We start from the raw sequence: 57671 nt of genomic DNA on the forward strand, positions 1-57671 counted from the left end.
GAATACGAGGCCAGTGTGAAAAAAGGTGAGGTGAAGGCATGAAGCGCATTGCCTGGATGATTGGTCTGGTATTGCCGCTGGCTTTGTTGTCGGGATGTGCTGTTACTGCGCCTGAGCTGCCCAAATCTTCGACGAAACCACCTGAAAAATTTGTAGCGCAAAATATTCTTCAGAATCTAAGCAGCGTGAAAGACGCTGGCGTGGCAGGTGTGCGTTGGTGGGAGGGTTTTAACGACTCTGTTTTGAATGAGCTGGTTAGCACGAGCATACAAAACAATTTCCAAATCGCTTCGGCTGCAGCGCGTGTCAGGGAAGCCCGCGCGCTGCTACAACTAAGTGAGGCTGGTGATTCTTTGCTGGTTGAACTGGATGCCGAGGTCAGTGGCCAAAAATCAGATCGAAACAGCAACACCCCCAACAATTCGGGTAGCAACAATGCACGGGATGAACGCAGTGCTTTGTTGGGTTTGGGTTTTGTCTTGCCAATTGATTTGGCTGGTCGGGTTGAGCAGGAAGTTCGAGCAGCGGCAGCCAATTTGATGGCCGAGCAGGCTGGTTTGCGCGCGCAAATTATTGAAACCAGCACAGCCGTAGCCCAAGAGTATTTGAGTTTGCGTGGCAATCAAAAACAATTGGCCATGTTGCGTGAATCTGTTGAGTTGCAGGAAAAAACGCTGGCCATTGTTCAAGCTCGATTTGAAAGTGGTTTGTCACCCGAGCTGGACGTTCGGCGAGCTGAAACTTCAGTCGAAAATCTGCGAGCGAGTATTGCCCCATTGCAACAGGCACTGCAAGACTCCCGTCACCGTTTGGCGACCCTGAGTGGTCAATTTCCGGGGGCTTACGAGCAATTGCTCAGGCCTGAAGGCGATTTGCCAGAGTACGGCTTGGGCATTCCGGCGAGCGTGCCTTTTCAGGTAGTACAAGCACGCCCGGATGTTCAATTGGCGCAGGCCCGGTTTGCACAGGCGGCCGCTGATGTAGGCGTGGCACAAGCTGATTTCTACCCCAGTATCGAATTGATGGCCAACATACAAATTGGCAGTACCGCGATCAATTCAAACCCCGCGACCAGCATATTGATCGGTTCTTTGGCCGCTTTGTTGAATCAAGTGGTATACGACGGTGGCGCACGCGACGCTCGATTGAATGCGGCCGTGGCCCGTGCTGAGGGGGCGTTGGCCGAGTACGAGCAGGTGCTGAGAGTGGTTACCCAAGAGGTTGAAAATTCCTTGACCGCGATTGACTCCTCCGCATCACGCCAAACTGCGCTCGGCAAGGCAGTTGTATCGAGTAAACGGAGCTTTGAGCAGGCAGATGCCCTGTACCAGTTGGGCTTGGTGAGTTTTCTGGATGTGGTGGATGCACAGCGTGTGTATGCCAACGCCGAACAGGCCCTGGCCACGGAACAAACCAATTACGCCACCTTGATTGCTGGCTTGTTCCGTGCACTTGGTGTGCAGTCGTAATTAAAACCGTTCGGTGAAGCCAATCCCGAAGAAGTGGGTGTCCAGTTGCACATTGCCCTGAAAGTCGCCACCGCGTACTTCGGCGGGTGTAATACCGGTGTTGTTACCAACAGGCGCGGGATCTGTGTCCAGTTTTTGGTAGGCAAAGTGAATGCTGGTGTCACGGCTTAAATCGAACTGACCACCAAAAGCAAAATACTGTCGATCACTGTCTGGCAAAATCGTGATTCGGGTGGCATCGTCAATCACGCTGTTTTCAATCGCATAGCCCGCTCGCAACGTCAGCCTTTTGTACAGCTTGTAATTCAAGCCAACTCTGTACGACTCTGCTGCTACAAAATTTTGCGGGATGTTTTCCAGCGTTCGACCATTGCTTTCACGTACAAAATTCAAGGTGGTTACCGAGAAATCCTGGCGCGTGTAGGTGGCCATCAAATCCAGTTTGGGTGTGGCGTGGTGAAACACGGAGAGGCGAAGCTCATCGGGCAGCGATATTTCCTGCTTGATGATTTGTTCTGGTGCCAAATCCCCGGCTGCCTGCGGACCGTTTACACCCAAGGCACCAAACGCCAAGTTGTTGATCAGGCTGTCGCTATTCAGGAACGCGCGAAACGCGGCTTGCTCGGGTGAGTCATCAAGCTTGAACTTGCCACGGTTGCCCGTGAATTCGGTTTTCGGTCGATAAGAAATACCCACGCGTGTGTTTTCTGTGGGCTCCCACAGGCCACCCAGCTGTGCGTTGAATGCCCAGCCAAACATGCGCAAACCCGCGTTGCTTTCACCGGGAATGGGTGGGGCTCCAATAAGCGCACCTGCAGGCCCTTCAAGAAGCGCAGCAGAACCCGGGGCCAAGGCTTCTACAGCCTCGCGGTAATTCAGCTTCAACTTGATGGACTGAAAGTAACGCTCATAAGAACCGTTCAAACCCCAAGACAAAGTCGGGCTTAACTTGTAACCAAAGCCAAGGTTCAGGCGGGTCACTTTGAAGTCAATATCGCGGCCTTGATTGCGTCCCGGGAAATTTTCATCGTAATGAATCACCAGGCCATGAGAGGCAGAAGCGCCAAAGCCCATCACCAGTTTTTCGTTGATTGGAATCGCAATAAACAGGTTGGGTGCAAGCGCGCCAGCGTCATAGCCGTCTTTGCGACTGAACACCTGACCATTTTGGCCCTGTGGCGCACCGGAGTCTGCACCATCGTTGTTTTGTGTGGATGTGTAATCGGTACCAATCGTGACTACGGCAGCGCCTTGGGTCAATTCAGCGCGTTTAAACCGGGTCAGGGCGGCCGGGTTGGCGAACAAAACCGATGCATCACCAGCCTCGGCAGCTTGCCCTGCCGACGCATTTCCCATGGCACTGATGCTTGTGGCGTCAAATGCAGTACCGCCAGCGTGGGCGGAAGTGCAATAGACCACGCTCAACAACAGGGCAGTGGACACACGGTTTAATGGAAAAAAGGAATCCGTTCTTCGGGCAGAAGAATTCATGGGTATTGTCTCCGGTATTGTGGTCAATGCACTTGCGAGGGGTGGTCGCTCGAAGTAGTGACTTTTATGTAGTCATTTCAGTGTATCACCAAAGCGAAAAAATGTTACTTTCAAGTATTGAAGTAGATTGGTCACTCTAAAAGCTGGCTTTGGGCTTGATTCCTGGCCCTAAACGTGTAGCCCACCCGCAATGGGGTTAGTCCAATCTTGCAATTCAGTAAAACTCAAGGTGACCGTTAATTGAAGTAAGTAAAATTCTGCACTGAAGGGGTGTGTCATGGCGCGTATCGGCTCAAAACAGCTTGCTTTGATGGCACTCGCTTTGACGACCGGGTGTTTTTACCTGGGGGGCATAAATGCCGCTGAGCCACTTGCCCTGAAGGTGAGCGGCAAACTGGGAAAACATGGAATTGCACCTTTCCACTTGCCTGATCAAGAAAAGCTTTCACCAAGCCTGTTGGGCAAAGTCAATTTGTTCAGGGGTGTCGTGGTAGACGAGGGCGCAGTTGTTCAAACCAGACTGAGTTCATCGAAAGCTGGCTTGATTGTCTCTGAAACAAAGCCTGAATCTTCAATCAAGGCAATTTACGGTGGCTTGCAAGTTTCGCTGCAAGAAAATTTGAGTCTTGTTTACACCCCTGGTCGCCTGTCCAGCGCAACACTGAACAGCGAAAGCCAAGGGCTGTATTTGCTCGCCAATCGCGGTGGTTTGGCCAATTGGTTTTTTGGTGTTCAGTCCAATTCTTATTCCACTGCCGCTGACTCACGCCGTGTTTCGAATTCTGCACAGTTTGGCGTCATCGTCGGCTTGAATTAATCCGTTTGAATGAAAAGTTTTAACTTCCATCCGCTCTGAATACGCGATTACTGCACAGTCTCGCCATGGCGACCCGAACCTTCCTTAAATGCGGTTGCGCCTTCGACAGTTTCACCCGAGGTGAGCGTATTCAAGCCAAACTCAAATTCTTCCTCAAGCGCTTCACGTTCACCAAATCCCCACTGGGTCAGTACGCTTTGTCTGTCGTTGCGCATGCAGGTTTGTGGGTGTTTGCACAATAGACCTGCCAGCTCGATTGCACCCTCCAGGGCTGTGCGTTCTTTTTCCAGCCGGTTGGCCAAACCCCATGAAAAGGCTTCCACAGCGTCGACAGGGCGACCAGTCAAGATCATATCCATTGCCCGGCTTTGACCAATCAGGCGTGGCAAACGCACTGTTCCGCCATCGATCAATGGCACACCAAAGCGTCGACAAAACACACCAAACACTGCGGTGCTGTCAGCAACTCGCATGTCGCACCAGGCAGCCAACTCCAGGCCGCCCGCCACGCAGTAGCCAGATACCGCGGCAATCACTGGCTTACTCAACTCCATTCGGCTTATGCCCATGGGGCCTGCACCATGTCGTTCCATTCGGTTTACACGGCTGGGGTCACCCGATGCAACAGCTTTCAAGTCTGCGCCTGCACAAAAGTTACCGCCTTCACCCGTCAAAATGGCAACGCGAGCTGTTGCATCCGTTTCAAATGACTGAAATGCTTTTTCAAGCTGGTCGGCGGTGTAACGATCGACACAGTTGCGAGCCTCGGGTCGATTGATGGAAATTTTCCAGATCTCGCCTTGCTGTAAGATCTTGATGTCGACGGGTTCTTCTGCTTTGTTGTCCATCATGCGCCCTTTGTTAGATTTTGAATTGAACACAGCCTCCAGCATACCGCGAGTTAAGTCGCAGCGGCTGCCCGCGCGTTTGGTGAGCACTCGAACCGGACTTTATTTTGAATGGGGCATGAAAGCCCGCGCAAAACTTGCTGAATCCTGCCGTATTGTTTTGTCGGATGAGGCGGCCTGGAATTTGAAAGCGGATTTGATGCGTTCAGTGTGGCGAGCCCCACCAAGCATGCAGCTTCCTGACAGCTTGCTTGGCACACAGCTTGATTTTCCCATTGAAGCAGCCAGCCTGAACGACATTCAGCGGGCCTGGAGCAGTGCGATTCGCCGACGTTATGGTGGCCATGTTCTTAAACTGGCACTGCGAGTGGTGCCCAAATACACCACCTTGCTTGATTTAAGCCAAGTGGCAGCGTTTAAAACAGTGCTTCAGGACAGGCTTGGCGAGAATATTTCTTTGGCGCCTTTACTGGCCCAAGACCGCGGCATGTGGCGCAATTTGCCCAATTGGCAGATGGTCAAAAACCGCATGTTGGCGCAAGGCATGAGCCAACAAACCTGGCGGTGGTTAACACGTCAAAAAACCGCCTACATTGCCCGAATTAACTGGGGGCAATTGAGTCACTTGAGCTGGGTGAACTTTCACGCCGCCTTGGACAGAAAAATTCCGATTTCCTGGGTCGACAAGCAAACGGCGGCTTTGCTGGGTTTCGGGGGACTAAGCACATGGCTCAGGCGCAATCACGAGAATTTGAATACGGTGGCGGCCTTGAATATTTTGCGGGGAACCCGCCTGGCGCTGGAGCGCCGTGAAAGCAACTTGAAGCTTGAGCACAGAAGAGAGCTGGAGTTGGAGGAGTTTCCTTTAATTGCAGACTGGTTGCTTGGCAGTGCGGCCAGTGCGACCAAACGCCCCGTGATTATTTCCAGAAACTGGACCTACGACACTTTAATGGCCCGGCAGGCACATTGGCATTTGGTCGAGCTTGATTTGGACTTGGGGCGTCAGAATGTATTTTGGCCAGAGATTCTTGGCATGGGCAATTTGGGTGACAACATTGAGTTTATTGAATTGAACTCGTTGAATGCTTTGCTGAGCGAAGCCAAAAAAATGCACCATTGTGTGCCGTCTTACATTGATCGTTGCATGGCAGGCGATATTTGTATTTTTCATTTGCAGATTAAAGGACACACCCCACAGCGTGGCACACTGGAATTGCGACGTGTGGGCGCCAAAGCCTGGCAAATCAGTCAGTTGAAAGGGCCATGCAATGCACGGGTTTCAAGCCAGTTGTGGAGCGCGGCTCACTTGTTGTTAAGTCGTGCGAACTAAGCTGGAGTTTAATTGTATTCAAGCTGCCTGATTGTGCCGACCCGCGTGGGCTTCTTCGGCTTCACGTAACGCTTTCCTGGCTTTGGCAGAAAACTCCGCGATCGAAATTTCGTGAATTTGAAAAATGATCATTCGGGCATACAACTCGGCCAGACAAGCGGCTTGGGGGCACAGTGTCATGGTGTCCCGGGATGAAGGATATTTTGAGCGCCAATAATTGATGGCACGTTCAAGTTCAATAATCGAAATTGGCTGTTGCGCTTGCGCTGGCATAATTACACCTGCTTGGTTATTCCTGAATTCAAGTATAAACCAAAAAGCTGTTTTTATATACAGTGGAAATTCAGAGAACGCGCTTTAAGAAATTGGCAATTTCAACCACCTCTTCACCGCAAACTGAATGGGCCATGGGGTAGATGTGCCACTGAACATCAACTCCTTTGTTTTGCAGCAACTTGACTGCCTTTTCACCGCGCTCCATGAGCACGATATTGTCTTGCTCGCCGTGAGCCGCCAGCAATGGAATACCCAGATTGATCGGGTTTAATTCAGCATCCAGCGTGTTTTCGCAAGGCAGGTAAGTAGACAAGGCAATCAAGCCTGCCAGTTTGTGGCGTGTACGCAAACCAAGCTGGTAAGTAATTGCACCACCTTGTGAAAAGCCGGCCAGCACAATTTGTTCGGGCTTGAAACCCAATGCAATCTGGTCTTCAATCAATTGTTCAATGGTGGCCTGGCTTTGTCGTATTCCGCCCTCATCTTCCTGACGTTGCAAATCAACATTTTTAATGTCATACCAAGCGCGCATCACATAACCGCCATTGATACTAACCGGAATTTTAGGCGCATGAGGAAACACAAAGCGGGTGTTGGGCAAACCCATTTGCTCAAGCTCTTTGACAATGGGTACAAAGTCGTAGCCGTCTGCGCCCAAGCCATGCAACCAAACCACACAGCCCGTGGGTTGTGGGCCGGTTTCAACAACAACGCATTCAATCTTTGAGTTCATGCTCACGATACACTTCCTTCAGTGGGCTTTCGCAAGGCGGATTTTGGACGAAACGCCTTGATCACGGCTTCATTGGTTTCCATATACGGGCCGCCAATCAAATCGATGCAATAAGGCACGGCGGCAAAGATACCTTTCACAAGGCTATTGCCTTCCGTGTCTTTCAAACCTTCCAGGGTTTCTGCGATGGCTTTGGGTTGGCCAGGTAAATTCAAAATCAGGCTTTCACCACGAATTACAGCCACCTGGCGAGACAATATCGCGGTTGGTACAAAATGCAGGCTGATTTGCCGCATTTGCTCGCCAAAACCCGGCATCTCCTTGTGAGCCACAGCCAAGGTCGCTTCAGGTGTTACATCACGCTTGGCGGGGCCGGTGCCACCCGTGGTGCAAATCAAATTGCACTTGTGTTCATCGGCCAGTTTCTTCAAGGCGTTTTCAATCTCGGCCTGTTCATCTGGAATCAACACCTCAACAAACTCAATCGGGTTCAGCAACGCGTTTTGAAGCCAGGCTTTAAGGCTCGGAATGCCTTGATCCTGATAAACACCTGCTGAGGCACGATCGCTCACTGACACCAAGCCAATTTTTAAGGCATCAAAACTCATGATTCGCCTCCGTCCGCATCTTGCTCGGCTTTCTCTTCGATCAAACGGTAAATGATCTGAAACAACTGTCGAAAATTTCGGGGAGCTTTTTTGGCGGCACGTTCCTGCACTGCCTGCCTGATGATCGGGTTCAGGTTTTCCCGCGCCGCGGCGGGGTAGCTTTCAATGAACGTAGCCAACAGGCCAGGCTCTTCAATCAGGCGGTCGCGCCACTGTTCTGCCGCATGCAGGTGGAGCACCTTCAGTTTTTGCTCAACGGTCTCGCCATTCACCCAGGCTTGCACTTCCTCGTGCTCTTCGTCACGCATCAGTTTGCCAATAAACTGCATTTGCCGCTTTTTAGCGCCAAATGATTTGCACTTGTGAAATTCTGCGATCTCGATAAGCAGGCGCTCACCAATCGGTGCCCGCTTGACTTTGTCATAGGGCATTTCGCACAAGGTTTTGCCCAAATCTTGCAGGGCCAGCATGTCTCGCTTCACTGAGGACTTGCTGGGGCGATCATATTCTTCAAACTCGCCCTGTTTGTCGTTTTCTGGTTCCATGGGCTGTATATTAGCCATTTTTGGCAGCACTTTTCGCAGGGCAATATGGGCTTTAGCTTTAAATCCGAGACATTTCAGGAATTAACCGAATACGCATTGAAAAAAGCCAAATCACTGGGTGCGACCGATTGCGCGGTCGATATCAGCGAAGCGGTGGGCCAGTCGGTCAGCGTGCGCATGGGTGAAATCGAAACCATTGAACACACACGTGACAAAAGCTTTGGCGTCAGCGTGTTTAAAGGCAAGAAAAGGGGCAATGCCTCTTCGTCTGATTTCTCGCTGGAAGCAATTGATTCTGCGATTCGAGCAGCGCTGGACATTGCGAAGTACACCGCTGCGGATAAATTCGCAGGTCTGCCCGATGAGGAAAACATCTCAAGACGGCACCGTGATCTTGATTTGTATCATCCGTGGAATTTAAGCACTGCCAAAGCAGTCGAGAAAGCCCTGGCTATGGAACAGGCGGCGTTTGATGTCAGCAAGCAGATTCGAAATTCTGACGGTGCCAATGTGTCCACCGAATCTGGGCATTTTTATGCAGCCAACAGCAAGGGCTTCAAAGGTGGCTATCCATATTCGCGTCACTCATTGTCTGTTTCGCCGATTGCGCAAGCCAAGAAGTCGAAAGACAGCCCAATGCAGCGCGATTTCTGGTATTCCTCGGAACGCAAGGCCAAAGACCTGGCCAAGCCCGCAAAAATTGGCGCCTATGCTGCACAACGAGCCTTGGCCCGCTTGGGTTCTAAACCAATTACCACCCGCAATTGCCCTGTAATTTTTGAAGCTCCCATCGCGGCAAGTTTGGTAAGCCATTATGTGGGTGCGGTGTCGGGCTCCTCCCTGTATCGCAAAACCAGTTTCTTGTTGAATTCATTGGGCAAACCCGTTTGGGCCCCGCACATCACCATCAAGGAAGACCCGTTCATTGAAGGTGCGCACGGCAGTTCACCTTTCGATGAAGAAGGAGTAAAGGTAAAGGCCCGTACAGTGGTGAAAAAGGGCGTTTGCAACGGCTACTTTCTTTCAAGTTACTCGGCTCGAAAATTGGGCATGGAAACCACCGGCAACGCGGGTGGCACGCACAACCTTATTCTCAGCTCGACCAAAACAGTCTCGGGCGGCCTTGACGCACTGCTCAAAACCATGGGTACGGGCTTGTTGGTTACCGAGATGATGGGGCAGGGTGTGAATGGTGTGACTGGCGATTATTCACGTGGTGCCTTTGGCTATTGGGTGGAAAACGGCATCATTGTTCACCCGGTTGAGGAAATTACAATCGCAGGTAACTTGAAAGACATGCTGGCCAATATTGTGGCCGTGGGCGACGATGCGTATTGGCGCGGCAGTAAACATGTGGGCAGTATTTTGATCGAATCCATGACCGTTGCAGGGAATTAAAGCAAACAAGGAGACCAAGCAATGGAACGTCGTTCCTTTCTCAAAAAAGCGGGTTTGGGAGCAGCCGCCACCGCAACAGCGGCTTCAGGAACAGCCGCATTCGCCGCCGATGGCCCCAGTGTGCGCTGGCGCCTCACCTCCAGTTTCCCCAAAAGCCTGGACGCGCTGTGGGCCGCTGCACCTCAGTTGGCCAAGCGCGTGTCTGAATTGACCGGTGGCAAGTTCGACATTCGCCCTTTTGCGGCTGGCGAAATTGTGCCTGGCCTGCAAGTGCTGGACGCAGTGCAGCGTGGCACGGTGGAGTGTGGGCACACAGCTGGCTACTACTACGTGGGCAAAGATGCTGCGTTCGCATTTGAAGCTGGCTTGCCCTTTGGTTTGACCGCTCGCCAACAAAACGCATGGCTTTATCACGGTGGTGGTTTGCAAATGACCCGTGAGTTTTTGAAAGACTACAACATCATCAATTTTCCTGGCGGTAACACAGGCACCCAAATGGGCGGCTGGTGGCGCAAGGAAGTCAAAAACCTGAACGATCTGAAAGGTTTGAAAGTTCGAATTCCGGGCTTTGGCGGGAAGATCATGGCGGCCTTGGGCGCAGTGCCACAAACCATAGCCGGTGGCGATATTTACCCGGCATTGGAAAAGGGCACGATTGATGCAGCAGAATGGGTTGGGCCATATGACGATGAAAAACTGGGTTTTCAAAAAGTGGCCAGGTTTTATTATTACCCTGGATTTTGGGAGCCAGGCCCTTCATTGAGTTTTTATGTCAATCTGGACGCCTGGAGCAAACTGCCCAAGAGTTATCAGGCTGCGTTGGAAGTAGCCGCGGCCGAGGTGAATATCACCATGACGGCGGAATATGATGCCAAAAACCCGGCTGCATTGAACCGATTGATTCAATCGGGAGCGCAACTTCGAATATATCCCCGCGATATTCTGGATGCCGCCTACAAGGAAGCCGAAAAGCTTTACGCCGACGAATCCAAAAACAATCCAAAATTCAAGAAAATATTCACATCGTGGAATCGTTTCCGCAACGACCAGAACAACTGGTTCCGGGTTGCTGAAAATTCCATGGCCTCATACATACCCAGATCGAAGTAAGTTTTTGACCTACGCAAGAGGGGTCAGATATAAAGAGCGGCTGACTGGCCGCTCTTTTTCGTTTAATGGAACCAAAAGCCTGGCACAAGTCACCCAACGCAGTGTCGCCCCTATCGGGGTTGTTCGCACTTCTTTTGGCTGTCGTAATGAATGGCAAGGGCACTATTCACTTCTGAACGACGGCTTCTGACACTTGACTTGTATGGGACAAATTTATGTCGACTCCTAATCAACTACGCGTATTTATTATTGATGATCACCCAATCATTGCCATGGCTTTGCGCGACATCATGAATTCGCGCTATACCGACCTTGAGGTCAAGCTGTTCAGCCGCATCGGGCCCGCGCTTGAGCACAGCCGTTTCGAGCAACCAGACCTTGTACTGCTTGACTTGGGCTTGCCTGATATGGCGCCAGAAAAAGTACTGGAAACCGCGCTGGAAACTTTTGATTACAGCCGCACGCTGGTCATTTCTGGCAATGAAGAGATTTTGGGTGACATGGCCGATGAATACCCTGAAACGGAATTTGTATCCAAAGGCATTACCCAAGATCGCGTGCTTAGTGTGTTGGACAGTATGGTTTTGCGTTTGCGCCGCAACAACTGGACCGATCAAATCAGTCAAAAAACGCAAGCCGCAAGCGGATTCACGATTGGTCAGCGAATGGCCCGAATCACTGAGCGGCAAGTGTCTGTGTTGTACCGAATTGCCAAAGGCGAGTCCAATCATGAAATTGCCCAGAATTTGGGCCTGTCTCCTGAAACGGTGAAAACCCACGTTCGAAGCATTCTGGCCCGCCTGAATGCCCGAAATCGCCTGGAGGCCGCCATGCTCTACCGAGCCTGGCAGGAACAAAAAACCGACGAGGTTTATTCCGATTAAGCTGCACTTCATGAGACAAATCAACCGGCTTAGTGCATGGGTACAGCAACACTACGATGCATGCTTGCTGGCATCCCTGTGTTTGTTGCCTTTGTCTTTTCAATTGATGGGCCTGGACACTGGGGCTCAATCCCAGTTGGCTTATATTGCCTTCATCAGCGGGTGCCTGCTCAATGCCAAAGTGTCCTGCAGGCGTGCCTTTCGGGTGCCGCCCACAGAAAAACTCTGGTTTCTGGTTTTTGCTTCAGCTTTCGGTGGCTGGGTGTTGTCGCTGAACTGGCAGCACCTCAGCTTTGCGGTGTTGTGCTGGGTTTCACCGTTTACGCTGCTGGCAGTTTTATTGGAAAGGCAGCACCGGTACAGCATTGCAAAACAACGGATTCAAAACCGGCGAACCCAGCAAGCCCGGTGGCGAAATGCAAAACACAGTGTGCTCAGCGAATGGAAAGACAGGTTGCGCTGGCTGGCTGGTGTTCAGCATGACATGCGTCAGCCCTTGCATGCACTGGGTTTGTTGGTGGGTCACCCCTCGCTGGATACTTTCCATCAACATGCTGCGTCCAATCAGGTTATTCGTCAAATGACCAGTTGCCAAAGGTGGCTTCACGACTTGGCTGAAAACATGCTCGAGGCCACCCGGCTTGAACTGGGTGAGCAACGCGAGAAAAGAATTGAGAGCGTTTCAAGCACCGAGCTTTGCAAGTCGCTCGAGGGCTGGATGGGACAGTTGGCTGAAACCAAAGGGCTGACTTTCCATGTCGATGTGGAGGAGTTCCTGATTCACACGGATGCCCGCCGATTGAAACGGGTTATGGGAAATTTGGTGTTCAACGCGGTAGAACACACGCTTGAGGGTGGTGTGGCATTCTCCTATCGACGCCATGGTGGAATTCACCGGTTTACCGTCAAAGATTCAGGCCCAGGCCTGCAAGAGGACATATTGCAGCACAAGGCGGCAAGGTACTCAACCTTTGGCAGCGACCTTCCTAAAACAGGCATAGGTTTGTATGTGGTCAAGCGCCTTTGCCAGGAAATGGAATGGAATTTGTCGATGTGCAATGTCAAGGAAGGGGGTACGGTGTTTGTGCTTGAACTTGCCGATCGAATTTCAAACAAGGCTGAAGTTGTGACCTTGAACTCGAAAAAAACGGGTTAAGCCGATTGCCAATGACCTGGGCAGCTATTCGCTGAAGCTTGGAACAAAAGGTTGTTGCTCGGCTGGGTCGTTCCCACCCCCGTAATTCTGCGTGGGCAGGTCCAGTTGCAATGGGCTGTCTTGGTACTTCACCTTTTCCTCCTGGATGACCAGCTGTGGAAAGGCAAAAATAAGCACCACCATCAACAATTGCAAGGCGATGAACGGCAGGGAGCCCTTGTAAATTTCAATCGTTTTTACCACCTTGGGTGTGACCGATTTCAGGTAGAACAGCGAGAAGCCAAACGGTGGGGTCAGAAAAGAGGTTTGCATGTTCATGGCGATCATGACGCCGAACCACACCAGGTCAACGCCCAGTTTGTCAGCCACTGGTACAAGCAATGGAATTACGATAAACGCAATTTCAAAGAAATCCAGAAAGAAGCCCAACACAAAAATCAGGATTTGCACTGCGATCAAGAATCCAAGTTCACCACCTGGCAAATCACCCATCAGTTGTTCCACCCACAGGTCGCCTTCAACCGCCCTGAAAGTAAGACCAAACACGGTAGAGCCAATCAAAATGAACAACACAAAGCAGGAAAGTTTGGTCGTGAAATCGATTGATTGTTTCAGCAAATCCAGATTCAACCGCTTCTTGGATGCCGCGATCAGCAAAGCACCCACAGCACCCATGGCACCGCCCTCGGTGGGCGTGGCAATGCCCAGAAAAATAGTGCCCAGCACCAGAAATACCAAGGCCAAAGGAGGCATTAGCACAAACACCACAGCTTTCAGTATTCGCGCACCGGAATTGCTTTGACCGATGTAGCAGGCCTCTGGGGGCAAAGCAGGCAGGGCGTTCTTTTGAACGCGTGTAATTACAAACACATAAGCGATGTAAAGAAGCACCAGCAACAAGGCAGGAATTAGCGCACCTTGGTACATGGCCCCCACTGAAACCCCCAGTTGATCGGCCATGACAATTAAAACCAGCGACGGTGGAATAATTTGGGCCAGTGTTCCCGAAGCGGCAATAACGCCAGTAGACACCGATTGACTGTAGCCATATTTCAACATGATGGGCAAAGAAATAAGCCCCATGGATATGACCGAAGCCGCCACTACGCCAGTGGTGGCGGCCAACAAAGCGCCTACCAATATCACTGCATAGGCCAAGCCGCCGCGCACCCGGCCAAACAATTGGCCGATGGTTTCCAGCAGATCCTCGGCCATGCCACTGCGTTCAAGTACCAAGCCCATGAAAGTGAAAAACGGAATAGCGAGCAGGGTTTCATTGCTCATGATTCCGAATATCCGGTCGGGCAGCGCTTGCAGCAAAGCCACGTTCATTAACCCTTGCTCAATCGCGATGTAGCCAAACAGTAGCCCGTTTGCAGCCAGAGCGAATGCGACAGGAAAGCCGCTGACCATGAACAGCAGCAGGACTGCGAACATGAGGGGCGCCAACCATTCAACCGGAATTATTGGCATGGTGTGGGGTGTCCCTTGATTACGGCGATTTTTTTGATGATTTCGGAACAAACTTGCAAGCCAAGCAATGCGAATCCCAAAACGATTAATGCCTTGGCTGGCCAGCGGATCAAACCACCTGGGTCGGCAGAGTATTCATTGATTCGAAATGACTCATAGGCGAAGTCCCAGCCTGACACAAGAACAAAACCGATTAGAGGCAAGGTGAACAGCACATGCCCCAGAATGTCGATCCAGGCGCGCGTTGACTCGGAAAACCGGTTTGAAAGCACGTCGATGCGTACATGTGCATTTTGTTGCAGGGTGTAAGCGGCACCCAGTAAAAACACAGCGCCAAACAAATACCACTGAATTTCAAGCAAGCCATTGCTGCTGGTGTCAAAAACTTTTCGCACCACAGCGTTGTAGGCCGACACCAGCGTAGTGATTAAAATTAACCAACCCACGGCAAGCCCCAGCCTGGTGTTCAGGCCGTCAATGCCGCGTGAGATGGCCAACAACCCCTTCAACTTTACAAACCCAGCCGCTTGCGGGTTTCGGCCGCAGCTGTTTTGACCTGTACCGGGTTGGTTCCACCCACGTGGTCGCGTGCCTGCAGCGAGCCTTCGAGTGTGAGTACCGCACACAATTCCTGGTTCACCAAATCGTCGCTGTAGCCCAGTTCGGTTAGTTTCAGAGCCTCTTGAAGTTGGGCTACGCTCAGCGCCTCCAGGCCACATTGCTGGGTGTCGCAGTACCGCACGGCACGGGCAACAGCCTCATGTGCATCACGGAAAGGCATGCCGCGCTTGACCAAGGCATCCGCCAGATCAGTAGCTGTGGCATAGCCTTCCAGTGTGGCTGCGCGCATATTGTCGGCTTTCACTTGAATGCCCTCAACCATTTCAGCAAAAATAGTGAGCGTGTCGACTACAGTATCAACGGTGTCGAAAAGGGGCTCTTTGTCTTCCTGGTTGTCTTTGTTGTAGGCCAGTGGCTGGCCTTTCATCAAGGTCAGCAGGCCCATCAGGTGTCCATAAACACGGCCTGTTTTGCCGCGCGCAAGTTCCGGCACATCCGGGTTTTTCTTTTGTGGCATGATGGACGAACCGGTGCAGAAACGATCGGGCAGATCGATGAATGCATAGCGCTGGCTCATCCAGATAATCAATTCTTCAGACAGGCGCGACACATGCATCATCAAGATGCTGCTGGCCGAGCAAAATTCAATTGCAAAATCACGGTCTGAAACGGAATCGAGACTGTTGCGGGTTGGGGCATCAAACCCCAGCAGTTCAGCTGTGCGATTGCGATTGATGGGGAATGTGGTTCCCGCCAATGCAGCCGCACCCAGTGGCAATCGGTTAATTCGCTTGCGGCAATCTTGCATGCGTTCCAGGTCGCGTTCAAACATTTCCGCATAAGCCAGCAAGTGGTGCCCGAAAGTAACAGGCTGTGCCACTTGCAAGTGGGTAAAGCCAGGCATGACGGTGTCGTGGTTGCGTTCAGCCACAGTGACCAGTGCTTGAATAAGCGCCTTGAGCAATCCCTGAATGCGGTCTACCTCGTGGCGCAAAAACAGGCGAATGTCCGTGGCGACCTGATCATTGCGAGAGCGGCCTGTGTGCAGACGTTTGCCAGCGTCACCCACCAATTCGGTAAGCCTGCGCTCGATGTTCAAGTGCACGTCTTCAAGATCCAGCTGCCATGTGAACTGACCCGCCTTGATTTCATCCAGAATTTGCGACATACCGTTTTGTATTGCCTTAAGGTCGGACGCTGCAATAACTCCTGCCTCAGCCAGCATGGTGGCATGTGCCAATGAGCCTTGAATGTCGAACTCGGCCAGCCGTTTGTCAAAAAACACGGATGCAGTGTAGCGCTTGACCAGTTCGGACATGGGTTCGTTGAATCGGGCTGACCATGCTTCCTGTTTTTTGGACCATTGGTTCGACATGGGGAATCCTTTATGCACTTTGGAACAGGGCCTAATTATAAGGGGTTGCCGTGCTAGACTTTCGTCATGAACGCCTTCTCACAGCCTTGCTGTGGGGAATTGATTGAAATTTATCCACTGAATTGCGACTAGCGATGTCGCCACACTGAATGAAAATAAGAATTGCATCAAGGGAAAGCCGCTTGGCCATGTGGCAGGCTGAACATGTTCGAGACCTGCTACTGGCGTTGCCTGGGGTTTCTGGCGTTGACATTGTGGGAATGACCACCAAGGGCGATCAGATTCTGGACCGCTCACTTGCAAAAATTGGCGGAAAAGGACTTTTCATCAAAGAACTGGAGCATGCCTTGCTTGAAGGGCGGGCCGATTTGGCCGTGCATTCTGGCAAAGACATTCCCATGGACCTGGATCCTGAGTTTCAACTGCTGGGTTTCATGACTCGCGAAGACCCACACGATGCATTTGTGTCCAATGACTATGCCAGCTTGGCTGATTTGCCAGCAGGTGCCGTGGTTGGCAGCTCCAGCTTGCGCAGGCAGGCACAGGTGTTGGCGCGTTATCCGCATTTGAAAGTCGAGCCTTTGCGCGGCAATCTGGATACTCGATTGGGCAAATTGGATTCAGGTCAGTATCAAGCCATAGTTTTGGCTGCTGCCGGTTTGAAACGCCTTGGTTTGCATTCAAGAATTCGCAACGTGATTGAATCAACCGACATGTTGCCCGCCGTGGGGCAGGGTGCCTTGGGCCTGGAAATTCGCGCCGGTGATTCACAATTGGCCGAGTTGGTAAAGCCACTGATTGACCCGGTGTGTACCGCCTTGGTGAGCGCAGAGCGTTCAGTGTCCAAAGCGCTCGGCGGCAGTTGCCAAGTGCCTATTGCTGGCTATGCAACCCTGAACGATGCACACACTTTCACTTTGCGAGGCTTGGTGGCCAGCCCGGATGGCAAGACTGTGATCGAGAAAAGTGCGCAGGCAAGCCTGCAACACTGGGAAACTGCCGCCGACCTGGTCATCGAAGGTTTGCTTCAAGAAGGTGCGCAGGCCTTGATTGAATCGGCTGTTCAACAATTTAAAGGATAACTACCGGACATGACTCACACTTTGGTCGTTTGCAAACCCAAGTTGCCCGATCAGTATCTGACTCAGCGCGTTGATTTGAAGCGTCAGCTTGATCAAATGCATGCGGGCCATGTGATGTATTTTCCGGTGTTTGAGTTGGTGCCAGATTTGGCAGCCATGTTAACCATTCGGCCATGGCTTGATGCGGCCACCGAAAAATCCAACCATTTGATCGTTTTTGTAAGTCCTTCGGTTCTTGAAATTGCGGTGACCAACCTGGGGCAGTGGCCAGCCCATGTTTACTGTGGAGTAATGGGGCGCCAAAGCGCCAAGTTGGCCATGGACTTGGGTATTCCCAAAGACAAAATTATCGCCCCGACTGGCGAAAACGACCATGAAACCGAGGATTCCGACGGGCTGGCCCGCTTGCTGGCCACGCATTTTGAAGCGGGTAGCTGCCGGGTAATGGTATGCAAAGGCCCCAGAGGCCGTGTTGAGTTTCCAAAAAAGCTGGAGGAAATGCAACACGATGTGACAGTACTGGAGTGTTATGACCGCAAGGTGATTGAGCAAAGCAATGCTCAGTGCGAAGCACTGTTTGCCCGAGCGGCTGAGGCGGTGCTCTGGATTACCAGCAGCGAAACCATAGAGGCCCTCGATTCGCAGTTGGCACGCAAATCGGAATCACAACTCAAGGTGTTGAAAGAAACCGCCACCGTATTGACCACACATCCCCGCATTACGGCCAAATGCAGGGAATTGGGATATGCCCATGTTGTCCAGATAGCAACAGGGATACAATCGGTAAATTCATGGCTGAAATCCAACAAGAAAAGCATGGAAAACAACAATCAAACCAACTCTGCCACGCCTGCTGTCAACCCGCAACCGGTTGTCACCTCCCAATCCAGACCGGCTTCTGCCAGCGCTTCCCAGCCCAATGGGCAGTGGTTGGGCAAAGCTGCATTTTTCATCTCGGTGCTCAGCTTTGTACTCATTTTGCTGATTGCGTTTGCCGGGAAAAACCAGATTGAAAAAACACGCATGGCCTTTGGCGAGCGGATTCAGAAAGAGTCGACCACACTTGATTTGGTGAAAGAAGAAATCAGCAAATCGAGCGATCTGGCGAAAGACCTGAAAACCCGTTTTGACCTGTTGGAGCTTGCCCAGAAAGAGGAGGCCAGCCAACGCGCCAGTCTTGAGGAGGTCTATAACAGCCTGTTGGCCAGCCGAACGGAAGTGTCGCTTAGCGAAGTAGAGCAGTTGATATCAATTGCCAAACGCCAGTTGTATTTGTTGGGCAATGTAAAGGGAGCGTCTATTGCCCTGTCCCAGGCCATCGACCTGCTGGAGGGCACAGAGAAACCTTCTTTGTTGAATTTGCGCACCGCGTTGGAAAAAGACTTGACCGAAATCAAGGCCCTGCCTAGCGACGATTTGCTGAGGCTGGCGATTTCTCTTGATTCGGTGGTTAACTCTGTTGAAAGTTTGCCCATGCTCTCAAGCGCACAGGCCACCACTGATCAAACATTGGCGCAGTTGACCGAAGAAGAAGCATCTGAGGTAGTAGCCGACACTCAAGCGCCAGCAGCCAACGAACAAGCGCAAGGGTTTGAGAAAGCCTGGGCTTCCATTAAAAAAGTGGCTCAAACAGTTTGGTACGACATCATATCATTGATCGAAGTCACCAAAGTAGACAGCCCTGAAGTGCTCATGTTGTCCAATCGTCAAGAAACTGATTTGCGCAATACACTGCGTTTGTCCTTGTTGAATGCACGAATTTCGCTCTTGTCGCGTCAGGCCACTTTGCTGAAATCTGATCTTGAGCGATCAGGCAATTTGTTGAATACCTACTTTGACAGTAAATCCATCCAAGTGCAGCGTGCTCAAACTGTGCTGGCTGAAATTGGCGAAGTTCAACTTGATTTGGTGTTGCCAGAATTGCAGGCTACCTCTGCCGCGCTGAGGCTGGCCGTTGCCGGGCAGCAGGGGGAGCGCCAATGAAGCAACTGCTTGGTTTGTTGCTGGTTGTCGTAGTGGCCGTGGCGGTCACTTTGATGGCTCAGGGCAATGCTTCCAAGGTATTGATCTTTTTCGGTCAGTACCGAGTCGACATGTCGCTCAACTTTGCGGTAGTGGCTATTTTGCTGCTATTCCTGGTGTTGTACGTCATGATGCGCGCTTGGCGTGCGTCCAGCCAGCTTCCCGGAAAATTCAAAGAGTATTGGATGAACCGCAAGCAAAACGCCTTGTTGCAAGCCAATACACAGGGTTTGATCGCTTTGATTACTGGCGATGAGCAAGGCGCCCAAAAAGCGTTGAACCAAGCCAGTAAAACCGGGATTGAAACGGATTTGAGTTACTTGATCCGCGCCATGTCAGCCATTCAGGCCGACCGCTATGATGTGGCCGAGGAAATCCTGAATCAGGAAAAAGCCAAGGTGGGCGAGCACTCGCACGCCCTGGTTGTGTTGCGTGGAAAAGTGGCTTTGTCCAAACAAGACTTTTCGGGTGCTTTGAGCATGCTTGAGGCCATGGACCCCTTGGCTGCAAAATTACCCCAGGTTCAGCGATTGCGCATGCTGGCCTTGATGGGGCTGGCCCGTTGGCAAGATGCTTTGGTGCAATACCGCGCCTGTGTCGCGGTATCGGCGCTCACCAACGGTGAAAAAAATGAAGCCCTGATGCGCATTTATGCTGGTCTGGGAGAAAGCGCGGGGCAAGACGCTTCAAAAATGAAAGAGGTGTTGTCCAGTGCCAAACCGGCTGAGCTTGAGAACGTGGGTGTATTGCGCACGCTAGCCACTGGTTTGCAGAGGAGTGGATTGGTCACTGCGGCCCGCACGCTGCTGGAAATGGCTTTGAACCAAAATTACAACAAGGATTTATTGCCGATTTATCACCAGGTTGCCGTTCTAGAGCCACGGGAGGCTTTGCCCAATGTAGAGCGTTTGCTGGCCCAACAGCCCGCTGATTTGCGTTTGCTGGAGTTGGCCGCTGATGTGTGCGAGCGCGAACAGCTGTGGGGCAAGGCGATTTCCAGGTTTGAAGCGGTGTATGCCAAACAGCCTTCCGCACATGTGGCGGGCAAGCTGGAACGATTGTATGAGGCAGCCAACCAGGGTGAACGTGCCAAAACCTGGCGAGAGAAATTGAACAATCATCTTCAGAACGACCGTCAGCTTGCTTAAAGCAATATTCGATACAATACGACCAAATTTTATTTTAAGGATTAATCAGCATGGGCTACGAAAGCATTTCCCCCGGTAAAGACATTCCAAACGACGTGAACGTAATCATCGAGATCGCCGCAAACTCAGATCCCGTGAAGTACGAAATCGACAAGGAAAGCGGTGCCTTGTTTGTAGACCGTTTCGTGGGTACATCCATGCAGTACCCTTGCAACTACGGTTACATTCCACAAACTCTGGCAGCCGATGGCGACCCCGTGGACGTATTGGTCATGACCCCATACCCATTGCAGCCTGGTTGCGTGGTGCGTGTACGCCCAATCGGCATGTTGAAAATGACCGATGAATCAGGCGGTGATGCGAAGCTGCTGGGCGTTCCAGTAGAAAAGCTGTTGCCGCAGTACAAACACTATCAAAGCATTTCCGACGTGCCCCAAGAATTTCTGGCGCGCATTCAGCACTTCTTTGAACACTACAAAGACCTTGAAAAAGGCAAGTGGGTAAAAATCGAAGGTTGGGGCGACATGACAGACGTCGAAAAAGAAATTCGTGACGGCGTGGCCAATTACAAAGGCTGAAATCGCAGCTTTAACCGCACTGAAAAGCCAGCCTTAGGGTTGGCTTTTTTTATAGTTGTTCCGAACCGCTTTCCCGAAAAGCAGTGTGTTCATTTAACTCAACTGCATACGCGTCCAGGTGCGCCTTTTCCCGACGCAAAAAGTTTTCAATCGGCAACTTGAAGCCGTTGTCGTGCACGTAGTGTGCACTGACCATGGTTTGCGGGTTCAGGCCACGTGCCATTTTGTGTTCACCTTGCGCGCCGCCTTCAAACCACTCTATGCCTTGCTCAATCGCAAAATCAATCGCCTGGTAATAACACAATTCAAAATGCAGGCAGGGCAGGTTTTCAATAGAGCCCCAATAGCGGCCATACAAACGTTCCTGGCTGTACAGAAAAAACGAGCTGGCCACAGGCTGACCATGCAGGCTGGCCTGAATGATCAATATCTGCTCACCCATGGTTGTACAAATTTGCCTGAAAAATTCAAGATTTAAATAAGGGCTGGAAAAGTGCTCCATGTAAGTGCGGGAATAGCACTGATAGAAAAATTCCAGTTCAGCTTCGCTGATTCGAGACCCATGAATGCGTTGAATTTCCAAACCATCCACATGTGCTTTTCGACGTTCGGCGCGAATGTTTTTTCGCTTTTTCTGGCTCAGGCTTTCCAGAAACGCATCGAAATCATCAAATTGTTTGCGCGTGGCCGGGTTTTGGTTTTTCCAGTGAAATTGCACCACATGCCGACTGCTGTTGTTCAGGCTGGTTGCATCACTTAACAACAGTTGTTGATCTTGCTGGGTTAAAAACAAAGCATGCAGGGTTGAAATTTGTACACCCAGCAGTTCAGTGTTCTCGGCAGCCTGCCAGGTCAGCTGTGCAAGTCCTTGAGCCAATGCTTTGCCAGCCTCGGGTGTTGCATGGAGCACTTTGGGTGCCAACACCGGGGTAAATGGTATGGCACACAGCAGCTTGGGGTAATAACGCTGCCCGCTGCGTTCATAGGCCTGAGCCCAGGCCCAGTCAAAAACATACTCGCCATAGGAATGCGATTTCAGATACAAGGGCATGGCTGCCAGAAGCTCACCAGTGTCCCCATGGATGGCCAAATGCAGCGGCCCCCAACCGGTTTCGGCTGTTGCACTGCCGCTGGCCTCTAAGGCCAGCAGGTATTCATGACGAAGTGCAGGGTGAAGCACACCACCATTGCATTTGCACACAAGTGAATTCCATTCAGCTTGTGCGATCTCGCCAATGGATTGACAAATCTGCATGCGATAATTCATAAAGGCGACAACTACTATGCAGGTACCCAGTGAGTTTATCCCGAGTCCGATTGGCCATTGCGCAGTTGAACCTGACTGTAGGCGATTTAAAAGGCAATTGCGCAAAAATTGTTGATTACGCGCACAAGGCAGCCGCACAAGGCGTGCGAATTCTTCTCACCCCCGAGTTGTCCATCACTGGTTACCCACCTGAAGACCTGCTGTTGCGCCCCTCATTTCAGCGCCAAACCGACACTGCATTCGAGCACCTTCGCCGAAACCTGGCTGCACTCGATTTGTATGTGGTGGTGGGGCACCCCGTAAGCAGGGAAGGTGAACTGTTCAATGCTGCTTCTGTGCTTTATCGCGGGCAAGTGGTGGGCATGTACCACAAGCACGATTTGCCGAACCGCGAGGTGTTCGATGAGCAGCGCTACTTCACGCCCGACAACCGCCCATTGGTGTTTGAGGTGGATGGCATTCGTTTTGGTGTAAACATTTGCGAAGACACCTGGAACCGTTACGCGCCTGAAGCCGCAGCGGCTGCGGGAGCTGAAGTGCTGTTGGTGCCCAATGCATCGCCCTACCACATGGGCAAACAGACCATTCGTCAATCAATGGTGGCCAAGCGTGTTCAGGAAACCGGCATGGCGATTGTGTACGCCAACATGCTGGGTGGGCAAGACGAACTGGTTTTTGATGGTGCATCTTTTGCCATGGATGGTAAACAGCATGTGGCCATGCGCTTGCCCCAATTTCAAGAAGCCTTGGCCATGCTTGATGCAGTGGCGCGCCCCGGCGAGCCCATTGTGCTGGAGGCCCACCAGCCATGCGTACCCGAGCTTGAACTGACTGCGCAGGTGTACGAAGCCCTGAAAATGGGTGTACACGACTACGTCACAAAGAACCGCTTTCCCGGCGCGATTATCGGCTTGTCAGGCGGCGTCGATTCTGCAATTACCCTGGCAATTGCAGTGGATGCTTTGGGCGCTGACAAAGTGCGTGCCGTAATGATGCCTTCGCCATACACTGCCGATATCTCGCTGGATGATTCTCGCGACATGGTCAAGCGCCTGGGGATTCAGTACGACGAAATTTCTATCCAGGATTGCATGAGGGCCTTTGACTCCAGCTTGGCTCCCTTGTTCAAGGGCTTGGCGGCAGACACCACCGAGGAAAACCTGCAAGCGCGTATTCGCGGCACCATGCTCATGGCCATTTCCAACAAAACCGGCCGTATTGTGTTGACCACTGGCAACAAAAGTGAGATGGCCACCGGTTATTGCACTTTGTATGGCGACATGGCGGGTGGCTTCGCGGTGATCAAAGACATATTCAAAACACTGGTGTATCAGCTTTGTGAATACCGCAACAGTCTGTCTGAAGTCATTCCGACCCGAATCATTACGCGCCCGCCGTCAGCTGAATTGCGACCCGATCAAGTGGATCAGGACAGCTTGCCTCCCTATGATGTACTTGACGCCATTCTGGCCCGCTACATGGAAAAGGACGAATCAGTTGAAAACATCATTGCCAGCGGCTTTCAGAAAGAAGATGTGTTTAAGGCTGTTAAACTGCTCCGTATCAACGAATACAAAAGAAGACAGGCGCCCGTGGGTATTCGGGTCACGCACCGAGCATTTGGTCGCGACTGGCGCTATCCAATTACATCCAAGTTCAACGATCTAGAAGGATTCCAAGAATGAAACTGGTCAGCGCAATCATCAAGCCTTTCAAACTTGACGAAGTACGTGAAGCATTGTCGGAAGTGGGTGTCACCGGCCTCACCGTGACCGAAGTGAAAGGCTTTGGTCGTCAGCGTGGTCACACTGAGTTGTACCGTGGTGCCGAGTATGTGGTTGATTTTCTGCCCAAGGTAAAAATTGAACTGGTGATTGAAGACAAGCTGGTTGATCAAGCCATTGATGCTATTCAAAACGCCGCTAGAACCAACAAAATTGGCGATGGCAAAATTTTCGTGACCGACGTTGAGCGCGTTATCCGCATTCGCACGGGCGAACAAGGCGAAGCAGCCATTTAAACAAAAAAGCCCAGGTTCTTCACTTGGGCTTTTTTTACATCGCTTGGTTTAGCGGATTGTTAACCCAAATGGCTGTGAATGATTTCCGCAAAGGTGGGTGCCAAGGGTTCTGGCAAATCATGGCCCAGCCCTTTGATCAAATGGAGTCTTGAATTGGGCACCAGCCTGGCGATTCGTTCAGAGCACGCCTTTTTCAAGAGTGGATCATCCAGCCCATGGATCACGCAAGTGGGCACCCTGATTTCCCGTGTGTAATCTTCGATTGAACCCGTTGCCACCACGCAGTGGGTTTGCCGTAGCACACCCGCCGGTTTGTAGGCTCGGTTGTACGATTTGCGGGCACGCTCCCTTAACTTCAATGGGTCGGGCGGGTAGCCGGGGCTTCCAATGGCAGTAAACACCCGTTCCACATGCGCCACTACATCGTCAATTTTCTGGCTTTTTGGTTTCTTCAAAAACATGTTGTGCAACACGTTCGGTGTGGGCATCGGAAGTTTCGGGTTGTTGGTGCTCGACATCAAGGTGACCAACTTTCCTATTTTCTCGGGCGCCTTTGCCGCCACGATTTGCGAAATCATGCCGCCCATCGAAATACCGAGCAGGTGAGGGCGCTTTAATTCAAGTGCATCAATCAGGCCAATTGCATCGTTGGCCATGGTGTCCAGCTTGTAATTGGTGGGTGTTTGCAGGCCCAGCTTGTTGCGAATGAATGTGGCTGGTACGTTCACTTTCATGCTGGTCGGGTGTTGATCAGTCAAGCCAATGTCACGGTTGTCAAACCGAACCAGTCGGTAGCCTCGCTGCAACAAAGGTGAGCAAAACTCGTCGTTCCACATGGTGAGTTGGCAGCCTAGGCCCGCCACCATGAAAATGGTCTCGCCGTCGGCAGGGCCAGCACTTTCCCAGGCCATATTCAGCCCAGTAATGCTGGATTTGGCAAAACCTTGTTGCCATTCAATGGGGGTGCTCGCAGCTTTCATCTGTGCTGTCTCCGTGGTGTGTCTTGTTATTGTCGGGCTTTGAGTATCACCAGCAGGGCGCCTGCGCCACCGTCTCGGGGTGGGGCTTGGCAAAAAGCAAGCACTTCGTCTTTTTGCACCAGCCAGCGTTTTACTTTCTCTTTCAGCACGGGTTCTTTGCCAATCGAACCCAAGCCCTTGCCGTGAATGATTCTGACACAACGAATGTCATGTTTTACGCTGGATCGCAAAAATTCACCCACGGCAGTACGTGCTTCATCCGAGCGCAGCCCATGCAAATCAATTTGGGCCTGAATAACCCATTGCCCTTTTCGAAGCTTTTTCAAGGCCTCCACACCCACTCCATTGCGGCGATAGGACAGTTTGTCGTCGGTTTCCAGAAACCGCTCAACATCCATTTCATCGGAAATGCTTTCCCACAGCACTGCTTCATCATCAAGCTCGCGCTGCCGGGCGATTGGGGCTGGTTTTTCCAGTTCGTGAATTTTCAGATTGGTGTTGGGCAGCGGGGTGACATCGCTAACCAGCTTTTTGAACAAGTTTGCCTCATCCTGTAACTTCTTGAGTTCAGCCGCTTTAATTTTCTCCTGGCGTTCGGCCTCCAGGCGCTGCTCTTTGAGCGAGCGCCTGACGCCTTCAAGATCTGCCATGGAAGTCAGCTTTTTCAATGCAGTACTTCTTAAAGGGACTCTTGTCAGCCTTCTTGAGCTTCCAGCCAGCGCTGTGCGTCCAGTGCAGCCATGCAACCTGTACCTGCGCTGGTAATTGCTTGACGGTACACATGGTCTTGTACGTCGCCAGCCGCAAAAACGCCCTCGATGCTGGTCATGGTCGCCAAACCATTCAAACCGCTACGGGTTATGATGTAACCGTTCTTCATGTCGATCTGACCTTCGAAGATGTCGGTATTGGGCTTGTGGCCAATCGCGATAAATACGCCCTGAAGCGCCAAGTCCTGAGTTTCACCAGTTTTTGTGGATTTAATACGCGCGCCGTTTACACCCATTTCATTGCCCAGCACTTCGTCCAAGGTGTAATCGGTTTTCAGCTCGATTTTTCCTTCCTTCACCTTGTCCATCATCTTGTCGATCAAAATGGCCTCGGCTTTGAATTTGTCGCGGCGGTGAATCACGGTGACCTTCTTGGCAATGTTGCTCAGGTACAGCGCTTCCTCAACCGCGGTGTTGCCACCACCCACCACGCAAACTTCCTGATTGCGGTAAAAAAAGCCGTCACAAGTGGCACATGCAGATACACCCTTGCCCGCAAATTCTTCCTCAGAAGGCAGGCCCAGGTACATGGCACTTGCACCGGTGGCAAGAATAAGTGCATCACAGGTGTACACGCCCGAGTCACCTTTTAGCGTGAATGGACGTTGTTGCAGTTCAACCGTGTGGATGTGATCAAAAATGATTTCGGTATTAAAACGCTCGGCATGGGCCAAAAAGCGGCTCATCAGGTCGGGGCCCTGCACGCCTTCGGCGTCGGCCGGCCAGTTGTCCACGTCAGTGGTGGTCATTAGTTGGCCACCTTGGGCCATGCCGGTGATCAAAACAGGGTTCAAATTGGCACGCGCGGCGTACACTGCAGCAGTGTATCCGGCGGGGCCAGACCCCAAAATCAGTACTTTGGCGTGGCGTGGCGTGTTAGAACTGGTCATTGCTACCTCTTTTGTGCTTCAAATGGTGTCTGTTCAAGATATTTCTCTCGAACTTTGTCAGAATACAGACTTCAATTATATGCTGCATTGCGGGCTACTCTTATTACAGTGAATTCCAGGACCACACAAAATACAGGCACCCTTCGGATCAGCAAATTGTTGCTGGAAATCCGCTGGCTATGTCTGCTTGTTTTTTCCATCTATCTGTTTTTGATTCTGGTGTCGCACAGCAGCAGTGATGACAGCTTTTCCCATGAATCAGGCAGCGATGTTGTCAGCAACTTTGGCGGCGCAGTCGGTGCCCATTTGTCGGATCTGCTCTTTTTCATCGCAGGCTACTCGGCCTACGCTCTGCTGGGCTTGTCATTCTTCATGTTGTGGCGTGCCCGTAAAATGGTCGATGCCATCGAATTACCCGGTTTCAACGAACCTTTGCCAAAGTGGATTGCCTGGGTAAGGCCCATTGGCTTTGTGGTGTTGTGGGTCGGTTTAATGGGCCTTGAATCGCTGTCAATTTTCAAAGGCGAAGGTCTGCCAGCCGGCGCTGGTGGTGTTGTTGGGCAAACCATTTCGAGCATTTTTCAGCAGTTGCTGGGGCTTTCTGGCGCTGTCATGTTGCTGTTGCTGTGCACTGCAGCTGGCCTAAGCGGATTACTGGGGCTAAGCTGGGCCGTGATGGCCGAACGCGTGGGTGGCTTTCTGGAAGGCTTGGTGTTTAAAACCAAAGAATTGGTCACTGCTTACTTTGACCGCAAAGAAGGCAAAAAAGTCGCTTTGGCCCGTGTTGAAAAAGTGGAACAGAAACGAGAAAAGTTTGAAGAACACAAACCTATTCGCATAGAACCGGTTGCAGTGGCAGCCGAGCCCTCGGTGCAAGCCATCAAGGAAAAACAGCAGCCGCTGTTTGCTGAACTGACCGAAACCGAGTTGCCACCTTTGGGCCTGTTGGACGATGCGCCCGCAGCCATTGAAACTGTCTCCGCCGATACGCTGGAATACACGTCGCGCTTGATTGAGAAGAAGTTGAGTGACTTTGGTGTGCAGGTACAGGTGATGGCAGCCCAGCCAGGTCCGGTGATTACGCGCTTTGAAGTGGAACCCGCAGCCGGTGTGAAGGGTTCGCAAGTGGTGAATTTGGCCAAAGACCTGGCCCGAGCGTTGAGCTTGGTGTCCATTCGCGTGGTTGAAACCATTTACGGCAAGAACCTGATGGGGCTTGAACTGCCCAACCCGCGCAGACAAGTGGTGAAGCTGACCGAGATTTTGGGTTCGCAGGTGTACAGCACCAACAAATCGCCCGTGACCATGGCTTTGGGTAAAGACATCGCAGGCAAGCCGGTGGTGGCCGATTTGGCCAAGATGCCACACCTGCTGGTGGCGGGTACCACCGGCTCGGGTAAATCGGTGGGTATTAACGCCATGATCTTGTCGCTTCTCTATAAAAGTGGCGCCGAAGATGTGCGCTTGATTCTGATTGACCCGAAAATGCTTGAAATGAGCGTTTACGAGGGAATTCCTCACCTGCTGTGCCCAGTGGTAACCGACATGCGCCAAGCTGCCAATGCCTTGAATTGGGCTGTGGGCGAAATGGAAAAGCGCTACCGCCTGATGAGTAAAATGGGTGTACGTAACCTGGCGGGCTACAACGCGAAAATTGCAGAAGCCCGAAAAAGCGGTAACAGCATTCCAAACCCGTTCAGCCTGACACCTGACGCGCCCGAGCCTTTGGACACCTTACCCATGTTGGTGATCGTGATCGACGAGCTGGCCGACCTGATGATGGTGGTGGGCAAGAAAATTGAAGAACTGATTGCACGTTTGGCCCAGAAAGCCCGTGCGGCGGGCATTCACCTTATTTTGGCAACGCAAAGGCCTTCGGTCGACGTCATTACTGGTTTGATCAAGGCCAACATTCCAACCCGAATTGCATTCCAGGTTTCATCGAAAATCGATTCCCGCACCATTCTCGACCAAATGGGTGCTGAAGCACTTCTTGGGCAGGGTGACATGTTGTACTTGCCGCCCGGTTCCGGCGTGCCCCAGCGTGTGCATGGTGCTTTTGTATCGGATGAAGAAGTACACCGTGTGGTTGAATACCTGAAAGAGAAGGGTGGTGAGCCCAACTACATTGAGGGCATTCTAGAGGGCGGCACCGCGGAGGAAGGTGGCAACGCCAGCATGGACGCGACAGCCGGCAGTTTTGATGGCGAAAAAGATGCACTCTACGACCAAGCCGTGGGCATTGTACTGAAGCACCGCAGGGCATCCATTTCATTTGTTCAACGCCATTTGCGCATTGGATACAACCGTGCAGCACGCCTGCTGGAAAGCATGGAACAGGCGGGCTTGGTATCGGCCATGCAGTCCAACGGCAACCGCGAAATTCTGGCGCGAGCCGAGGCGGGCCAGGATGATGAATAATCATGACGATTAATTCAGCATTCATCCATTAAGTTCGGTAAAGCCTGTTTACCCCGGGCAACAACATGCGTTATTCAGGGTGAGGCACCTTAAAGGAAGTAGAAATTAATGCGAATTCAACAATTCTTGTTTCGATCAATCCTGGCTGCGGCTTTGAGTGCTGGCGCACTTGGGTCGGCTTGGGCGTCTGCCCAAGAGGCGTTGAACAACTTTGTAAAAAACCGGGGCTTCGCCGAAGGTCAGTTTTCACAAGTGGTTATTTCTCCCAGCGGCGCGGTGAAACAACGCGGTACAGGTGAATTTTCTTTTTCACGGCCTGGCAAATTCCGTTGGGAAATCAAGAAACCCTATCCCTTGCTGTTGCTCTCCAATGGCAGCAGCGTGGTTTCTTACGATGAAGACATGGGTCACGCCACACAAAAGCCCATTGGCAATGCCATGGATTCAACACCTGTCGCCCTGTTGTTCGGCAGTAAAGACGTTGACAAGTTGTTTAATCTTAAAGATGAAGGCATGAAAGACGGCAAGGAATGGCTAGTCATTCGTCCGAAAGACAAGGACAACCTGTTCGACTACGCCCGTATTGGCTGGAAAGACGGCTTGCCAGTGAACCTGGAAATTCATGACGCTTTGGGCCAGGTTACCCAGCTGGAATTGAGCAATTGGGATTTCTCCAGGCAAAGACCTGCCAGTTATTTTGATTTCAAAGCCCCAGCGGGTGTAGACCTTATCAAAACGCAATGACCCCCGACTTGTTTGGCGTTAGCACCGAGAATCCCTCTTTGCCCCCAAATCAAAGCGCTGTGACGGGCTCGGTACCGCTTGCCGAGCGCATCCGTCCAAACCAGCTTGCCGATGTAGTCGGCCAAACGCACTTGTTAGGGCCAGGCAAACCACTTACCTTGCTGTTCGAGCAACAACATGTTCATTCCCTGATTTTGTGGGGTCCACCTGGTGTGGGTAAAACCACTTTGGCACGGCTGCTGGCTGGTGCAGCCAAGGCGCAATTTATTGCTTTGTCGGCAGTGCTTTCCGGGGTCAAGGAAATTCGCGCTGCAATTGAACAGGCAGGCGAGTATGCCAAGGTGGGTAAATCCACCATTTTGTTCATCGATGAAATTCACCGCTTCAATAAATCACAGCAAGATGCCCTGTTGCCGTTTGTTGAATCGGGTTTGGTCACCTTTATTGGCGCGACCACGGAAAACCCTTCTTTTGAAGTGAATTCAGCGTTGTTGTCGCGTTCGCAGGTTTATGTGCTGAATGGCTTGAATGCAGACGATTTTGCGCATTTGTTAAAACGTGCACAGGCGGAATTGGGGACTGGCATTGTGGTGGAAGGCGATGCTTTTGATGCACTGTGTAGTTACGCCGATGGAGACGCACGCCGTTTTCTGAATTTGGTGGAAATTACGCTGCTTCAAACCAAGGCACAAGGCTTGAACAGCCTTGATTTACCAGCCTTGAAGCAAATTGCACCCTCGCAGATTCGCCGTTTCGACAAAGGGGGTGATGCCTTTTACGATCAAATCTCGGCGCTGCACAAGTCGGTTCGTGGCTCTGACCCCGATGCAGCCCTTTACTGGTTTTGCCGTATGCTCGACGGTGGAGCCGACCCGCGCTACATGGCCCGCCGAATTGTGCGCATGGCTTGGGAAGACATAGGCTTGGCCGATCCCCGAGCTTTTACTATCGCCAATGAAGCGGCGCAGACCTATGAACGGCTGGGTAGCCCAGAGGGTGAATTGGCTTTGGCCCAATGCGTGCTTTACCTGGCGATTGCAGCAAAAAGCAATGCGGGTTACAACGCTTACAAACAAGCGATGGCACACGTGAAGCAAAGCAGCTCCATGCCCGTGCCCATGCACTTGCGCAATGCACCCACCCAGCTGATGAAAGAACTGGGACATGGCAGTGGCTATCGTTATGCCCACGACGAGGAAGCTGGGCATGCTGCAGGAGAAAGCTATTGGCCCGAGGGTATGCAACCGCCGCAGTTTTATCGGCCCACAGACCGCGGGCTGGAGGGTAAAATTGCAGAAAAACTGAACTGGCTTGCCCAACGCAACGCCGAAGCCCGCCAAAAAAAGTAAGAAGCACTCACATCGGCCCACACCGGGCTTGAAGTTTTAGTACCATCACCGCTATTCATACAACCGCATTCTGAGAAATTTTCATGTTAGACATTCAATTGCTTCGCAAAGACCTGACCAATGTGGCAGAACGACTGGCCCAACGGGGTTACAGCCTGGACATTGAGCAATTCAATGCGCTGGAAGGCAAACGCAAACAATTGCAGACCAGCACTGAAGAATTGCAGGCGAAGCGAAACAGCATGTCCAAGCAAATTGGCCAGTTGAAGGCCAAAGGCGACGACGTATCCGCGGTAATGGCCGAGGTGGCGGGTTTGGGCGATGAATTGAAGCGCAATGAAACCGACTTGACCGCCCTGCAAGAAGAGATGAATTCCTTTTTGTTGAACATTCCAAACCTGCCGCATGAATCAGTGCCGATAGGCAAATCCGAAGACGATAATTTGGAATTGCGCCGCTGGGGCACCCCTGCCCAGTTTGATTTCCAGGTGAAAGACCATGTGGACTTGGGCGAGAAACTTGGCCTTGATTTTGAAACGGCTGCCAATTTGTCAGGTTCACGTTTTGCCGTACTGAAGGGGCAAATCGCCAAACTGCACCGGGCATTGGCGCAGTTCATGCTCGATACCCACACCGAGCAACATGGCTACACAGAGCATTACACCCCTTACATTGTGCGTGGTGAAACCCTGAAAGGCACCGGACAGCTTCCGAAGTTTGCTGAAGACCTGTTTTCAGTCAAGAAAGGCGGAGAAGAGGGAACTTCTGAACCTTTGTATCTAATTCCGACCGCCGAAGTTACCTTGACCAACTTGGTGGCTGACCAAATGTTGAAAGCAGGTGATTTGCCCATCAAAATGACCGCACATTCACCCTGTTTCCGCTCCGAGGCAGGTAGCTATGGCCGTGACACCCGCGGTCTGATTCGCCAGCACCAATTCGACAAAGTAGAAATGGTACGCATTGAAAACCCGGAAAACTCCTATGCAGCACTGGATGAAATGACCCAGCATGCTGAAAATATTCTACAAAAGCTGGGGCTGCCTTACCGGGTTATCGTTCTGTGCACTGGTGATATGGGCTTTGGCTCTACCCGCACGCACGACATTGAAGTGTGGTTGCCTGCCCAAAATACTTACCGTGAAATTTCGTCTTGTTCAAACTGCGAAAGCTTCCAGGCGCGTCGCATGAAAGCCCGCTTTAAAAACGAGGCAGGTAAAACCGAGTTTGTGCATACTTTAAATGGTTCGGGCTTGGCGGTTGGGCGTACCTTGGTGGCGGTGCTTGAGAATTATCAACAAGCCGACGGCTCGGTAACGGTGCCTGAAGTTCTTCAGCCCTACATGGGCGGAAAAGCTGTACTTAACCCATAAAATTGCCCAACTTTTGCTTTCAGGCCCGTTGTGCCGGCAGAAGCAGGGGGCAAAGCACGCAGGCCAGTGCAGACAGAACGCTAAAGGTCCACAACATGGCGTGTGTGTTTTGCCCAGCCAGCAAGCTGACCACCGCCCCCACAATCAGGATTAGAAACCCGATCGCCGTGTTGCTGACAGCAACATAAGCAGAGCGGGTTTCTGCAGTGGCCATGTCCACAAGCAGGGTTTTTCTGCCCAAACGCACACCTGCCAGGCACACCGAAGTCAGGAAATAAGCACCGGTAAACAGCACCAATGCGCTGAATTCAATTTCAAATTGCAAAACCAGCAGTACAGCAATGCCTACCGCGGCGTTGATTGCACTGGCGATTGCCATCAAGGTGCGGCTTGAATAATCGGCCAAACGTCCCCACAAATAGCCCGACGCGGTGTTGGCCAAGCCAGAAACGATCAAAAACAGGCCGATCAAAGCGGCGTTGCCCAGGGCGTCCTGAGCGAGAATGATCAGCATGGGTGCACCCAGCGACACGCTCAATAACAGGGTGCGAACAATCACGAAGTTGCGAAAAGGTTTGTCATCTTTCAACAAACGAAGCGATTTCAAAGCCTCAATGCCCGCATTGCCGCCTCCTGCGGTTGCGCCCGGCTCTTCCCGGATCGCCCAAATCGCGAAAGAAGCGACAATCCAGCACAGCCCCGCAATGCCAAAAAGACTGGCCAGGATCAATTCATTGTTTTTGATTTGATTGTAGAAACCCAGATTGAGCCCCAAGAGCAAGGTAAACAGCCCCGAAACACTCGTGGCCAGGCCCATGAGTGTGCCGCGCCGCGATTTCGACACGGTTTTTCCCAGTACGTCTTTGGCTGCAACTGAACATATACCTCTTGCAAAACTGAACACCAACAGGGCAGCAAATACCAGCCAACTCGCATTTTCTGCCGTCAAATCAAGGAACAATGCAAACCCGCATGCCCAAAGGGCAAAGCCGCTGAGCAAGCCTCCGAACAACCAGACATACTTTCTCAGTGCTATGGCCCTTATTTTGGCGGCTATAAACAGCTGAGGAAGCAGCACACCAGACTCGCGAATGGGCACGGCCAAAGACACCAGCAGCATGGGCGCTCCCAACAGGCCAAGAACCCATGGAAACACTAGGCGTGCACTGGCTATTTCGTCAGCCAATTTGGTGAAAAAGTTGCCAAGCAAGTGCAGAAAAAAATTAACGGGTTGGTGTTTGCAGGATTCATCAGGAATGTCCTTGCAAACGCGTGCGTCTTCGTCGCCTGTGATCAGATCGTACAGGGCTGTGGTGGCAGGTTTGGCTTTTTGCATCGGGATACTTTATCAACTAAAAAGGCACCCAAAGGTGCCTTTCCGATCAAACACTGGCTGTTGATTGCCAAGCGAGCAGTTTACTGCGCGCCAACTGTGGCCTTGATGGCTGCGATGAACTTCTCGCTTTGCGCTATGTTGCTGACTGTCGCTTCAAGACCGTGGCGGGCAGAAGCCAGGCGGATAAAGCGCTCCATGCGGCGGGTTTCGTGTTTGTTCCAGCGAACGGTGAATGACACAACACGGTTGTCGTCAATCCAGACATTGCTGGGTTTCAGGAACATGAAATCGCCCAAAGCTACTTTGGGCAATCCAACTTGACCGCTCGCGTCCACGCCGGTGAACTGAACCAGCAATGGGGTGCCATTTTGAAGCCAACTGTTGTTTTCAATAGCATCACAGAAGATGGAACAGGTTGACCAGGTAAGTCCGCTGTAGCGAACCATAAATGCCAGTCTGGATTCTTCAAAATTATCTGTTACATCTGAACCCACTGCAGCCAAATCTTCAGGTTTTACTTTAAGTGCCAGGAGTTCTTGCTCAAGTGTGCTGTAAGCAATGCTAGAACGAATTTGATCCGGAATAGGCTTCACCTGTAACCAGTGGAACAGGCAATAAGACCGAGTCAAACGCTCTGCAATCGAACTCATGATGAACTCCTGAAAAACATGCTGCAACGTTATTGGTACTGGGCTCGGGGTTTTTCAGATTCATACCGAGGCTCTAACCAATTTCCCTTGACTTCACAAACAATCAACAATCGAAAACCATGCTGATTTGTGTGTCAGTTACAAGAGAAGGTTCAATTATTGTTAACGCTGAACCCGGAAATTGGAATACCAATTTCCCAAATAATTTGCTCACGCTGCTTTTTCCTGATCTTTCGCAGGTGCTCCTATTCTTTTAACTGAATATTCATTTAAAAATTGGGGTAGCAGATTGTCCCAATCGGGGTTTAAGGACTCAATCAACAGCAAGCGCATGTCGCGTGGCCAGTTCCGCACTCGGCGAAGTCGGGCCACAAATTTGTCATGGTCAGTCCAGACTTCGAAGTAAACAAGGCGATCAAGTCGATGGTAGTGTGCATAATCACGGCGAAGCCCTTGCAGGTGTTCATCCATGCGCGTCGCAAGACAGTTGGTATCCCCCAGGTAAAGGGGGCCATTGGGTTTGTTGTTCGACAAAATATAAAGCCAGTATTTGTCTTGCTTTCTGGCGGTGTCGTTCAAGCTACTGTCCGTGTTCTTGCTCAATTCATCCTCCGCACCATTGGGGCTTTAGGGCAATAAGTGGTTGTAAGTACAATACTTATTGATTGTATGTGTATTGCTTATTTTGCTGTGCAAGTTTCTCCCTCTTAATGGGTGCTGCCATCGCTATTTTTGACGGATATTCGGTGGTACTATATTTGTGGACAATTATTTCCTGATGCCAAAATAATTTTGGCGGTCTGATTATTTATATATTTATCAAAGGCTTATATGCTTACAGCTATCCTGGTGGATGGTCCGTTCTTCATTCGCAGAATTCGCCAAATTTTTCCAAGTTCAGTCCACCATGACGCAAAAGTCATGGCCGATCTGGTGTGGCGTTTATCAGCCGCTCATTTGTTTGAACGCAATCAGCCCAAGCGCCACTTGTTCCGCATTTTTTTCTATGACACGCCCGTGTTCACGCAACGTGTAACCTTGCCGGTTTCCAGACAACAAATTGATTTGTCAAAATCCAAAGAAGGGCAATTCCGGGTGGCGTTTCAGCGTCAATTGCAAAGAAAACGGAAATTGGCTGTGAAGCTGGGCGAAGCGCGCGAAGCGGATACCTGGAAACTGAATGAGGATGCCCTCGCTGATTTGCTTGGCAAACGCATTACCGTAGACGACCTGGCCGATGAGGACTTCACCCCCGATTCCCACCCCAAGGGCATTGAATTAAGAATGGGCGTAGATCTAGCTACCCTGGCCTACAAACGACAGGTTCAACAGGTGGTCTTGCTGACCGGAGATGGTGCTTTTTCAAGTGCGGCGGAATTGTTGCGTCACGAGGGCGTTGATGTGGTGCTCGACCCGATGTGGCAAAACATTTCTGAAGATCTGTTTTCCTACATTGATGGGCTGCGCTCGACCTGCCCCCCACCAGACAGGGCAGCAGATTTCCTGGCCCGAATTGGATCCGATACTTACGATCACGACGATTTGCCTGCAGAATAAAAAAAGCCCACGTCAAAGTGGGCTTTTTTCTGCACCAAGGGAGGTGGAGTACTTCAATCAATCCCCCATGCCTTCTGCGTAAAGGTCGTTGATTCGATCCTTGAACGCTTCAATCACCTTCACGCGTTTTACCTTGAGGGTCGGCGTTAAAAGGCCGTTGTCGACCGTCCAGGGTTCTTTGGTGGTGATAATGCGGCGCACACGGATGTAGCGCGGCAAATGCTGCAAACGCTCATTGGCTCGTTTGATCAGTTCTTTTTCATTGGAGTTGGCAGTGACCGCAATCATGCCGATGAACGGTCGTCCCTCGCCGATCAATACAATTTGCTCAAACACATCGTCACCAATAATGGCCATTTCCGCATCCTGCGGGGAAAACTTCTCGCCATTGGACAACACCATGATGTCTTTGATTCGACCCCGAATATAAATTCGTTTGTCCTTGATTTCAGCCACGTCGCCCGTGTGCAGCCAACCGTCTGAATCGATCGCTGTTTTTGTGGCCTCTTCGTTTTGCCAATACCCCAACATGATGTTGGGGCCGCGTGCCAGCAGTTCGTCATTTTCGCCCAGCATGACCTCTACATTGGGCAGAGCAGGGCCCACAGATTCAGGCACATTGCCTTCGGGACGGTTGACTGAGATGACCGGGCAGGCCTCAGTCATGCCATAGCCGTGAAGAATGGGAAGCCCCATTGCGATAAACGCCTTGGCAATTGTGCTGTCTAGTGCCGCACCACCCACCACGGCCAAACGCAAGCGGCCGCCCAGTCTTTCCAGAATAGGTTGAGCCACTTTGGCGCGCAGAAGAGGGAGTTGAAAGTGATCGACAATGCCACCTTTGCCCTGTTCCATCCGCCAGCCCACATCCACCAGCTTTTCGAATGCCTTTCGCTTGAAGCGAGAGTCTTTGACAGAGGCTTGAATGCGGCCGTAAAACTTTTCAAAAATGCGCGGTACAGCAAACAGAACCGTGGGTGCCTGTGTTGCCAGGTCTTCTGGCAATTGATTGATACCACGTGCGTAAATCACTTTTGCACCCACACGCAGGGGCAAGTAGTAACCGCCAGTGCGCTCGAACATGTGAGACATGGGCAAAAATGACAAAAATACGTCTTCCGGCTTTGCAATGTCCAACTGGAAACAGCTGTCTACGTTGGCGATCACGTTTTTGTGCGACAACATTACTCCCTTAGGGCGACCCGATGTGCCCGAGGTGTAGCAAATTGTGGCCAGCGTGTTTTGCTCTAGATCGAGCAGCTCGAAGGGCTCCAGCTTTTTATCCAGACTTTTCAGCACATGGACCGCATTTTCCACGCCATCGGCTTCTTTTTCGATGTCTGATTTGATCGACAACACGCGAACGTCTTTCAGATTCTCTTTCAACAGGTTGCGGGCAATGCGGTCATTTTCAACAACCACTGCGCGCGATCCGGAATCCTGAATGCAATAAGCAATGTTGCTGGCGTTGTCGTCCACATACAGCGGCACTGAAACAAGGCCCATGGCCACTGCACCCTGGTCAAACGCCACCCAGTGAACACTGTTCTTCAGGCAAATGGCGACCCTGTCGCCGGGCTGTAAGCCCATGGATCGGAAAAAAGCCTGCCAGGAACGTGCAAGGTCGATCATTTCCCGTGCTTTGAAATCAACCCACTCGTTGTCTATGAACTGACGGTACAACACGCGATTGGGGGTGTCATCGTGTTGAAACAAGAATGTGGCGATGTTCGCCATAAGGAGGTCTCCCAAATTTCTGTTTTTATAAAATTGACCGTAGTGTACTGAACAGTTTAAGGATTGATAAGAACACTCATTCTAGATTTGTATTCAAGGCCTTGATGACGGCTGGACGGGCACTTAACGCCTCATACCATTTGTGCACTGCAGGATAATCACTTAGCTCAATCCCCTGGCGTTGCCAACGATAAACCCAAGGATACAAAGCCATATCGGCGATGGAATAGTTTTCCCCTGCGATGTAAGGAAATTCGTTGAGCTGTTTGTTGATAACCTCATAGAGCCTTTTGGCCTCATTGGTGTATCGATTGATAGCATATTCAATCGGTTCAGGCGCGTAAATCCGAAAATGATGCGCCTGCCCCAGCATCGGACCCACACCACCCATTTGAAACATCAGCCATTGAATGATCGAGAGGCGTTCACGGTGACCATTACCGAAAAACTTGCCGGTTTTCTCGGCCAAGTAAATCAGAATGGCACCGCTTTCAAACAATTCGAGTGGTTTTCCGTCAGGGCCATGCGGGTCAATAATCGCCGGTATTTTGTTGTTGGGGCTGAATTTCAAAAACTCGGGCTTGAATTGATCGCCCTTGCCAATATCAACCGCAACGGGTTTCCATTGAAGTCCCATTTCCTCGCAGGCAATGTGAATTTTGTAGCCGTTGGGAGTTGTCCAGGTGTAGACCTGAATCGGTTCATTTTGCGCAGTATTCAATCAACGCTCTCCAGTGATGCAAGTGGGCTAACACGTTCGTGCTAGGTCATTTCAAGGATACCTCACTGAGTGTTGTCATGCGTATGCTAACGCTAACAGGAACAATTGAACCGAGAGTAGACATGCCGATTTTCTGGACACAAGCCGCTCGAATAATTCACCTTTCGGTGTTTTCGATTCTCTGTGCTTTATTGACGCTGTTTCCCCTGCCAGGTCTCAGCCTTGAAATTTCCACACCAGTGGGTATTCAGCAAATTGGTCAAATCCTGAATCTGAAAAGTACGCTCAGCAACATGCCAGAAGGAGCTGAGTCGCAATTGCGATCCACATGCCTGAAGGCTCGAATATATGCTTTGGGAAATACCCCTGGCAGTTATGAAAGTACCCTCTCGCGAGAGGTACTGGTGAATTTTGACCCAACGATTCGCCGCGGAGGATTGCTCGAATTCAAGTCTGTAGCACCTGTTGAGGATGCGGTGGTTGAAATGGAGTTGGTGTCGGAGTGCCCCTTGATCGTGTTCAGCACAAAATGGACATTGCTGTTGAAACAGGGTGGGGTCGAACAGGGCAGTGCAATTAATGTAAGCACTGCTGGCAAAGAATCTGCTTTTGACCCTGAAGGTTCTTCTTTGTTGGCCAATTCCAGAAAAGCACCAGCGCCACAGCTTGACAGCAAACCAGTGTGGATGACTCAAGACGAGCGACATGAAATAAAGCCTCAACAAGCATTGAACCAGACTCCCGCAGTTGTTTTAAAGACACCAGAAAATGATGAGGCGGCTGGTACCAATGAAGTTGTGAAGGTGGCATCGCTTAATACGGATTTGTTTGGCGCCGGGCTCATTGAAAGCCGACGGGAAACCAGCGATGTAACTGGCGGGCTGGGTTTGAATGAATACACTGGGGAAACAGCTGCAAACCGTAACCTGCAAGAGTGGCTGCTGCCGGTATCGTTGGGTGCAGCGGTTCTGTTGATAATTACTTTGTTACTTTATCGACGGCATTCAGCTAAAAAAGCAAATATTCAGTTTGGGGTTAATGAGTACGGTCACGATGATCGCCGTGCCAATAATTCACAGCCGCTGGATGTAGCGACCATCAGCCGAGAACACGTCATGGCGTTTTCTGGAGAGCCTGCATCAGTGTCAGTGGGCAGCCATCGGGTGTTGGAGTCTTTGATTGGAAATGATGAACAGGACTTTGACGCCGACTTGAATTCGTCTGTCCATAACATGAACACTGGTTTGATCGACCCTGTGTATCGATCGTCTCTAAAAATCAGTCTTGAGTTAATCAATCGGGCCGACATTCCCAGCTGGAAATTGCCTGCATCTTATCTGGGTTTGGTCGAGTCGCGGAACAAATCACTGGAGCTGCACAGAACGATCGATGCTTTGTTGTTGCGAAGTCAGATTGGCTTGATTGAATTGGCTTTTCAGGATGCCAAACAGGGCCAGTTGACCCCGGCGCAGTCTTCACTGGAACTGCTGGAGCAGGTACTTGGCAATGAGTTACATGACATGGAGTTCAGACCAACGCTTTGCGTGCCCGATGTGGTCAAAAGTCATGTGCGCGCAAAAATGTGCGAGATCGCGGGTGCCGATAAGCGCCAGCTACTTCGTGAAAACCTGGTGAACTTGAACAGCCAGGTGCTTAGCCCCGCACTTTGCTTTAATTCAAATGCATGGCGCGAATTCTTGAGTGAGGAAGGTATTCTGGATTAGCCATCACATTGCTGTTCACGACACGCTTAGGGACTCTTCCAGTTGCTCAATCTCAAGCATCAGTTCCAGCAACTCAGTTTCCGCATTCTCTAGGCGAGCGGCGATCAAGTTGCGCTCATGGTGCAGTTCCGCGGCTTTTTTCGAATCGTCGGGTTTGCTGTAGTCGCATTTGGCCAAAGCTTCATCAAGTTTGGCCATTTTGGGTTGGTCAGTCTCAATTAGTTTTTCAAGTTTTTTAACCTGATTGCCCAATTGTTTGATTCGTTGGTTCACAGCTTGCCTGTCTATCGGTGCTGCCACAACTGCAACAGGTTTGTTGTTCGAATTGCCTTGTTTTGCATTGCGATTTTCCGCACTGGTTTCTTTGCGCAGCAGCTCGGCATAGTCATCCAGGTCCCCGTCAAATTCGGTCACTGCGCCTTGGTGAACGCGCCAAAAGCGATCAGTAATAGATTCCAGCAAATGCCGGTCATGAGAAACCATCACCAGGGCTCCTTCAAATTCCAGAAGGCTGCTGGCCAAGGCTTGGCGAGTTGCAATGTCCAGGTGGTTTGTGGGTTCATCCAGCAATAGCAGGTTGGGGCGTTTGTAAGCCAAAAGGGCCAAAGCCAAACGCGACTTTTCACCGCCCGAAAAACTGCCAACCAATTGACGAACTTTGTCGTCTCTAAAGTGATAGCGTGCCAGGAATTCACGCGCTTTTTGCTCGGAAATTTGCCGCTCCAGACGTGACATGTGCTGCAAGGGTGTGGCGTTCATGTCAAGCGATTCAATTTGGTCTTGTGCGAAATACCCGTAAACCAGTCCTTTGCCCTCAACCCGCTCACCACCCAACATGTTGAGCTCGCCCACCAATGTCTTAACCAGGGTGGTTTTGCCATTGCCGTTGGCACCCAACAGACCGATACGGTCGCCAGGGCGAAGTTCAAGACTGATACTTTTTAGTATGGGCGTTGCACCTTCATAGCCACAATCGCTCCGGTTCAGAACCACCAACGGGTCTGGACTTTTGTGGGGTTCCATAAACGGAATTGCCACATGGGGTTCTACTTGCAAAGTTTCAATCAACTTGATCTTTTCAAGTCGCTTTACCCGGCTTTGTGCTTGTTTGGCCTTGCTGGCTTTGGCCTTGAAACGATCCACAAATTTTTGCAGCTTTTCCATTTCACCAGCAGCCTTTTTGTTGGCCTGGCTAACCTGGTCTGCACGCTCGGCAAAAGCACGCTCAAACGCAGAGTAACCACCCGTGTACTTGGTCAGTTTTTCGCTGTTCAGGTGCACGGTGTGGGTACACACCTCGTCTAGAAAATCACGGTCATGTGAAACCAGAATTACCGTGCTGTTGACTTGCTTGATCCACTGCTCCAGCCACACCACCGCTTCGATGTCCAGGTGGTTGGTGGGTTCGTCCAGCAAAATAAGGTCGGCCCTTGAGCCCAGCACTTTGGCAAGGTTCAAGCGCATTTTCCAGCCGCCAGAAAACTCGCCAACTTTGCGTTGAAGGTCTTCTGTTTTAAACCCCAAGCCGTGAAGAATGGTGGCCACACGCGCTTCAGCAGTGTAGCCATCCAGGTTCTCCAGTTCTTCATACAAGTGGCCAAGTTGCTCCATGTCGCCGCTTTCTTCAACAGCATGAATTTTTTGGCGCACTTCGTGCAAGGCCCGGTCACCTTCCAGGGCGAAATCAATCACGCTGAGATGGTTGGCCGTTACTTCCTGATCAATCCAGGAAAGTCGCCACACCTTGGGCAGGTCGATACTGCCTTGATCAATGTGAAGCTCGCCAAGAAGGGCACTTAGAAAACTGGATTTACCAGCGCCATTGTGACCAATCAGACCTACTTTTTCACCGGGAAACAGAGTGAGTTCAGCATTGGTTAAAATAGGCTTGCTGCCCCGCGCAATGCTGAGGTTGTTGATTTGAATCATTGAATGGGTTTAGACCAAGTCTTCTTTGTTGAGCAAAAACACCTGTTCGTCACCTGCCGAGGTTTCAAGCCAAATGGGATTTAAATGTGGAAAGGCCGCTTCGAAATGCAGTTTTTCATTGCCGAGTTCAACCACCAGAAAACCGCCGTCTTTCAGGTGTTTAGGGGCCTGTTCAAGAATATCCTGAATCAGATCCATACCGCTGTCGCCACCGGCCAAAGCCATGCGTGGCTCGTGCAGGTATTCGGGAGGCAGCTTTTTCATGGAGGCCTCATTGACATAAGGCGGGTTGGTCAAGATGAAGTCGTATTGCTTGCCATTCAGGTTTGAAAACAAATCCGATTCAATGGCATGAACACGCCGCTTCATCTCATGCAGCTGTATGTTCTCGCGCGCGACACTCAAGGCCTCAGTTGACAAATCGACAGCATCAACCTGCGCATTTTCAAACACATAGGCAGCTAGAATCGCCAGACAGCCGGAACCTGTGCACATGTCAAGAATCTCGAATGGCATTTCAGGGGCATTTACCCAGGGCGTTAATTGGTCGGCCAGCAGTTCAGCGATGAAGGAACGCGGGATGATGACCCGTTCGTCGACCTTGAAGGCATGTCCTTGCAACCAGGCCTCGCCAGTGATGTAACTGGCCGGCTTGCGATCGACTACACGTTGGGTAATAAAACGTGTCAGTCGATTGGCTTCTTGAATGGTGACACGTGCGTCCCAAAACGGCCCGACATCGCCAATCGGCAGACTGAGCGCCGACTGCACCATATAAATCGCTTCATCAAATGCGTTGCTTGAGCCATGGCCAAAAAACACCTGACCACGGCGCATTTCGCTGACATAAAACCGCACCCAGTCGCGAACGGTGTGCAGTTCTTTGGGGTCGACTGCAATGTGTGCGGTGTAATCCTGATTCATGAATTGCCTTGGCTGAAATCGGTTTGCCCAATGGTGAGTACGCCGTTCAATTCGACGACCGGGCGTTTAATGATGCTGGGGTATTCCAACAGAAGGGCTTTGGCACCCTCAGGTGACTGGGCTTTGCCTTGCAGGCTTTCGTCCAGACCACGCCAAGTGGTGCCTTTCCGATTGATGACTTTATCCAACCCAAAGGTACTGATCCATTCGTCAAGCAGCAACGCGGGTACACCATGTTTTTTGAAGTCATGGAAAACAATTTCCACGTCATTCGATTTCAGGGATGCAATCGCTTTTTTTACGCTGTCGCAGTTAGGAATTCCGTATACCTTGGCTGTCATTCTGTCGGATGCTCCTTTACTCTGCGTTGCGCAGCAATTCGTTGATGCCGGTTTTCGCACGTGTTTTTGCATCAACACGCTTGACGATCACCGCGCAGTACAGGCTGTACTTGCCACAAGCGCTGGGCAGTGAGCCACTGACGACCACTGAGCCAGCAGGAATTCGGCCGTAACTTACTTCGCCTGTTTCGCGGTTGTAAATTTTTGTACTTTGACCGATGTAAACACCCATGGAAATCACGGAGTTTTCTTCAACGATTACGCCTTCCACTACCTCAGAACGTGCGCCAATAAAGCAGTTGTCTTCGATGATTGTGGGGTTCGCCTGTAGAGGTTCCAACACGCCACCAATGCCTACGCCACCGCTCAAGTGAACGTTTTTACCGATTTGTGCGCATGAACCCACAGTGGCCCAAGTGTCCACCATGGTGCCTTCGTCTACATACGCACCAATGTTCACGTAGCTGGGCATCAGCACTACATTTTTGGCAATGAAACTGCCACGGCGGGCCACGGCAGGCGGTACTACACGGAATCCACCTTTCTTGAAGTCTTCTTCGGTGTAATCGACAAACTTGGTGGGCACCTTGTCGTAAAACTGGGTGAAACCACCGGCAGCCATTGGTTTGTTGTCTTCAAGGCGGAAAGAAAGCAACACGGCTTTCTTGATCCATTGGTGGGTTACCCACTCGCCGCTTTCCTTCGAACAAACACGCAATTCACCCCTGTTCAATTTTTCCAGTACGTCGCCAACAGCGGCGCGAACGTCTGCAGGTGCAGAAGAAGGGGAAATTTCTGCACGGTTTTCCCATGCGGCTTCAATGATGGATTGATGATTATTTGTCATGGTGATTTCCTGTGTCAGAGACTGTTTTTAATTTGTTGTGCAATTCGACAAGCGGCCTCATTGCATTCGGCCAGGCTGGCTACCAGCGCAATTCTCACATGGTTGCTGCCGGGGTTAAATCCATTCACCTCGCGACCCAAAAAGCTTCCGGGCAATAGGGTAACATGCGCTTGCTCAAATAGCCTTTTGGCGAAGGCTGTGTCGCTTTGCCCCACATCAGCCCAAAAGTAAAAGCCGGCGGGTGGAATATGCAGTTCAAGTTTGCTTTCAAGAATAGCGCTGAAGGCTTTGAACTTCTCGGTGTATAAGCGGCGGTTCTCGGCAACGTGTTCTTCATCGTTCCAGGCAGCTACGCTGGCCATTTGTATGGTGGTCGACATGGCAGAACCATGGTAGGTGCGGTAGCGAAGAAATGCCTTGATCAGCTCTGCATCGCCTGCCACATAACCAGAACGAAGCCCGGGCGCGTTAGAGCGCTTGGAGAGGCTGGAAAACACAATCAGGTTGTTGTAATCCGACCTTCCCAAACGGCTTGCTGCTTCAAGCCCACCGATGGGGGCTGCGGTGCCATCTAGATAAATTTCTGAATAACATTCATCCGATGCGATCACGATATTGTATTCATCGGCCAGATCAAACAGCTTTTGCCAGTCTTCAAGTGAATACACCGCGCCGGTCGGGTTGTTGGGCGAACACACATACATCAGCTTTGTTTTGGCCAATACATCGGGGCTGAGTGCGTGAAAATTTGACAAACCGCTGGCCGGATCAATGTTCACGAACACAGGGCTTGCGCCACCTAAAAAGGTGGCGCCTTCGTAAATTTGATAAAACGGGTTTGGAAAAACAACGTGGCTGTCGTTCTCACAACCATCCAGTACCACCTGTGCGAAAGAAAACAAAGCCTCACGCGAGCCCAGAATCGGCAAAACCTGAGTTTCCGGATCGACCAAGGCATCAAAACGGCGCAGTATCCACTCAGAGATTGCTTTTCTCAACACCGGCAATCCCTGCGTACCGGGGTATACCGACAAGCCATCAAGGTTGTCGATCAAAGCCTGCTTGATCAGCGCTGGCGTGGGATGCTTGGGTTCGCCAATCGACAAATTCACATGGGTCAAACCACCCGTGTGCTGGGTGCCCGCGAACAATGCTTTGAGGCGTTCAAATGGATAAGGCTGAAGTTTGTCGAGGTTTTTCAATGAGTTCACCGGAATTGCTGTTTAGCCATCGTTTTAAGCCAAGCGCGTATAGCCACGCGCTTTTAACCCCTCGCATTTAGCCACGAGTAGGGTTCATGGTTGAAATGGAATCCAGTTCAACTTTCGGCAAGGGCTGAAAGCCTGAGTGGCGGTGTTCAGCCACCACCGTGGTGTATACACCACCCCGAACATACCATTTCGCAGTTAGTTTCATGTAGCGGGGGTCAGTTGCGGCCACCAGGTCGTCCAGAATCTTGTTGGTTACAGCCTCGTGGAAAGCACCTTCCTCCCTGTAACTCCACATGTACATTTTCAGGCTTTTCAGCTCTACATTCTTCTGGTTGGGCAGGTAGTCGATCACCAAAGTGGCGAAGTCTGGCTGCCCGGTCAAGGGACAAAGACATGTAAATTCAGGCACTTCGATGTGAACGTGGTAGGGCCGATCCGGGTTCGGATTCGGAAAAGTCTGTAAATCACGGCTGGGTTTGTTACTCATAATTCTCTCGTGGGCCTTTTTAGCCTGTTGTGGCCTTTGGCCTTTGTGGCGTTAAACAACTCAATCATCCTGCCAACTACGGGCGGGGGCCCGGCGTAAAGCGCGAAGGCTTTGCTATTATAAGGTCAGCGGGTTTTCAAGTTCCCGTGGGTTGAAGTTTTTATTCGTTCTATTGGTCTCATTTCCACTTCATCGTGCGATTAACTCACATTCGTTTAGCTGGCTTTAAGTCATTTGTTGAACCAACGTCCTTTGCCGTGCCCAGTAATCTGGTGGGTGTGGTGGGTCCGAACGGCTGTGGCAAATCCAACATCATCGACGCGGTACGCTGGGTACTGGGTGAATCCAAGGCGTCGGAGCTGCGTGGCGAATCCATGCAAGACGTGATCTTTAATGGCTCCACCAACCGCAAAGCGGCCTCGCGTGCCAGCGTAGAGCTGGTGTTTGACAATGCAGAAGGCAGGGCAGGCGGCAGCTGGAACCAATATTCCGAAATTTCCGTTAAACGCGTGCTCACACGCGATGGCGCTTCAACCTATTACATCAACCAGCAGGCGGTTCGCCGCCGCGACGTCCAGGATATTTTCCTGGGTACAGGTCTTGGGCCACGCGCCTATGCCATTATCGGGCAGGGCATGATTGCCCGTATTATTGAAGCCCGCCCGGAAGAATTGCGCATTTTTCTGGAAGAGGCCGCAGGTGTATCGAAATACAAGGAACGCCGCCGGGAAACTGGCAATCGTTTGGCCGACACGCGCGACAACCTCATCCGTATCGAAGATATTCTTCGCGAATTGACCAGCCAGATTGAGCGACTGGAGCAGCAAGCCACCGTGGCGCGGCAGTTCAAGGAACTTGAAGAGGCTAAAAATACCAAGCAGCGCTTGCTTTGGTATATCCGCTATTCCGAGGCGTTAGAGCAGAAAAATACTGGCCAGGCCAAGCTTGAACGTGCCAAAGCTGATCTTGAGGCCATTCAAAGCAAATCGATTAGCACCCAAACAGAACTGTTTGCTGTGCGTGAAAAGCAGGTGGACGCCCAGCAACAGCTGGAGAACGACCAAACCCAATGGATTGAATCCAACAGGCAAGTAAGCCGTCTTGAAGCTGATTTGCGCGTGATGGCTGAATCACGCGCACGCCTGGGTACTCGAGTGGCCGAGCTTGAACTTGAAATTCAAAACTGGACTGTGCGGGAAGAAGACGCGAAGGCACGATTGGAAGAAATCAGTGGTTCTACTGAAGAACAGCAAGCCGAGCTGGAAGAACGAATTATTGCCCTTGAAGAGGCCGAGCTGGCCGTCGAGCCAGTTGAGCTGGCCTTGCAGGCTGCGCGATCCGCTGTAGACCAAAAACGCGCCGGTGTCATGCAAATACAGCAGGCACTTGGCCAGGTTTCTTCGCAGCAGGAATCAGCCAGCCGTGCCGAAAACACGATTCAAGTGAAATTGGATCGGCTTGAAAGCGAAAAGCAGCAAATTGCAGCACCTTCGGTACACGAAATGGACGAAGTCCAATCTCGGGTCCATTCCCTTGAACGGGAGCTTGACAATGCCACCGGCAACCTTGCTGAATTTGAAAGCAAGTTGGCTGCTGGTGGTGCCGAACTTGATCATGTTCAAGCCTCATTCAATGCTGAGCGGGACAAGCATGCCAACGCGCAGGCGCAATTGCAGGCACTTGAGAAATTAAACGAGCAACTTGCCGAAAGCGCTGAGTTAAAGCCCTGGGTTGAAAGTAGCGGCCTTGGCGATACACCGCGCTTGTTGGGCAAGTTACAAGTGGAGCGTGGCTGGGAAAGGGCACTTGAATCGGCGCTGCGGGAGTCGCTTGACAGCTTTCAGGTACGAACGCTTGACATGGTTGAGGGCTTTGCCAAACAGCCACCCCCTGCACGCGTGGCTTTCATGGAATCAGCGAGTCAGGGCGGTGGTTCAAACCTTTCTGTTGGTCCGGAAGACCTGGCCAGCCTGGTGCGCTGCACCGACTCTGCCATTCAGCAATCTTTGATTCAATCACTGGCTGGGTACCTCCTGGCCCCCGATTTGCAAGCCGCACTGGCGAAACGAAAAACCCTGAAGCCAGGCCAGCGGATCTTCACGCCACAAGGGCATTGTGTCAGCGCCACAGGCGTGTCTTTTTATGCGGCAGACAATGCGCAAAGCGGTCGGCTTGAGCGCCAGCAGCAAATAGAAGCCCTGCGTACAGAAGTGCGCGCGCTAGACATGTTGAAAAATGAATCCATGGCCAAGCGCGACCAACTGCAATTGCGCACGGGTGAAATGAAAGCCCATGTGGTGCAAGCGCGTCAACTGGTTGAAAGTTTGACCAAGCGACTGCATGAAGCCCAGGTACAACTGATTCGCTTGCAAGAGCAGCAAAGCAGGGCAGACAGCCGCCGGGAACAAATTGGTTTAGACCTGGCTTTGTTGCAAAGCGAACTGGAAGAACAGCGGGCAATTTTACTTGAATCGGAAGACAGGTACGCCGAACTGGATGAGCAGCTTGCCGTCGCCAGCGATGCGCTCGAAAGCCAGAAAGACAAAGTGACTGAAGCAGAACAGGCGCTGCGCGACAAACAGGCGCAGGTGCAGAATGCGCTGCGTAAAAAGCAGGATGCAGAATTCAATATTCGTAATCAGGAATCTCGCCAACGCGAATGTGAACGAGACATTGCTTTTGCAAGCAGTCAAATTCAGCAAATTCAGCAACGCAAACAATTGGCGTTGGCTGAACTTGAGGGGCTTTCTGAAACCGAAGGTCAAGAAGCATTGCAGCTTGCCTTGGAAGAGCGCGTAATTGCAGAAGAAAAAGTGGCAGTTTCTCGTGATGCGCTAGAACAAATCATGGCGAAGGTATCTGAGCTTGAACGTGCGGAAAAAGAAAGTGACAAGCAGGCTGATCCACTGCGGGATGCGGTACAAGACCTCGCATTAAAAATTCAGGCCGCTGAACTCACCATCGAACAATACAAGAATTTGATGGACGAAGTGCAGGCCGATGTAAACGAATTGGGTCAGCAATTCGTTGCCATGGATGTACCTCCGAAAGCATCAGTGCTTCAGGCCGAAGTAACCCGCCTTACCAACGGCATGCAAGAGTTGGGAGCAGTGAACCTGGCTGCGCTGGATGAACTGGCTGCTGCAACAGAGAGAAAATCATTCCTTGACCAACAGGCCGGCGACCTGATTGAAGCCATGGAAACCCTTGAGGATGCGATCCGCAAAATTGACAAAGAAACACGCGACCTTCTCTCCGAAACTTTTGGTGTGGTTAACGGGCATTTCTCGCGCCTCTTTCCCAAGTTGTTTGGTGGTGGAGAAGCCCGCTTGGTCATGACTGGCGATGAAATTCTGGATGCAGGCGTGCAGGTATTTGCCCAACCTCCCGGCAAGAAAAACGGCACCATTCATCTCTTGTCGGGTGGCGAAAAAGCACTAACGGCCACAGCACTGGTTTTCGCAATTTTCGAGTTGAATCCTGCACCGTTCTGCTTGCTCGACGAAGTTGATGCACCGCTGGACGATGCGAACACCGAGCGTTTCACCCGCTTGGTCAAACAAATGTCTGAACAAACCCAGTTTTTGTTCATTTCCCACAATAAAATCGCCATGGAAATGGCGCAGCAGCTGATCGGCGTCACGATGCAGGAGAAAGGTGTTTCCCGCATTGTTGCCGTTGACCTGGCGGCTGCAGAAAAAATGGCAACGGAAACCGTATGAACGACCTACAACTTACCCTGCTGATTGTTGGAGGTGGTGGCATTGCTGCCATGATCGCTTACAACTGGTGGCAAGATTATCGACTGCGCAAACAAGCCAGCGAACGTTTTGGTGAAACCGATCAAGACCCGCTGTTGAATACGGGTTCTGTCAAATCGAGTTATGAGCGTACAGAGCCCGGGTTCTCGGGATCACAAGAGTTTGACTCTTCCCCTGAATTGGATGAAACAGGCGGAGAAGCAGACTTTAATGCACACCGAGCTGACAGCCATTTGCAAAATGAACCGCAAATGACAATCGACAAACGCCTGTTTGCAGATTTCATCATCCGTTTCGACGAAGACAAAGATGCCAACACCTGGAAGGCCCTGATCGACGGGTTGGAACAAATCAATCGCAAGCGAATTATTTATTCTGCCAGCCCAGACGCCGCTGAAAACGCTGATACGCTGTGGTTCAAGGCAAGCCCCTATGAGGGCACCGCAAAATCCTTGAAAGCAAGCGTTCAAATTGCCAACCGCAAAGGTCCGCTCAGCTCAATCGAGTTTTCTGAAGTGCTTGGAAAATTCAGGCGATTTGCTGAAGACCAGAATGCGGACATTGAATTTCCCGAGATGAAGGAAGTGGTGGCCAAAGCTGAAACGCTGGACCAAGCCGCGGCTGCTTTGGATACCTTGCTCGGTCTGCATTGCCTGTTACCTGAAACCGTACAGGAAAGCACCGCAGTCGACATGCTTGCTGTGGCAGGTTGGGTGCAAAAAGGCCACCAGTGGTTTCTCAATGATGAATCCGGCACCCTGGCCAGCATGGTAATTCACAATGCGCCCGGCAAACGCCTGTTGAGCTTTAGTATTGACGTACCCAATTCAGCTGAACCCATTAAAGCCTTGGGCGATATTGTCACCGTATGCCATGGCATGAATGAAAAATTCGGTGCACCGCTAATGGACGATTCTGGCCGAACCTTGAGCACTCAAGCCATTGAGGGCATCTACAACCAGTTGATTGAACGGGTTCGTAATTTGACCGATTCTGGCTTCAAGCCGGGTGCACCTGTAGCTCGCATTTTGTTTTCATGACCAATCTGGATTTGTTTGACAGCAACGGCAGTGGCGACAAATCCGATGAGCAGGACGAGTCTCCAAGCGCGGCAATTCGCCGCCTGATTGAACTGCTGAACCGCTGGGAACATGCCTACTATGTGCTGGATGCACCTGAAGTGCCGGACTCCGAATATGACCGGGTCTATCAGGCACTTCAACAACTCGAAAACAGCCACCCCGACCTGATTCAGAGTGACTCCCCCACACAACGCGTTGGTGGCAAACCCGCGGATGGCTTCGAGCAGGTTAAGCACCGCGTACCCATGCTGTCGCTTGGCAATGCCTTTGATGACAGCGACGTGCTTGCCTTCGATCGACGGGTCAAGGAACTGGCCGACCTGCCGATAGACACCACAATTGCTTACGCGGTTGATCCAAAATTTGACGGATTGGCCATCTCAATTCATTACAAAAACGGCATTTTCCAACAAGCGATTACTCGCGGCGACGGCACGGTTGGTGAAGACGTATCTACCAATGTAAAAACCATTCGAAGCTTGCCCTTGAAATTAAAGGGAAGCAAGGTGCCTGAGCATTTGGAAGTGCGTGGCGAAATTTTCATGTTCAAGAAAGATTTCGCACAGATGAATGAGAGGCAAGCGGAACTTGGCCTGAAAGTTTTTGCAAATCCACGCAATGCTGCAGCTGGCACCATTCGCCAACTCGACCCCAAAATAGCTGCAAGTCGACCGCTGCGGTTTTACTGCTATGGTGCGGCCCTTGAACGGGATCAGTTGCGTGAACTAAAAAGTCAATCCGCCATGATGCAATGGCTGTCTGGAATGGGCCTGCCTGTTTCAGAACTTAGCCAAACCGCCTTGGGTGCCGAGGGCCTCTTGACCTTCTACCGCAGCGTGGGCGAGCGCCGCAGCACATTGCCTTTTGAAATTGACGGCGTGGTTTACAAGGTAGATTCTTTTGACCTTCAAGATCAACTTGGTTATGTGGCCAAAGCGCCGCGTTTTGCAGTGGCCCACAAATTTCCGCCCGATGAAGTGCTCAGCCGCCTGCTGAACATTGAAGTACAAGTGGGCCGTACAGGGTCGATCACACCGGTTGCAAAACTTGAACCCGTGAAAGTGGGTGGTGTTGTTGTATCGTCTGCCACCCTGCACAATCTTGATGAAATTCAACGCAAGGATTTGCGGGTAGGTGACCAGGTTTTGGTTCGCCGTGCCGGCGATGTAATTCCCGAGGTGTTGCCTTTCCCGGGCAACCAGCGCAGCGCAGGAAGCTGCGCCTTTGTCATGCCGACACACTGCCCAATTTGTAATTCACTGGTTCAAAAAGAAGAGGGCGAAGCTGCTTTCCGGTGTACAGGCGGCTTGGTGTGCAAAGCCCAGCTTACGCAGTCGATTATTCATTTTGCGCATCGACGTGCCATCGACATTGAGGGCCTGGGTAGCAAACTGGTTGAAGTACTGGTTGACAAGGAATGGGTAAAAACCCCCGCAGACCTGTTTCGCCTCGAATTTGATGCCTTGGTTCAGCTTGAGCGCATGGGAGAAAAATCGGTGCGCAACCTGCTGGACAGCATCGAAAAGGCCAAGCAAACCACATTCGGCAGATTTTTGTTCGGCTTGGGAATACGGCATGTTGGCGAGGCTACCGCCCGTGATTTGGCGGCCTATTTCAAGAATGTGGATCGGCTGATGAGCGCCACAATTGAAGAACTGCTTGAGGTCAACGATGTCGGCCCTGTGGTGGCGGAATCCATACGGCAATTTTTTGATGAACCTGCCAATCAACAGGTTGTACGCGAATTAATCTCACTGGGACTTGCCTGGCCAACCGAAGACACGCAAACAGCTGATGAATCGCATCCTTTCTTTGGAAAAACATTTGTGCTCACCGGCACGCTTGGCCACTACAGCCGGGATGAAGCTGGCGCATTGATCATCGCTCGTGGCGGTAAAGTAACTGGCTCGGTGTCCAAAAAGACAGATTACTTGTTGGCCGGGGAGGCTGCTGGCAGCAAACTGGACAAGGCCGCAGCCTTGGGCGTGACTGTACTTGATGAAAGTACATTTCAAGGTATGCTTTAAACATAAAACGTTATTGTGTTTATTATTTTTTTATTTCTTCATTAATGGACTACGGAGCGAGCAATCATGACCCGAGTTAGAAAAGCTGTGTTTCCTGTTGCGGGTATGGGCACCCGATTTTTGCCTGCCACCAAAGCCAGCCCAAAAGAAATGATGCCCGTGGTGGACAAGCCACTGATTCAATACGCGGTGGAAGAGGCACTTCAAGCGGGCTTGAGTGAGCTGGTGTTTATCACCGGTCGAAGCAAGCGTTCCATTGAAGACCATTTCGACAAGGCCTATGAGCTTGAGGCCGAACTTCAGGCCCGCGGCAAAACCGCACTGCTTGAAATAGTGAAAAATATTGTACCCAGCCATGTGAACTGTATTTACATTCGGCAGATGGAACCTTTGGGACTTGGCCATGCTGTGCTGTGCGCGGAGCCCGTTGTTGGTACAGAGCCTTTTGCTGTGCTGTTGGCCGACGACCTGATGGATGTGGACAAAGGCACCCCCTCTGTGACCCATCAAATGGTGAAGGTGTTTGAACGTGAGCATGCCAGCGTATTGGCTGTGCAGGAAGTTGATCCCTCTGAAACCAAATCGTACGGTATCGTCTCCAGCACTCCCTGGAACAATCGCTCCGAGCGGGTTAATGCCATTGTTGAAAAGCCCGATCCCAAAGACGCACCAACCAACCTGGCGGTTGTGGGCCGTTACGTGCTGAATTCTCAAATTTTTGATCACATCCGGAAAACGGGCAAAGGCGCTGGCGGAGAAATTCAGTTGACTGACGGTATTGCCTCACTGCTTGAAGATCAACCCGTGTTGGCTTACCGCTTCACCGGAACCCGCTTCGACTGCGGCTCGAAAATGGGTTACCTGAAAGCCACAGTGGAACTGGGCCTGAAACACCACGAGGTGGCTGCAGAATTTGCTCAATACCTCAAAGACAGGAAGTAAGCCATGTATGCAGTGTTGGGAGGCAGTGGTTTAAGCCAATTGCCGGGTTTTGAAATTACCATGCGCAAGGTTCAGCGAACACCCTACGGTGAACCCTCAGGCGCACTCACAATCGGCATGCTGGCGGGCCACGAAATTGTTTTTCTGGCACGCCATGGCTATGGGCATACCATTGCCCCCCATCAAATCAACTACAGGGCCAATATTTGGGCTTTGTCGCAACTAGACATCGACGGCATTTTGTCTGTAGCGTCTGTAGGTGGAATTCGCCCTGATTTGAAACCAGGACAGCTGGTGGTTCCTGATCAAATTCTGGACTACACACACGGGCGCAATGCCACATTTTTCGAAGGTGACAACCAGGCAGTACAACACATCGACTTCACATGGCCTTATGACCAGGCCCTTCGTACTTCATTGTGCCTTGCAGCCGATGCCATTGGTGAGCAAGTGGTGCAGGGCGGCTGTTATGCCTGTACACAGGGGCCTCGCCTGGAAACTGCGGCTGAAGTGAAGCGTTTGGCGCGCGATGGTGCCGATATTGTCGGCATGACCGGCATGCCAGAGGCCAGCCTGGCCCGCGAACTTGAAATACCCTATGCGCACCTAGCTTTGGTGGTCAACCAGGCTGCTGGAGTGGGAGAAAGCGCTCAGGAAATTTCTCATGCCCAGATCAGCAGAACAGTTCATGAAGGAATGGGACGGGTCATGGGAATTATCAAATCGATGGTGCAGCTGCACGACGAATGAAAGGGCAAATCAGCCCTTTCATCGCGTTCAAATTGAAAGCAACTCGAGTAGCTCGGCTTCCAGCTGAATTTGAAGCTTCCCGGAATTCAAAGACTGCCCGTACAGCAAAAAGGTATCTTCGGCCCTTTCGCCCAAAGTCATGATTTTGGCGGTTTGTACGTTCACCTTGTATTGGGCCAACAATCGCGTAATCGAGTAAAGCAGTCCTGTTCGGTCAGTGGCAGATACGGTCAACAAATATTGGTTGCCTTTCTCATCTGGTTTCAAATCCACAGAAGGGCGCACCGGAAAGTGCCGGGATTGCCTGGACATTCGCCCAAAAACCGGTGGCTCAAGCGGTTGACGCTTGATTAACCTGTCCTGAAGCTCTGCTTCGAGCAGTGACAGGGTTTCACGGTAAAACTCATGGTGACTGTCGTGCTGAATCAGGAAAGAATCAAGGGCGTAACCATGCGAGGTGGTGTGAATTTTCGCATCCAGAATGCTCAAGTTCTTGGAATCAAAATATCCACAAATACGTGCAAACAGGTCCATTTCATCGCGGGTGTACACCAGCAATTCCAGGCCTTCACCAATCGGCGACAGACGTGCTTTCACAATCGGCTGCTCTGTATCTACGCGCCAGTATAGATGCCTCGTGTGCCAGGCAATGTCACTAGGCCCTTGCCTGAGAAAGTACGACACATCAAGCTGGGCCCACAATTTGTCCTGAACATCATCGGAAAGCGCATACAAGCGCAAAATTCTGCGCGCCTCCGCCTGCTGCTCGGCAAGCATTTGCCGGCGGTTGGGCGCCTCGCCACCCAAATACTTCAATGTCAGGCGGTAAAGGTCTTCCAGCAATTTGCCTTTCCATGCATTCCACACTTTCGGGCTGGTACCACGAATGTCAGCCACAGTCAGCAAGTAAAGCGCTGTCAGGTTGCGAGGAGTTTTCACTAGCGCAGCAAATTCCTTTAGCACTTCAACATCTGACAAATCTTTTTTCTGGGCTGTATTCGACATCGTCAGGTGATGCTTCACCAGAAAAGCCACTAAATCAGTGTTCTCCTGGTTCAATCCGTGATCTTTGCAGAATTTGCGGGCGTCCACTTCGCCCAGCACACTGTGATCACCACCCCTGCCTTTGGCCACGTCGTGAAACAGGGCGGCCACGTACAACAACCAATGGTCATCAAAGTTGGCCATCAATTGGCTGCAATAGGGATACTCGTGGGCGTGTTCTGCCATCGTGAATCGACGCAAATTACGCACCACGGTCAGAATATGCTGGTCTACCGTGTACACGTGAAACAGGTCATGCTGCATTTGTCCCACAATTTTCCGAAAAACCGGCAAGTACCTTCCCAATACGCTGGTTTCGTTCATGCGCCGCAACTCATGAACGATGCCTTGCGGTTGTTTGAAAAACTCAATGAACAAAGCCTTGTTGACCGGGTTTTTCCTGAAATCGCTGTTGATTTTGACCCGGCTGTGCCACAACTGGCGCAACATTCTTGCGCTCATGCCTTTTAATCGCGGATTCTGTTGCATCACGATAAAGGCGCGAAGCATCGCGGATGGGTTTCTGGCAAATACTTCGTCATCCCGAATATCGAGCAGAGAATCTGTTTCCTGAAACTCATCATCAATTACCACAGGCTCTGCATTGGAGCCGAAAATCGACAGCTCAATATTTTGGAGCAAGATAGTGTTCAGCTGCATGACGGCCTTGGCAGCCAAGTAATACTGCTGCATCAGCTGTTCGCTTGATCGTTTTGCAGCAGTAGGGCGGTAACCCAAAGACTCCGCCAACTGGGTTTGAACGTCATACACAAGCCTGTCTTCCCGGCGGCCAGTGGTGACATGCAATTGATATCTGATTTTCTTGAGTGTTCGCTCGTTGTTTCTTAACTTTGCAGCTTCAAACGGTGTGATCAACCCTTTTTTGGCCATTTCAGCCCAACTGTTGCCCAAGTTGGCGGCTCGGCAAACCCATGAAATGACATGCAGGTCTCGAAGTCCACCCGGACTTTCCTTGCAATTGGGTTCAAGGCTGTATGGTGTCTCCTGATACTTGGCATGGCGCTGCCGAAGTTCCAGGGTTTTTTTGCGAAAGAAGGTTTTTACTTCAAGTAGTTTTTGAAGAGTAGAATTCAGTGTCCTGAAATTACTGGAATTTCCAGCCAGAAATCGAGATTCTACAAGCGCAGTCTGAACAGTGATGTCTTTGCCGGCTTCCTCAACGCATTGCTTGGGTGTTCTAACGCTGTGGCCAATTTCAAGGCCAATGTCCCAGCCCGAACCACAAAAGGTTTCAAGCTTCTCGGTGTTGACCTCGTCCGGTTCCTGATCAATCAGGATCAACACATCCACATCGGAAAATGGAAACAACTCTCCCCTTCCATAGCCACCCACAGCAACCAGGCTGTATTGCTTTGGCATGCCAATGGCATTCCAGAGGGCAACCAGAGCCTCATCCACACAAACACAGCGCTTTCTCAGAACAGCTTCCACCGCTGATGCAGGTGTGTTCTGGTCAAAAGGTGTAAGCCATTGATGGGCTTGGCTTTTCAACTGGGTTTTGATGCGCACCCGCACCGCGTTAAGGTCAAGTGCGGCTGATTTGTCAACCGTTGTCGCCGGTTTGTTGCTCAATTCAGGCCGCCTGTGTTTTCAAACGAGGATTCGCTGGGGTGCCGGCAGACTGAGTCAAAATTTCATAGCCATCCGCGGTCACCAAAACTGTGTGTTCCCACTGTGCAGACAAACTGTGGTCTTTGGTCACAATGGTCCAGCCGTCCGGCATTTCCTTGATCTCCCGGCGGCCCGCGTTCAGCATGGGCTCGATGGTGAAAATCATGCCTTCTTGCAACCTCACACCGGTACCAGGCTTGCCATAGTGCAACACTTGGGGTTCTTCATGAAACTTCGTGCCAATGCCA

General features: G+C 51.3%; 50 protein-coding genes and 1 pseudogene (2 of these 51 running past the window's edge). 25 read left to right on the plus strand and 26 right to left on the minus strand.

All coding sequences use genetic code 11. The annotated features are described in order from the left end of the window. Positions 1-42, plus strand: partial view of an efflux RND transporter permease subunit gene (locus tag B4C79_RS14945; protein WP_291739922.1) — the end only. Its footprint begins 3087 nt before the window's first position; 42 of the gene's 3129 nt are visible here — the last part of the coding sequence; its start codon lies off the left edge, out of view; the stop codon is at positions 40-42. Beyond that, a complete protein-coding gene (locus tag B4C79_RS14950; protein WP_291751968.1) occupies positions 39-1469 on the plus strand; it encodes an efflux transporter outer membrane subunit in 1431 nt (476 codons plus the stop codon). Before B4C79_RS14945 ends, B4C79_RS14950 begins: the two co-directional genes overlap by 4 nt. Here the strand turns inward: B4C79_RS14950 and B4C79_RS14955 are convergent, their stop codons facing one another. After that, on the minus strand, positions 1470-2960 hold the full coding sequence (locus tag B4C79_RS14955) for an OmpP1/FadL family transporter (RefSeq protein ID WP_291739482.1): 1491 nt from the start codon (positions 2958-2960) through the stop codon (positions 1470-1472). Between the two features lie 277 nt (positions 2961-3237). On the opposite strand from B4C79_RS14955, the gene B4C79_RS14960 reads away from it, so the two are divergent. After that, positions 3238-3777, plus strand: a complete 540-nt coding sequence (locus tag B4C79_RS14960; protein ID WP_291739483.1) for a hypothetical protein — start codon at positions 3238-3240, stop codon at positions 3775-3777. 47 nt (positions 3778-3824) lie between these two features. On the opposite strand, the gene B4C79_RS14965 is transcribed toward B4C79_RS14960, so the two are convergent. Continuing rightward, positions 3825-4628 carry a crotonase/enoyl-CoA hydratase family protein gene (locus B4C79_RS14965; protein ID WP_171099172.1) on the minus strand — a complete coding sequence of 268 codons (804 nt, stop codon included), beginning with the start codon at positions 4626-4628 and terminating at the stop codon, positions 3825-3827. On the opposite strand from B4C79_RS14965, the gene B4C79_RS14970 reads away from it, so the two are divergent. After that, positions 4627-5958, plus strand: coding sequence for a PcfJ domain-containing protein (locus B4C79_RS14970; protein WP_291751970.1), 1332 nt, complete (start codon positions 4627-4629; stop codon positions 5956-5958). The two genes, B4C79_RS14965 and B4C79_RS14970, sit on opposite strands and share 2 nt — an antisense overlap. A gap of 18 nt (positions 5959-5976) precedes the next feature. On the opposite strand, the gene B4C79_RS14975 is transcribed toward B4C79_RS14970, so the two are convergent. From B4C79_RS14975 to yjgA, 4 genes are all read right to left on the minus strand, one after another. Next, positions 5977-6231, minus strand: coding sequence for a DUF3717 domain-containing protein (locus B4C79_RS14975; protein ID WP_171099170.1), 255 nt, complete (start codon positions 6229-6231; stop codon positions 5977-5979). Positions 6232-6301: 70 nt separating this feature from the next. Further along, positions 6302-6967, minus strand: coding sequence for an alpha/beta hydrolase (locus B4C79_RS14980; RefSeq protein ID WP_291739485.1), 666 nt, complete (start codon positions 6965-6967; stop codon positions 6302-6304). 2 nt (positions 6968-6969) lie between these two features. Beyond that, positions 6970-7575 carry a molybdopterin adenylyltransferase gene (gene mog / locus B4C79_RS14985; protein WP_291739486.1) on the minus strand — a complete coding sequence of 202 codons (606 nt, stop codon included), beginning with the start codon at positions 7573-7575 and terminating at the stop codon, positions 6970-6972. Continuing rightward, positions 7572-8138: a ribosome biogenesis factor YjgA gene (gene yjgA / locus B4C79_RS14990; protein WP_275270814.1), complete on the minus strand. Its 567-nt coding sequence runs from the start codon at positions 8136-8138 to the stop codon at positions 7572-7574. The genes mog and yjgA overlap by 4 nt, the downstream gene beginning before the upstream one ends. A gap of 27 nt (positions 8139-8165) precedes the next feature. On the opposite strand from yjgA, the gene pmbA reads away from it, so the two are divergent. The 4 genes from pmbA to B4C79_RS15010 all read left to right on the plus strand — a co-directional run bounded on the left by pmbA (position 8166) and on the right by B4C79_RS15010 (position 12668). Further along, entirely contained in the window at positions 8166-9518 is a 1353-nt protein-coding gene (gene pmbA / locus B4C79_RS14995; RefSeq protein WP_291743434.1) for a metalloprotease PmbA, read from the plus strand. 21 nt (positions 9519-9539) lie between these two features. After that, entirely contained in the window at positions 9540-10628 is a 1089-nt protein-coding gene (locus B4C79_RS15000; RefSeq protein WP_291743431.1) for a TRAP transporter substrate-binding protein, read from the plus strand. 215 nt (positions 10629-10843) lie between these two features. Next, on the plus strand, positions 10844-11512 hold the full coding sequence (locus B4C79_RS15005) for a response regulator transcription factor (protein WP_105029158.1): 669 nt from the start codon (positions 10844-10846) through the stop codon (positions 11510-11512). A 10-nt stretch (positions 11513-11522) separates the two neighbouring features. Beyond that, positions 11523-12668: a sensor histidine kinase gene (locus tag B4C79_RS15010; protein WP_291751972.1), complete on the plus strand. Its 1146-nt coding sequence runs from the start codon at positions 11523-11525 to the stop codon at positions 12666-12668. A 24-nt stretch (positions 12669-12692) separates the two neighbouring features. On the opposite strand, the gene B4C79_RS15015 is transcribed toward B4C79_RS15010, so the two are convergent. From B4C79_RS15015 to argH, 3 genes are read right to left on the minus strand one after another with little or no spacing between them, the layout of a single operon-like run. Further along, positions 12693-14141 carry a TRAP transporter large permease gene (locus B4C79_RS15015; RefSeq protein WP_291751974.1) on the minus strand — a complete coding sequence of 483 codons (1449 nt, stop codon included), beginning with the start codon at positions 14139-14141 and terminating at the stop codon, positions 12693-12695. Next, a complete protein-coding gene (locus tag B4C79_RS15020; protein WP_291739477.1) occupies positions 14132-14638 on the minus strand; it encodes a TRAP transporter small permease subunit in 507 nt (168 codons plus the stop codon). The genes B4C79_RS15015 and B4C79_RS15020 overlap by 10 nt, the downstream gene beginning before the upstream one ends. Before the next feature lie 14 nt (positions 14639-14652). After that, the gene (gene argH, locus B4C79_RS15025) at positions 14653-16077 is read right to left on the minus strand and encodes an argininosuccinate lyase (RefSeq protein WP_291739478.1); all 1425 of its coding nucleotides are present in this window, start codon (positions 16075-16077) and stop codon (positions 14653-14655) included. Between the two features lie 149 nt (positions 16078-16226). Between argH and hemC the strand changes: the two genes are divergently transcribed. The 4 genes from hemC to ppa are packed head-to-tail and all read left to right on the plus strand — an operon-like array spanning position 16227 to position 20907. Further along, positions 16227-17159, plus strand: a complete 933-nt coding sequence (gene hemC / locus B4C79_RS15030; RefSeq protein WP_291751976.1) for a hydroxymethylbilane synthase — start codon at positions 16227-16229, stop codon at positions 17157-17159. Between the two features lie 9 nt (positions 17160-17168). Further along, positions 17169-19142, plus strand: a complete 1974-nt coding sequence (locus B4C79_RS15035) for a uroporphyrinogen-III C-methyltransferase (RefSeq protein ID WP_291739207.1) — start codon at positions 17169-17171, stop codon at positions 19140-19142. Beyond that, the gene (locus B4C79_RS15040; RefSeq protein WP_105029151.1) at positions 19139-20329 is read left to right on the plus strand and encodes a heme biosynthesis HemY N-terminal domain-containing protein; all 1191 of its coding nucleotides are present in this window, start codon (positions 19139-19141) and stop codon (positions 20327-20329) included. Before B4C79_RS15035 ends, B4C79_RS15040 begins: the two co-directional genes overlap by 4 nt. Positions 20330-20379: 50 nt before the next feature. Further along, positions 20380-20907 carry an inorganic diphosphatase gene (gene ppa / locus B4C79_RS15045; RefSeq protein ID WP_171099157.1) on the plus strand — a complete coding sequence of 176 codons (528 nt, stop codon included), beginning with the start codon at positions 20380-20382 and terminating at the stop codon, positions 20905-20907. A 49-nt stretch (positions 20908-20956) separates the two neighbouring features. Here the strand turns inward: ppa and B4C79_RS15050 are convergent, their stop codons facing one another. After that, positions 20957-22162, minus strand: a complete 1206-nt coding sequence (locus B4C79_RS15050) for a GNAT family N-acetyltransferase (RefSeq protein ID WP_291739208.1) — start codon at positions 22160-22162, stop codon at positions 20957-20959. 41 nt (positions 22163-22203) lie between these two features. Here B4C79_RS15050 and B4C79_RS15055 point away from each other — a divergent pair, with 41 nt between their 5' ends. Both B4C79_RS15055 and B4C79_RS15060 read left to right on the plus strand, forming a co-directional pair. Continuing rightward, positions 22204-23859 (plus strand): NAD+ synthase, encoded by a 1656-nt coding sequence (locus tag B4C79_RS15055; RefSeq protein WP_171099153.1) that lies wholly within the window; start codon positions 22204-22206, stop codon positions 23857-23859. Further along, positions 23856-24194, plus strand: coding sequence for a P-II family nitrogen regulator (locus B4C79_RS15060; RefSeq protein WP_008252857.1), 339 nt, complete (start codon positions 23856-23858; stop codon positions 24192-24194). Before B4C79_RS15055 ends, B4C79_RS15060 begins: the two co-directional genes overlap by 4 nt. A 59-nt stretch (positions 24195-24253) precedes the next feature. On the opposite strand, the gene B4C79_RS15065 is transcribed toward B4C79_RS15060, so the two are convergent. From B4C79_RS15065 to trxB, 3 genes are read right to left on the minus strand one after another with little or no spacing between them, the layout of a single operon-like run. Further along, a complete protein-coding gene (locus B4C79_RS15065; protein WP_171099151.1) occupies positions 24254-25174 on the minus strand; it encodes an alpha/beta fold hydrolase in 921 nt (306 codons plus the stop codon). 26 nt (positions 25175-25200) lie between these two features. Next, positions 25201-25824: a Smr/MutS family protein gene (locus B4C79_RS15070; RefSeq protein ID WP_240965734.1), complete on the minus strand. Its 624-nt coding sequence runs from the start codon at positions 25822-25824 to the stop codon at positions 25201-25203. A gap of 44 nt (positions 25825-25868) precedes the next feature. Beyond that, positions 25869-26834, minus strand: a complete 966-nt coding sequence (gene trxB / locus B4C79_RS15075) for a thioredoxin-disulfide reductase (RefSeq protein ID WP_171099148.1) — start codon at positions 26832-26834, stop codon at positions 25869-25871. Positions 26835-26942: 108 nt separating this feature from the next. On the opposite strand from trxB, the gene B4C79_RS15080 reads away from it, so the two are divergent. The 4 genes from B4C79_RS15080 to serS all read left to right on the plus strand — a co-directional run bounded on the left by B4C79_RS15080 (position 26943) and on the right by serS (position 32721). After that, positions 26943-29255, plus strand: coding sequence for a DNA translocase FtsK (locus B4C79_RS15080; protein ID WP_105029144.1), 2313 nt, complete (start codon positions 26943-26945; stop codon positions 29253-29255). Between the two features lie 108 nt (positions 29256-29363). Beyond that, positions 29364-29999, plus strand: coding sequence for an outer membrane lipoprotein chaperone LolA (lolA, locus tag B4C79_RS15085; protein WP_171099144.1), 636 nt, complete (start codon positions 29364-29366; stop codon positions 29997-29999). Beyond that, positions 29996-31348 (plus strand): replication-associated recombination protein A, encoded by a 1353-nt coding sequence (locus B4C79_RS15090; RefSeq protein WP_291751981.1) that lies wholly within the window; start codon positions 29996-29998, stop codon positions 31346-31348. The genes lolA and B4C79_RS15090 overlap by 4 nt, the downstream gene beginning before the upstream one ends. An 83-nt stretch (positions 31349-31431) precedes the next feature. Further along, positions 31432-32721, plus strand: a complete 1290-nt coding sequence (serS, locus tag B4C79_RS15095; protein ID WP_291751983.1) for a serine--tRNA ligase — start codon at positions 31432-31434, stop codon at positions 32719-32721. 19 nt (positions 32722-32740) lie between these two features. On the opposite strand, the gene B4C79_RS15100 is transcribed toward serS, so the two are convergent. From B4C79_RS15100 to B4C79_RS15110, 3 genes are all read right to left on the minus strand, one after another. Beyond that, entirely contained in the window at positions 32741-34057 is a 1317-nt protein-coding gene (locus B4C79_RS15100; RefSeq protein ID WP_171099139.1) for an MFS transporter, read from the minus strand. Between the two features lie 80 nt (positions 34058-34137). Further along, positions 34138-34707: a hypothetical protein gene (locus B4C79_RS15105; RefSeq protein WP_105029140.1), complete on the minus strand. Its 570-nt coding sequence runs from the start codon at positions 34705-34707 to the stop codon at positions 34138-34140. A gap of 210 nt (positions 34708-34917) precedes the next feature. Next, positions 34918-35310 carry a GIY-YIG nuclease family protein gene (locus B4C79_RS15110; protein ID WP_171099137.1) on the minus strand — a complete coding sequence of 131 codons (393 nt, stop codon included), beginning with the start codon at positions 35308-35310 and terminating at the stop codon, positions 34918-34920. A gap of 228 nt (positions 35311-35538) precedes the next feature. Between B4C79_RS15110 and B4C79_RS15115 the strand changes: the two genes are divergently transcribed. Further along, the gene (locus B4C79_RS15115; RefSeq protein ID WP_105029138.1) at positions 35539-36264 is read left to right on the plus strand and encodes an NYN domain-containing protein; all 726 of its coding nucleotides are present in this window, start codon (positions 35539-35541) and stop codon (positions 36262-36264) included. Between the two features lie 57 nt (positions 36265-36321). Here B4C79_RS15115 and B4C79_RS15120 read toward each other — a convergent pair whose 3' ends face one another. Together B4C79_RS15120 and B4C79_RS15125 are read right to left on the minus strand one after the other, a co-directional pair. After that, a complete protein-coding gene (locus tag B4C79_RS15120; protein ID WP_291739390.1) occupies positions 36322-38001 on the minus strand; it encodes an AMP-dependent synthetase/ligase in 1680 nt (559 codons plus the stop codon). A 76-nt stretch (positions 38002-38077) separates the two neighbouring features. Continuing rightward, positions 38078-38722, minus strand: a complete 645-nt coding sequence (locus tag B4C79_RS15125) for a glutathione binding-like protein (protein WP_291739391.1) — start codon at positions 38720-38722, stop codon at positions 38078-38080. 122 nt (positions 38723-38844) lie between these two features. Between B4C79_RS15125 and B4C79_RS15130 the strand changes: the two genes are divergently transcribed. After that, positions 38845-40446 (plus strand): hypothetical protein, encoded by a 1602-nt coding sequence (locus tag B4C79_RS15130; RefSeq protein ID WP_291739392.1) that lies wholly within the window; start codon positions 38845-38847, stop codon positions 40444-40446. Positions 40447-40461: 15 nt separating this feature from the next. Here the strand turns inward: B4C79_RS15130 and B4C79_RS15135 are convergent, their stop codons facing one another. The 6 genes from B4C79_RS15135 to queF form a co-directional block, all read right to left on the minus strand. Then, positions 40462-42375 carry an ABC-F family ATP-binding cassette domain-containing protein gene (locus tag B4C79_RS15135; protein WP_291751985.1) on the minus strand — a complete coding sequence of 638 codons (1914 nt, stop codon included), beginning with the start codon at positions 42373-42375 and terminating at the stop codon, positions 40462-40464. Positions 42376-42384: 9 nt separating this feature from the next. Then, positions 42385-43299, minus strand: coding sequence for a 50S ribosomal protein L3 N(5)-glutamine methyltransferase (gene prmB / locus B4C79_RS15140; RefSeq protein ID WP_171099128.1), 915 nt, complete (start codon positions 43297-43299; stop codon positions 42385-42387). Then, the gene (locus B4C79_RS15145; protein ID WP_275270839.1) at positions 43296-43640 is read right to left on the minus strand and encodes an ArsC/Spx/MgsR family protein; all 345 of its coding nucleotides are present in this window, start codon (positions 43638-43640) and stop codon (positions 43296-43298) included. The genes prmB and B4C79_RS15145 overlap by 4 nt, the downstream gene beginning before the upstream one ends. Positions 43641-43656: 16 nt before the next feature. Continuing rightward, the gene (gene dapD / locus B4C79_RS15150) at positions 43657-44487 is read right to left on the minus strand and encodes a 2,3,4,5-tetrahydropyridine-2,6-dicarboxylate N-succinyltransferase (RefSeq protein ID WP_291740966.1); all 831 of its coding nucleotides are present in this window, start codon (positions 44485-44487) and stop codon (positions 43657-43659) included. Between the two features lie 14 nt (positions 44488-44501). Continuing rightward, positions 44502-45698: a succinyldiaminopimelate transaminase gene (dapC, locus tag B4C79_RS15155; RefSeq protein WP_291740968.1), complete on the minus strand. Its 1197-nt coding sequence runs from the start codon at positions 45696-45698 to the stop codon at positions 44502-44504. A gap of 67 nt (positions 45699-45765) precedes the next feature. Continuing rightward, on the minus strand, positions 45766-46185 hold the full coding sequence (gene queF / locus B4C79_RS15160; RefSeq protein WP_105029129.1) for a preQ(1) synthase: 420 nt from the start codon (positions 46183-46185) through the stop codon (positions 45766-45768). Between the two features lie 194 nt (positions 46186-46379). Here queF and smc point away from each other — a divergent pair, with 194 nt between their 5' ends. The 5 genes from smc (at position 46380) to B4C79_RS15185 (ending at position 54747) form a co-directional block, all read left to right on the plus strand. Then, positions 46380-49907 (plus strand): chromosome segregation protein SMC, encoded by a 3528-nt coding sequence (smc, locus tag B4C79_RS15165; protein WP_291751988.1) that lies wholly within the window; start codon positions 46380-46382, stop codon positions 49905-49907. Then, a complete protein-coding gene (locus B4C79_RS15170; protein WP_171099118.1) occupies positions 49904-50986 on the plus strand; it encodes a hypothetical protein in 1083 nt (360 codons plus the stop codon). Before smc ends, B4C79_RS15170 begins: the two co-directional genes overlap by 4 nt. Next, a complete protein-coding gene (gene ligA / locus B4C79_RS15175) occupies positions 50983-53055 on the plus strand; it encodes an NAD-dependent DNA ligase LigA (RefSeq protein WP_291740661.1) in 2073 nt (690 codons plus the stop codon). Before B4C79_RS15170 ends, ligA begins: the two co-directional genes overlap by 4 nt. 66 nt (positions 53056-53121) lie before the next feature. Then, a complete protein-coding gene (gene galU / locus B4C79_RS15180) occupies positions 53122-53997 on the plus strand; it encodes a UTP--glucose-1-phosphate uridylyltransferase GalU (RefSeq protein ID WP_171099114.1) in 876 nt (291 codons plus the stop codon). 3 nt (positions 53998-54000) lie between these two features. Continuing rightward, positions 54001-54747, plus strand: coding sequence for an S-methyl-5'-thioinosine phosphorylase (locus B4C79_RS15185; RefSeq protein ID WP_171099111.1), 747 nt, complete (start codon positions 54001-54003; stop codon positions 54745-54747). A 27-nt stretch (positions 54748-54774) separates the two neighbouring features. Here B4C79_RS15185 and B4C79_RS15190 read toward each other — a convergent pair whose 3' ends face one another. Together B4C79_RS15190 and map are read right to left on the minus strand one after the other, a co-directional pair. Beyond that, complete coding sequence (locus B4C79_RS15190) at positions 54775-57327, minus strand: [protein-PII] uridylyltransferase (RefSeq protein WP_414673433.1); 2553 nt, start codon at positions 57325-57327, stop codon at positions 54775-54777. A gap of 58 nt (positions 57328-57385) precedes the next feature. Then, a pseudogene (map, locus tag B4C79_RS15195) lies at positions 57386-57671 on the minus strand (type I methionyl aminopeptidase) (its annotated part continues 536 nt past the right edge of the window); the annotation flags it as partial.

The organism is Limnobacter sp. UBA7229 (genome assembly GCF_002473065.1).
In the GTDB taxonomy this organism is placed as follows: Bacteria; Pseudomonadota; Gammaproteobacteria; order Burkholderiales; family Burkholderiaceae_B; genus Limnobacter; species Limnobacter profundi.

What these genes read in the sequence shown, in the direction of transcription:
- B4C79_RS14950 (WP_291751968.1), top strand. Translation starts at nt 39, where the DNA reads ATGAAGCGCATTGCCTGGATGATTGGTCTGGTATTGCCGCTGGCTTTG.
- B4C79_RS14955 (WP_291739482.1), bottom strand. Translation starts at nt 2,960, where the DNA reads ATGAATTCTTCTGCCCGAAGAACGGATTCCTTTTTTCCATTAAACCGT.
- B4C79_RS14960 (WP_291739483.1), top strand. Translation starts at nt 3,238, where the DNA reads ATGGCGCGTATCGGCTCAAAACAGCTTGCTTTGATGGCACTCGCTTTG.
- B4C79_RS14970 (WP_291751970.1), top strand. Translation starts at nt 4,627, where the DNA reads ATGCGCCCTTTGTTAGATTTTGAATTGAACACAGCCTCCAGCATACCG.
- B4C79_RS14965 (WP_171099172.1), bottom strand. Translation starts at nt 4,628, where the DNA reads ATGATGGACAACAAAGCAGAAGAACCCGTCGACATCAAGATCTTACAG.
- B4C79_RS14975 (WP_171099170.1), bottom strand. Translation starts at nt 6,231, where the DNA reads ATGCCAGCGCAAGCGCAACAGCCAATTTCGATTATTGAACTTGAACGT.
- B4C79_RS14980 (WP_291739485.1), bottom strand. Translation starts at nt 6,967, where the DNA reads ATGAACTCAAAGATTGAATGCGTTGTTGTTGAAACCGGCCCACAACCC.
- mog (WP_291739486.1), bottom strand. Translation starts at nt 7,575, where the DNA reads ATGAGTTTTGATGCCTTAAAAATTGGCTTGGTGTCAGTGAGCGATCGT.
- yjgA (WP_275270814.1), bottom strand. Translation starts at nt 8,138, where the DNA reads ATGGCTAATATACAGCCCATGGAACCAGAAAACGACAAACAGGGCGAG.
- pmbA (WP_291743434.1), top strand. Translation starts at nt 8,166, where the DNA reads ATGGGCTTTAGCTTTAAATCCGAGACATTTCAGGAATTAACCGAATAC.
- B4C79_RS15000 (WP_291743431.1), top strand. Translation starts at nt 9,540, where the DNA reads ATGGAACGTCGTTCCTTTCTCAAAAAAGCGGGTTTGGGAGCAGCCGCC.
- B4C79_RS15005 (WP_105029158.1), top strand. Translation starts at nt 10,844, where the DNA reads ATGTCGACTCCTAATCAACTACGCGTATTTATTATTGATGATCACCCA.
- B4C79_RS15010 (WP_291751972.1), top strand. Translation starts at nt 11,523, where the DNA reads ATGAGACAAATCAACCGGCTTAGTGCATGGGTACAGCAACACTACGAT.
- B4C79_RS15015 (WP_291751974.1), bottom strand. Translation starts at nt 14,141, where the DNA reads ATGCCAATAATTCCGGTTGAATGGTTGGCGCCCCTCATGTTCGCAGTC.
- argH (WP_291739478.1), bottom strand. Translation starts at nt 16,077, where the DNA reads ATGTCGAACCAATGGTCCAAAAAACAGGAAGCATGGTCAGCCCGATTC.
- hemC (WP_291751976.1), top strand. Translation starts at nt 16,227, where the DNA reads ATGAAAATAAGAATTGCATCAAGGGAAAGCCGCTTGGCCATGTGGCAG.
- B4C79_RS15035 (WP_291739207.1), top strand. Translation starts at nt 17,169, where the DNA reads ATGACTCACACTTTGGTCGTTTGCAAACCCAAGTTGCCCGATCAGTAT.
- B4C79_RS15040 (WP_105029151.1), top strand. Translation starts at nt 19,139, where the DNA reads ATGAAGCAACTGCTTGGTTTGTTGCTGGTTGTCGTAGTGGCCGTGGCG.
- ppa (WP_171099157.1), top strand. Translation starts at nt 20,380, where the DNA reads ATGGGCTACGAAAGCATTTCCCCCGGTAAAGACATTCCAAACGACGTG.
- B4C79_RS15050 (WP_291739208.1), bottom strand. Translation starts at nt 22,162, where the DNA reads ATGCAGATTTGTCAATCCATTGGCGAGATCGCACAAGCTGAATGGAAT.
- B4C79_RS15060 (WP_008252857.1), top strand. Translation starts at nt 23,856, where the DNA reads ATGAAACTGGTCAGCGCAATCATCAAGCCTTTCAAACTTGACGAAGTA.
- B4C79_RS15065 (WP_171099151.1), bottom strand. Translation starts at nt 25,174, where the DNA reads ATGAAAGCTGCGAGCACCCCCATTGAATGGCAACAAGGTTTTGCCAAA.
- B4C79_RS15070 (WP_240965734.1), bottom strand. Translation starts at nt 25,824, where the DNA reads ATGGCAGATCTTGAAGGCGTCAGGCGCTCGCTCAAAGAGCAGCGCCTG.
- trxB (WP_171099148.1), bottom strand. Translation starts at nt 26,834, where the DNA reads ATGACCAGTTCTAACACGCCACGCCACGCCAAAGTACTGATTTTGGGG.
- lolA (WP_171099144.1), top strand. Translation starts at nt 29,364, where the DNA reads ATGCGAATTCAACAATTCTTGTTTCGATCAATCCTGGCTGCGGCTTTG.
- B4C79_RS15090 (WP_291751981.1), top strand. Translation starts at nt 29,996, where the DNA reads ATGACCCCCGACTTGTTTGGCGTTAGCACCGAGAATCCCTCTTTGCCC.
- serS (WP_291751983.1), top strand. Translation starts at nt 31,432, where the DNA reads ATGTTAGACATTCAATTGCTTCGCAAAGACCTGACCAATGTGGCAGAA.
- B4C79_RS15100 (WP_171099139.1), bottom strand. Translation starts at nt 34,057, where the DNA reads ATGCAAAAAGCCAAACCTGCCACCACAGCCCTGTACGATCTGATCACA.
- B4C79_RS15105 (WP_105029140.1), bottom strand. Translation starts at nt 34,707, where the DNA reads ATGAGTTCGATTGCAGAGCGTTTGACTCGGTCTTATTGCCTGTTCCAC.
- B4C79_RS15115 (WP_105029138.1), top strand. Translation starts at nt 35,539, where the DNA reads ATGCTTACAGCTATCCTGGTGGATGGTCCGTTCTTCATTCGCAGAATT.
- B4C79_RS15120 (WP_291739390.1), bottom strand. Translation starts at nt 38,001, where the DNA reads ATGGCGAACATCGCCACATTCTTGTTTCAACACGATGACACCCCCAAT.
- B4C79_RS15130 (WP_291739392.1), top strand. Translation starts at nt 38,845, where the DNA reads ATGCCGATTTTCTGGACACAAGCCGCTCGAATAATTCACCTTTCGGTG.
- B4C79_RS15135 (WP_291751985.1), bottom strand. Translation starts at nt 42,375, where the DNA reads ATGATTCAAATCAACAACCTCAGCATTGCGCGGGGCAGCAAGCCTATT.
- prmB (WP_171099128.1), bottom strand. Translation starts at nt 43,299, where the DNA reads ATGAATCAGGATTACACCGCACACATTGCAGTCGACCCCAAAGAACTG.
- B4C79_RS15145 (WP_275270839.1), bottom strand. Translation starts at nt 43,640, where the DNA reads ATGACAGCCAAGGTATACGGAATTCCTAACTGCGACAGCGTAAAAAAA.
- dapD (WP_291740966.1), bottom strand. Translation starts at nt 44,487, where the DNA reads ATGACAAATAATCATCAATCCATCATTGAAGCCGCATGGGAAAACCGT.
- queF (WP_105029129.1), bottom strand. Translation starts at nt 46,185, where the DNA reads ATGAGTAACAAACCCAGCCGTGATTTACAGACTTTTCCGAATCCGAAC.
- B4C79_RS15170 (WP_171099118.1), top strand. Translation starts at nt 49,904, where the DNA reads ATGAACGACCTACAACTTACCCTGCTGATTGTTGGAGGTGGTGGCATT.
- ligA (WP_291740661.1), top strand. Translation starts at nt 50,983, where the DNA reads ATGACCAATCTGGATTTGTTTGACAGCAACGGCAGTGGCGACAAATCC.
- galU (WP_171099114.1), top strand. Translation starts at nt 53,122, where the DNA reads ATGACCCGAGTTAGAAAAGCTGTGTTTCCTGTTGCGGGTATGGGCACC.
- B4C79_RS15185 (WP_171099111.1), top strand. Translation starts at nt 54,001, where the DNA reads ATGTATGCAGTGTTGGGAGGCAGTGGTTTAAGCCAATTGCCGGGTTTT.